The 57,671-nt window shown below is 43.2% G+C and carries 52 protein-coding genes and 1 tRNA gene (2 of these 53 running past the window's edge); 39 read left to right on the plus strand and 14 right to left on the minus strand.

The annotated features are described in order from the left end of the window. From celB to IGI88_RS11660, 3 genes are all read left to right on the plus strand, one after another. Positions 1–1,322 carry the 3' portion of a PTS cellobiose transporter subunit IIC gene (gene celB, locus IGI88_RS11650; RefSeq protein ID WP_005228585.1) on the plus strand. It extends 31 nt beyond the left edge of the window, so the window shows 1,322 of its 1,353 coding nt (coding positions 32–1,353); its start codon lies off the left edge, out of view; the stop codon is at positions 1,320–1,322. Between the two features lie 148 nt (positions 1,323–1,470). Continuing rightward, positions 1,471–2,109, plus strand: a complete 639-nt coding sequence (locus tag IGI88_RS11655; protein WP_086297843.1) for a GyrI-like domain-containing protein — start codon at positions 1,471–1,473, stop codon at positions 2,107–2,109. After that, a complete protein-coding gene (locus IGI88_RS11660; RefSeq protein WP_086297840.1) occupies positions 2,106–3,050 on the plus strand; it encodes an ROK family protein in 945 nt (314 codons plus the stop codon). Before IGI88_RS11655 ends, IGI88_RS11660 begins: the two co-directional genes overlap by 4 nt. Before the next feature lie 42 nt (positions 3,051–3,092). Here IGI88_RS11660 and IGI88_RS11665 read toward each other — a convergent pair whose 3' ends face one another. Both IGI88_RS11665 and IGI88_RS11670 read right to left on the minus strand, forming a co-directional pair. Beyond that, positions 3,093–4,292, minus strand: a complete 1,200-nt coding sequence (locus tag IGI88_RS11665; RefSeq protein WP_086297837.1) for an AI-2E family transporter — start codon at positions 4,290–4,292, stop codon at positions 3,093–3,095. Positions 4,293–4,493: 201 nt separating this feature from the next. Further along, entirely contained in the window at positions 4,494–4,862 is a 369-nt protein-coding gene (locus IGI88_RS11670; RefSeq protein WP_005234285.1) for a PaaI family thioesterase, read from the minus strand. A 188-nt stretch (positions 4,863–5,050) separates the two neighbouring features. On the opposite strand from IGI88_RS11670, the gene menB reads away from it, so the two are divergent. From menB to menC, 6 genes are read left to right on the plus strand one after another with little or no spacing between them, the layout of a single operon-like run. Next, the gene (gene menB / locus IGI88_RS11675) at positions 5,051–5,866 is read left to right on the plus strand and encodes a 1,4-dihydroxy-2-naphthoyl-CoA synthase (protein WP_005228595.1); all 816 of its coding nucleotides are present in this window, start codon (positions 5,051–5,053) and stop codon (positions 5,864–5,866) included. Then, positions 5,866–7,365 carry an o-succinylbenzoate--CoA ligase gene (gene menE, locus IGI88_RS11680; protein WP_086297834.1) on the plus strand — a complete coding sequence of 500 codons (1,500 nt, stop codon included), beginning with the start codon at positions 5,866–5,868 and terminating at the stop codon, positions 7,363–7,365. The genes menB and menE overlap by 1 nt, the downstream gene beginning before the upstream one ends. After that, on the plus strand, positions 7,343–8,707 hold the full coding sequence (locus tag IGI88_RS11685) for an isochorismate synthase (protein ID WP_086297831.1): 1,365 nt from the start codon (positions 7,343–7,345) through the stop codon (positions 8,705–8,707). Before menE ends, IGI88_RS11685 begins: the two co-directional genes overlap by 23 nt. Continuing rightward, a complete protein-coding gene (gene menD / locus IGI88_RS11690) occupies positions 8,700–10,412 on the plus strand; it encodes a 2-succinyl-5-enolpyruvyl-6-hydroxy-3-cyclohexene-1-carboxylic-acid synthase (RefSeq protein WP_086297828.1) in 1,713 nt (570 codons plus the stop codon). Before IGI88_RS11685 ends, menD begins: the two co-directional genes overlap by 8 nt. Next, positions 10,409–11,248, plus strand: a complete 840-nt coding sequence (gene menH, locus IGI88_RS11695) for a 2-succinyl-6-hydroxy-2,4-cyclohexadiene-1-carboxylate synthase (protein ID WP_086297825.1) — start codon at positions 10,409–10,411, stop codon at positions 11,246–11,248. Before menD ends, menH begins: the two co-directional genes overlap by 4 nt. A gap of 15 nt (positions 11,249–11,263) precedes the next feature. Continuing rightward, positions 11,264–12,391: an o-succinylbenzoate synthase gene (gene menC, locus IGI88_RS11700; RefSeq protein WP_429960548.1), complete on the plus strand. Its 1,128-nt coding sequence runs from the start codon at positions 11,264–11,266 to the stop codon at positions 12,389–12,391. Positions 12,392–12,463: 72 nt separating this feature from the next. Here menC and IGI88_RS11705 read toward each other — a convergent pair whose 3' ends face one another. Beyond that, entirely contained in the window at positions 12,464–14,002 is a 1,539-nt protein-coding gene (locus tag IGI88_RS11705) for an AMP-binding protein (RefSeq protein WP_086297819.1), read from the minus strand. A 194-nt stretch (positions 14,003–14,196) separates the two neighbouring features. Further along, complete coding sequence (locus IGI88_RS11710) at positions 14,197–14,820, minus strand: DapH/DapD/GlmU-related protein (protein WP_010749823.1); 624 nt, start codon at positions 14,818–14,820, stop codon at positions 14,197–14,199. Positions 14,821–14,914: 94 nt separating this feature from the next. Between IGI88_RS11710 and IGI88_RS11715 the strand changes: the two genes are divergently transcribed. The 4 genes from IGI88_RS11715 (at position 14,915) to IGI88_RS11730 (ending at position 19,883) form a co-directional block, all read left to right on the plus strand. Beyond that, positions 14,915–16,108 carry an NAD(P)-dependent oxidoreductase gene (locus tag IGI88_RS11715; RefSeq protein ID WP_086297816.1) on the plus strand — a complete coding sequence of 398 codons (1,194 nt, stop codon included), beginning with the start codon at positions 14,915–14,917 and terminating at the stop codon, positions 16,106–16,108. A gap of 54 nt (positions 16,109–16,162) precedes the next feature. Next, a complete protein-coding gene (locus IGI88_RS11720) occupies positions 16,163–16,816 on the plus strand; it encodes a GntR family transcriptional regulator (protein WP_005234303.1) in 654 nt (217 codons plus the stop codon). A gap of 135 nt (positions 16,817–16,951) precedes the next feature. Next, complete coding sequence (locus tag IGI88_RS11725; RefSeq protein ID WP_005228609.1) at positions 16,952–18,166, plus strand: quaternary amine ABC transporter ATP-binding protein; 1,215 nt, start codon at positions 16,952–16,954, stop codon at positions 18,164–18,166. Further along, entirely contained in the window at positions 18,159–19,883 is a 1,725-nt protein-coding gene (locus IGI88_RS11730; protein ID WP_005228611.1) for an ABC transporter permease/substrate binding protein, read from the plus strand. The genes IGI88_RS11725 and IGI88_RS11730 overlap by 8 nt, the downstream gene beginning before the upstream one ends. Positions 19,884–20,002: 119 nt before the next feature. On the opposite strand, the gene IGI88_RS11735 is transcribed toward IGI88_RS11730, so the two are convergent. From IGI88_RS11735 to IGI88_RS11745, 3 genes are read right to left on the minus strand one after another with little or no spacing between them, the layout of a single operon-like run. Next, positions 20,003–20,839, minus strand: a complete 837-nt coding sequence (locus IGI88_RS11735) for a histidinol-phosphatase HisJ family protein (RefSeq protein ID WP_086297813.1) — start codon at positions 20,837–20,839, stop codon at positions 20,003–20,005. A gap of 19 nt (positions 20,840–20,858) precedes the next feature. After that, positions 20,859–21,500 carry a sugar O-acetyltransferase gene (locus tag IGI88_RS11740; protein ID WP_086297810.1) on the minus strand — a complete coding sequence of 214 codons (642 nt, stop codon included), beginning with the start codon at positions 21,498–21,500 and terminating at the stop codon, positions 20,859–20,861. Between the two features lie 13 nt (positions 21,501–21,513). Continuing rightward, complete coding sequence (locus IGI88_RS11745; protein WP_008380837.1) at positions 21,514–21,906, minus strand: VOC family protein; 393 nt, start codon at positions 21,904–21,906, stop codon at positions 21,514–21,516. A gap of 159 nt (positions 21,907–22,065) precedes the next feature. On the opposite strand from IGI88_RS11745, the gene IGI88_RS11750 reads away from it, so the two are divergent. Further along, on the plus strand, positions 22,066–23,046 hold the full coding sequence (locus IGI88_RS11750) for an ROK family protein (protein WP_086297807.1): 981 nt from the start codon (positions 22,066–22,068) through the stop codon (positions 23,044–23,046). Positions 23,047–23,134: 88 nt separating this feature from the next. Here the strand turns inward: IGI88_RS11750 and rnhC are convergent, their stop codons facing one another. Further along, complete coding sequence (gene rnhC, locus IGI88_RS11755) at positions 23,135–24,061, minus strand: ribonuclease HIII (RefSeq protein ID WP_005234312.1); 927 nt, start codon at positions 24,059–24,061, stop codon at positions 23,135–23,137. Between the two features lie 216 nt (positions 24,062–24,277). Between rnhC and zapA the strand changes: the two genes are divergently transcribed. The 9 genes from zapA to IGI88_RS11800 all read left to right on the plus strand — a co-directional run bounded on the left by zapA (position 24,278) and on the right by IGI88_RS11800 (position 33,842). Beyond that, positions 24,278–24,718: a cell division protein ZapA gene (gene zapA / locus IGI88_RS11760; RefSeq protein ID WP_005228634.1), complete on the plus strand. Its 441-nt coding sequence runs from the start codon at positions 24,278–24,280 to the stop codon at positions 24,716–24,718. Positions 24,719–24,741: 23 nt separating this feature from the next. Beyond that, positions 24,742–25,296, plus strand: coding sequence for a CvpA family protein (locus IGI88_RS11765; RefSeq protein ID WP_005234314.1), 555 nt, complete (start codon positions 24,742–24,744; stop codon positions 25,294–25,296). A 78-nt stretch (positions 25,297–25,374) separates the two neighbouring features. Then, positions 25,375–27,738, plus strand: a complete 2,364-nt coding sequence (locus IGI88_RS11770) for an endonuclease MutS2 (protein WP_016612651.1) — start codon at positions 25,375–25,377, stop codon at positions 27,736–27,738. Positions 27,739–27,834: 96 nt separating this feature from the next. Next, entirely contained in the window at positions 27,835–28,149 is a 315-nt protein-coding gene (trxA, locus tag IGI88_RS11775) for a thioredoxin (RefSeq protein ID WP_005228645.1), read from the plus strand. 178 nt (positions 28,150–28,327) lie between these two features. Continuing rightward, positions 28,328–30,562, plus strand: coding sequence for a L,D-transpeptidase (locus IGI88_RS11780; protein WP_429960549.1), 2,235 nt, complete (start codon positions 28,328–28,330; stop codon positions 30,560–30,562). Positions 30,563–30,685: 123 nt separating this feature from the next. After that, a complete protein-coding gene (locus IGI88_RS11785) occupies positions 30,686–31,012 on the plus strand; it encodes a PadR family transcriptional regulator (RefSeq protein WP_005234324.1) in 327 nt (108 codons plus the stop codon). Beyond that, entirely contained in the window at positions 30,999–31,679 is a 681-nt protein-coding gene (locus IGI88_RS11790) for a DUF2812 domain-containing protein (RefSeq protein ID WP_005234326.1), read from the plus strand. Before IGI88_RS11785 ends, IGI88_RS11790 begins: the two co-directional genes overlap by 14 nt. Before the next feature lie 17 nt (positions 31,680–31,696). Further along, positions 31,697–32,596: an ABC transporter ATP-binding protein gene (locus IGI88_RS11795; protein WP_429960550.1), complete on the plus strand. Its 900-nt coding sequence runs from the start codon at positions 31,697–31,699 to the stop codon at positions 32,594–32,596. Then, complete coding sequence (locus IGI88_RS11800; protein ID WP_008380850.1) at positions 32,589–33,842, plus strand: ABC transporter permease; 1,254 nt, start codon at positions 32,589–32,591, stop codon at positions 33,840–33,842. Before IGI88_RS11795 ends, IGI88_RS11800 begins: the two co-directional genes overlap by 8 nt. A gap of 72 nt (positions 33,843–33,914) precedes the next feature. On the opposite strand, the gene IGI88_RS11805 is transcribed toward IGI88_RS11800, so the two are convergent. Both IGI88_RS11805 and gloA read right to left on the minus strand, forming a co-directional pair. Next, entirely contained in the window at positions 33,915–34,628 is a 714-nt protein-coding gene (locus IGI88_RS11805; RefSeq protein WP_429960551.1) for a gamma-glutamyl-gamma-aminobutyrate hydrolase family protein, read from the minus strand. A 76-nt stretch (positions 34,629–34,704) separates the two neighbouring features. Then, positions 34,705–35,079, minus strand: coding sequence for a lactoylglutathione lyase (gene gloA / locus IGI88_RS11810; RefSeq protein WP_005234340.1), 375 nt, complete (start codon positions 35,077–35,079; stop codon positions 34,705–34,707). Between the two features lie 147 nt (positions 35,080–35,226). On the opposite strand from gloA, the gene IGI88_RS11815 reads away from it, so the two are divergent. Next, on the plus strand, positions 35,227–35,670 hold the full coding sequence (locus IGI88_RS11815; protein ID WP_008380853.1) for an NUDIX hydrolase: 444 nt from the start codon (positions 35,227–35,229) through the stop codon (positions 35,668–35,670). Positions 35,671–35,712: 42 nt separating this feature from the next. On the opposite strand, the gene yidA is transcribed toward IGI88_RS11815, so the two are convergent. The 3 genes from yidA to IGI88_RS11830 are packed head-to-tail and all read right to left on the minus strand — an operon-like array spanning position 35,713 to position 38,716. Then, positions 35,713–36,531 carry a sugar-phosphatase gene (yidA, locus tag IGI88_RS11820; RefSeq protein ID WP_061053147.1) on the minus strand — a complete coding sequence of 273 codons (819 nt, stop codon included), beginning with the start codon at positions 36,529–36,531 and terminating at the stop codon, positions 35,713–35,715. A gap of 9 nt (positions 36,532–36,540) precedes the next feature. Further along, positions 36,541–37,911 (minus strand): HD domain-containing protein, encoded by a 1,371-nt coding sequence (locus IGI88_RS11825; RefSeq protein WP_008380856.1) that lies wholly within the window; start codon positions 37,909–37,911, stop codon positions 36,541–36,543. After that, positions 37,895–38,716, minus strand: coding sequence for a lipoate--protein ligase family protein (locus IGI88_RS11830; RefSeq protein WP_016619756.1), 822 nt, complete (start codon positions 38,714–38,716; stop codon positions 37,895–37,897). Before IGI88_RS11830 ends, IGI88_RS11825 begins: the two co-directional genes overlap by 17 nt. A gap of 221 nt (positions 38,717–38,937) precedes the next feature. Between IGI88_RS11830 and IGI88_RS11835 the strand changes: the two genes are divergently transcribed. Together IGI88_RS11835 and rpoE are read left to right on the plus strand one after the other, a co-directional pair. Beyond that, positions 38,938–39,375 (plus strand): DUF1934 domain-containing protein, encoded by a 438-nt coding sequence (locus IGI88_RS11835; protein WP_005234346.1) that lies wholly within the window; start codon positions 38,938–38,940, stop codon positions 39,373–39,375. 84 nt (positions 39,376–39,459) lie between these two features. Further along, positions 39,460–40,068: a DNA-directed RNA polymerase subunit delta gene (gene rpoE, locus IGI88_RS11840; protein ID WP_005234347.1), complete on the plus strand. Its 609-nt coding sequence runs from the start codon at positions 39,460–39,462 to the stop codon at positions 40,066–40,068. A gap of 164 nt (positions 40,069–40,232) precedes the next feature. On the opposite strand, the gene IGI88_RS11845 is transcribed toward rpoE, so the two are convergent. Next, positions 40,233–40,304, minus strand: a tRNA-Arg gene (locus IGI88_RS11845). Between the two features lie 51 nt (positions 40,305–40,355). Between IGI88_RS11845 and rpoN the strand changes: the two genes are divergently transcribed. From rpoN to rnr, 13 genes are all read left to right on the plus strand, one after another. Beyond that, on the plus strand, positions 40,356–41,675 hold the full coding sequence (gene rpoN / locus IGI88_RS11850; RefSeq protein WP_429960552.1) for an RNA polymerase factor sigma-54: 1,320 nt from the start codon (positions 40,356–40,358) through the stop codon (positions 41,673–41,675). Positions 41,676–41,921: 246 nt separating this feature from the next. Continuing rightward, positions 41,922–42,959 (plus strand): sugar-binding transcriptional regulator, encoded by a 1,038-nt coding sequence (locus IGI88_RS11855; RefSeq protein ID WP_005228675.1) that lies wholly within the window; start codon positions 41,922–41,924, stop codon positions 42,957–42,959. Positions 42,960–42,999: 40 nt separating this feature from the next. Further along, positions 43,000–44,001 (plus strand): type I glyceraldehyde-3-phosphate dehydrogenase, encoded by a 1,002-nt coding sequence (gap, locus tag IGI88_RS11860; RefSeq protein WP_008380858.1) that lies wholly within the window; start codon positions 43,000–43,002, stop codon positions 43,999–44,001. A gap of 99 nt (positions 44,002–44,100) precedes the next feature. Then, complete coding sequence (locus IGI88_RS11865) at positions 44,101–45,291, plus strand: phosphoglycerate kinase (RefSeq protein WP_005234355.1); 1,191 nt, start codon at positions 44,101–44,103, stop codon at positions 45,289–45,291. A gap of 63 nt (positions 45,292–45,354) precedes the next feature. Next, positions 45,355–46,110, plus strand: a complete 756-nt coding sequence (gene tpiA, locus IGI88_RS11870) for a triose-phosphate isomerase (protein WP_008380860.1) — start codon at positions 45,355–45,357, stop codon at positions 46,108–46,110. Positions 46,111–46,222: 112 nt separating this feature from the next. Then, positions 46,223–47,524, plus strand: coding sequence for a surface-displayed alpha-enolase (eno, locus tag IGI88_RS11875; protein WP_005234360.1), 1,302 nt, complete (start codon positions 46,223–46,225; stop codon positions 47,522–47,524). A gap of 328 nt (positions 47,525–47,852) precedes the next feature. After that, the gene (locus IGI88_RS11880; protein WP_429960861.1) at positions 47,853–48,908 is read left to right on the plus strand and encodes a hypothetical protein; all 1,056 of its coding nucleotides are present in this window, start codon (positions 47,853–47,855) and stop codon (positions 48,906–48,908) included. Between the two features lie 525 nt (positions 48,909–49,433). Continuing rightward, positions 49,434–53,321 carry a Cna B-type domain-containing protein gene (locus tag IGI88_RS11885; protein ID WP_429960553.1) on the plus strand — a complete coding sequence of 1,296 codons (3,888 nt, stop codon included), beginning with the start codon at positions 49,434–49,436 and terminating at the stop codon, positions 53,319–53,321. Between the two features lie 144 nt (positions 53,322–53,465). After that, positions 53,466–54,422 (plus strand): alpha/beta hydrolase, encoded by a 957-nt coding sequence (locus tag IGI88_RS11890; protein ID WP_429960554.1) that lies wholly within the window; start codon positions 53,466–53,468, stop codon positions 54,420–54,422. 17 nt (positions 54,423–54,439) lie between these two features. Beyond that, entirely contained in the window at positions 54,440–54,712 is a 273-nt protein-coding gene (locus IGI88_RS11895) for a GNAT family N-acetyltransferase (RefSeq protein ID WP_005234370.1), read from the plus strand. A 156-nt stretch (positions 54,713–54,868) separates the two neighbouring features. Further along, positions 54,869–55,105, plus strand: a complete 237-nt coding sequence (secG, locus tag IGI88_RS11900) for a preprotein translocase subunit SecG (RefSeq protein ID WP_005228700.1) — start codon at positions 54,869–54,871, stop codon at positions 55,103–55,105. A 123-nt stretch (positions 55,106–55,228) separates the two neighbouring features. Continuing rightward, positions 55,229–55,981: an alpha/beta hydrolase gene (locus tag IGI88_RS11905; RefSeq protein ID WP_005234371.1), complete on the plus strand. Its 753-nt coding sequence runs from the start codon at positions 55,229–55,231 to the stop codon at positions 55,979–55,981. A gap of 3 nt (positions 55,982–55,984) precedes the next feature. Beyond that, positions 55,985–57,671, plus strand: partial view of a ribonuclease R gene (gene rnr / locus IGI88_RS11910; RefSeq protein ID WP_429960555.1) — the 5' portion only. It continues 674 nt past the right edge of the window; only the first 1,687 of its 2,361 coding nucleotides appear in the window; it begins with the start codon at positions 55,985–55,987; its stop codon lies off the right edge, out of view.

The following is a 57,671-nucleotide window of genomic DNA, read 5'->3' on the forward strand; positions in this document are numbered from 1 at the left end:
TATTTCAACTTTTAGAAAAAGCAGTAATGGGTCCGATGGGAAAGATTTCCCAATACAAAATCGTTCGTAGCATCATGGCGGCTGGGATGGCGTCGATTCCTTTTACGATCGTAGGCTCAATGTTTTTAGTATTCAACATTTTACCGATCACGTTTCCGTTTTTAGCTGACTTTTTTGAAGCGACTTTTTTGAATTTCAGTGATTTGTATATGTTAGCAAATAGTACGACCATGGGGTTATTGGCATTATACTTTTGTATCGTTTTGGGCTATGAGTATTCCAAGATCATTCAAGTCGAGGAAAATCTCGACCTGACGCCGATCAATGGGGCGTTGTTAGGTGTTTTTGCTACATTGATGTCGATTCCTCAGCTTGTTTTTGACGGCGGAAAAATGACACGGATGAATGATGTGGAAGAAGGGCTGATCAATGGTTGGTTGATTGGTGCCGATGGGGTCGCACGTTTAGGAACTGTTGGTATTTTTACTGGGATCGTGATGGCGGTCGTTGCCGTTCAGCTGTATCGTCTCTGTGTAAAAAACAACTGGGTCATCAAAATGCCTGAAGAAGTGCCTGAAGGTGTGGCTCGTAGTTTTACGGCACTGATACCAGCCTTTGTGGTGGCAGTCGTGGTTCTGACCATCAATGGTGTTTTAGTTGTTTTAGGGACGGATATTTTTCAACTAGTAGCAATTCCGTTCGGGTTTGTTACCCACCTTACGGATAGCTGGTTGGGAATCATGGTGATTTATTTCCTCGCGCATGCCTTGTGGTTGGTAGGGATTCATGGATTCAATATCATTAGTCCACTGATCACCCCGATCATGTTAGCTAATTTAGCTGCCAATGTTGAAGGGGCGAGTTTCCCATTAGCAGGCCAATTTACCAACGGGTACGTGACATTAGGTGGTTCGGGAGCAACCCTTGGTTTTACCTTATTTATGATCTACATTGCTAAATCGAAACAGATGAAAGTATTAGGGAGAGCTGCCATCGTCCCGTCGATTTTCAATATCAATGAACCGATCATTTTCGGCGTGCCGATCATCTATAATCCTTATTTAGCAATTCCTTTCTTGTTAGCACCGATGGCATCCGCCACGATCGCGTATTTTGCCACAAGGATGGAATTGATTCGTCCCATGATCGCCAATATTCCTTTCCCAACACCCGTTGGACTTGGTGGCTTTATTGGCACCGGTGGAGACTGGCGTGCAGGCGTCGTTGCCATTGTTTGTGCAGTTGTTTCTTTCTTGATCTATTTTCCATTTGCGAAGTTTTATGACACAAAATTGCTGAAAGAAGAACAAGAAGCCGCATAAGACGAGCAGTTGGGAAAACAGCAAGTAGCTACATTATCCCTATGAGAAAAAAACAGTTGTCCCTTTGCAGTTGAAGGGATAACTGTTTTTGCAATGGTCCTTCTTTTTCATGGTAAAATAAAGAAAAGCAAATCGAGGAGGGTCTTTTATGAAGTATGAATGGCGCAAACTAGAAAAAGAGCTTTATCTTCCCAAAAAACCAACAGTGATCGAGGTGCCAACGTATCAATTTATTAGTTTGAGCAGCAGCGGCAATCCGAATCGTCCTGAATTTAGCGAAGAGATCGCCGCTTTATATACGATTTCTTATTCACTCAGGATGGGATTGAAAAAAGGGGCTTTTGGAAATGAACCCTTTGAATACACGGTCTTTCCTTTGGAAGGCGTGTGGACCTCTCTGACAAAGCCAGAGGGTGCCATCAACAAAGAAGAATTGATCTACAAAATCATGATTCGCCAACCAGAACCAGTCACGGAAACACTGTTTCAAGAACAGCTCTTGGCCGTCAAAGAGAAGAAAGACAATCCAAATCTAGAAAAGCTCATCTTTGAGCGCTATGAAGAAGGATTGTGTCTGCAAGCGATGCATACAGGTTCTTTTGACACTGAAGCGGAAACATTTGCGAAAATGAAAGAGCTGTTAAAACAAGAGCAGTTAGTGATCCGTCCAACGATGGACACGTTCCAGCATCGAGAAATCTATTTGTCTGATCCGCGAAAAGTTTCACCAGATAAAGCCAAAACCGTCCTGCGATGGGCAGTAGAAGCAGAGGGTGGGATTCAGTGAATAAAAACTATTTAAGCATCGACATCGGCGGCACGAAAATCAAATCGGCTGTCATTGATCGCTCGGGGAATATTCTGACACGAGGCCGGATGGATACGCCGAAAAATCTTACGGAATTTCTGACAGGGATTGAAACGATCATTGAAGACGTTCATGGGAGCATTCGGGGCATTGCTGTTAGTACTCCAGGAAAAGTCAACCCAGAGACAGGGACAATCTCGTTTGGCGGGGCATTGCCTTTTTTAGATGGGGTCTCCTTAAAACAGCTGCTGGCAAAGTATCAAATGCCGCTTGCTGTGACCAACGATGGCAAAGCAGCCGCATTAGCTGAATGGTGGCTAGGAAACCTTAAAGGGATTCAAAACGGAGCTGCCATAACATTAGGTACTGGTTTGGGCGGTGGCGTAATCGTTGAGGGAAAACTGATCCAAGGTGCACATTTTCAAGCCGGGGAATTAAGTTTTCTACTAAATGCCACTAAGAGAAGTGACACTCAAGAAAACGCTGAGCAACCAGTCAATCAGGGATTGACCCTGCAGCAATTGGCAGGTTTTAGCGGTTCAGCGGTCGCCATGATTCGTCGCAGCGCCCAACTGCTAGGCTTAGCTGATCTTGCGGATGGTGAAGCAGTTTTTGACGCCATCAATCAGAAACAACCACAGGTCTGGGCGCTATTTACAGCGTATTGCCGAGAAATCGCGTGTGTCATGCTCAATGTTCAAGCCGTGATCGACTTAGAGCGCTTCGTGATTGGCGGGGGCATCAGTGCCCAAGCGATCGTGGTGGAAGAAATCGACCGTCAGTATCAGCAACTGCTAGCTAGTTTACCGATTTTGCAGCAGACTTTGACGAAGCCGGAAATCCAAGCCTGCAAATTTCAAAATGACGCCAATTTATTAGGGGCGCTCTATCATTTCTTTTTGGAACATGAGATGAAATAAAATAGAAAAAAACTGCCGCGAACCAACGATCGCGGCAGTTTTTTAGGCTTTTTTCTTGGTGTCTTTGTCTTCGTCACCTAGGTAATCTTTGCTAGTGAAGGCACTGTGGAAGTATTTGCCCTCTTGACCGTAATAGCGGTTATAGCGCTGCTTGAATTTGCGGAACACGTAAACGACAAGAACTTTTAGCAGACAATAAATTGGGATCCCGAAAATCACCCCAACGATCCCCATCAAATCACCCATCACTAATAAAACAACCAGAATCGTAATAGGATGAATTTTCAATCGGTCACCCATCACACGGGGCACGACTAAATCCCCATGAAGCAACTGTACAGCAAACCAAGCAATCAAAAATTTAATCAACATCCCGGTGGAGTCTTGTGCGGCAATGAAAAGTCCCGGAAAAAAGACGATAAAAGGACCAATATAGGGGATGATGCAAAGCAGACCAGCGGCGATCGCCAGAATACTGGCATACTCTAAGCCAATCAATAGGAAAACGACCCAATAGATCGCCCCTAAAATCAAGGAAGAAATGATTTGTCCTTTCAAAAAGGCACCGACTTGTATGTCAGAGATCTTGACGATTTCATTAAAGTCTTTGCGAAAACGTGGTGGCACTAACGAGAGAACTGAAAAATAAAACTTGTTGGGGTTGCGCAATAAGAAAAAGGCAATGATCGGTCCCGTAAACAAAGCGATGAACAAGGTCGAAATCGTTGAAAACAAGCTGCTGAGCCCAGCAGCACCAGTTTCCCAATAGTCCCCAATAAAACTCATGATGTTGTTGGTGATATTTTGCAATGTGTCTGTAATTTGTGCCATCTCATCTTGAAACGGGGTATTTTCTAAAAAGGCGGTCGCGTTTTTCTCAAAGTCACTGACCAAACTTGGTAAGCTGTTGATCAGATCGGTGGTTTGCTGCTCCAAAATCGGGTAAAGCTGGAAACCAGCAAAGACGATCAACAAAAGAATCAAAAGATAGATCCCAGCAATCGAAACACTGCGGGGAATTTTTTTCGATTCCAATTTATCGACCACCGGGTTAAACAGATAGTAAAGGATCAGCCCAAATAAAAAGGGTGGGATAATAGCTGTAAGTATGGCTGAAAAGGGTGTAAATAAAAAAGAAATCTGATTTAGCAAAAAGACAGCAACTGCCGACAAGATAATCAGTCCTAAGACATAATAGCTTGTTTTGCCGCCTAAAAAGTGGATCAATCGGTTATTTTTCATAATAAGCCTCGCTTTCTTAGCTACATTATAACGAAAGACCCCTATTCTGTAAAAAAACAACGTACCTTTTGAAAAAACTACGCTCATATTCTCAATATCTTTATAATGAAAGAATATCTTTGATAAGGGGTTAACTGATGGCATCTTTCTTCAAAGCAGGCCAAAAATGCTCCCGTGTTTACAACACAGGAGCGAAAAGAATTATTTGCGCACTGTCGTCAAGGTACAGCGACCAACGGCTGTTTTTAACCCGCTAGCTAACCAAATAGTGGCTTGCCAAGTTTGGATACGAGCGCCGATACGATCAGGACTAGCTTCTACGATCAGGGTTCCTTCTTGAGCGGCGGCTAGATGGTTGACTTGTAGGTCAACGCCGGCGGCGAAGGCTTCTTCTTGAGCCAAAGCTTGATTGGCGCCGATGCTGCAGGCAGTCTCGATCAAAACGCCGTTAATGCCACCGTGAACGAGACCAAAAGGCTGTTTGTGCTGTTCTTTGATTGGCATCCGTAAACGAACAAAATCGGCTGTTGCTGCTTCTACTTCGATTTCTAAAGCTTCTAGTAAGTTCATTTTTAGCTCCTTTTTCTAAGAAAGTTACCATGATTATAGCACGAGTTTTGTTAGAAATAGCCGAAGTTCTCAGAAAGTCGGCAACAGGGGGAGAAGTCTTAAGAAATTCCCTTAACCAAAGCAATTTCTAACGAAAAGCGACTAGATATGTGTATAATAGAGCTATGTGAATTGAGGAGGAACAAGTAATGAGAGAATGGAAAACCTTAAAAGAATATGATGAAATTTTATTTGAACAACATGGAAAAGTGGCGAAGATCACGATCAACCGCCCAGAAGTCCACAATGCGTTTACACCAAAAACGGTGTTTGAAATGATTGATGCGTTTTCAATCAGTCGCGATGAACCAGGCATCGGCGTGATTATTTTGACAGGCGCCGGCGACAAAGCCTTTTGTTCAGGCGGAGACCAAAAAGTCCGTGGTCACGGTGGCTATGTTGGGGAAGATCAGGTTCCTCGCTTAAACGTATTGGATCTGCAACGCTTGATCCGCACGTTGCCAAAACCGGTGATCGCCATGGTCAAAGGCTGGTCGATCGGCGGCGGAAATGTTTTACAATTGGTTTGTGATTTAACGATTGCCGCTGACAACGCTAAATTTGGTCAAACAGGACCAAATGTCGGTAGTTTTGATGGTGGCTATGGTTCGGGGTATCTTGCACGGACGATTGGACATAAAAAAGCCAAGGAAGTTTGGTTCATGACAAAACAATATACTGCCGAAGAAGCATTGGCAATGAACTGGATCAATACGGTCGTTCCTCTTGATCGAGTAGAAGATGAAACGATGGAATGGGCCGAAACGATGCTGCAAAAGAGCCCGTTGGCGTTACGCATGATCAAAGCATCAATGAATGCCGATACGGACGGATTAGCTGGCATTCAGCAATTGGCCGGCGATGCGACCTTATTGTATTACACGATGGATGAAGCCAAAGAAGGTCGTGACGCGTTTAAAGAAAAACGTCAACCAGACTTCGACCAATTCCCTAAATTCCCATAATGACTGGGAGTTGGCTGCAAAGGCAAGCACAACTTCATCCAGAACGACCAGCTTTTTATTGGCATGAAAAAAGCTGGTCGTTTGCTGCCTTGCAAAAAGAGGTTTATGCTTATGCTGCTTATTATCAAGCCCAATTCGTTGTTCTGCCAAACCGGGTAGCCCTTTTTAGCAATAACTCCCCTGAAATGGTCTTTACGATCCTTGCTTTGTGGGAGTTGGGGATCGAAGTCCAGCTGTTGAATACGCGATTGACAGCCGCTGAAATCACCTTCCAATTGCAAGATGCCCACTGCGACTGGGTGATCACGGCGGATCAGGCAGCGGTCCCGGGTGTTCGCAGCCTGACCTTTGGACAAGCGATGGAACAGGCGAAGGCTCTTGCCAGTTCTTTTGATCCTTCGTTTGTTCCTAATAAAGCAATCTATCAAGCAGAACAAGTAGCTTCGATTATGTATACATCCGGTACGACGGGCAATCCCAAGGGTGTGCCGCAAACCTTTAGGAATCATCTAGCAAGTGCCGAAGCGACTCAAAAGAACTTAACGATCACTAGTGAGGATTGTTGGCTTTGTGCAGTTCCGCTGTATCATATCAGTGGATTATCAATTCTCTTGCGTTCCTTGCGACTTGGAATGAGTGTTCGTTTGTATGAGCGCTTTGATGCTGGAGAAATGGCGAAAGATCTTGAGGCAGGAAAAGGGACGATCGTTTCTTTGGTGGCGAAAATGTTGACAGATTTGCTGCCATTGGTGCCCCAACAAGGCTTTGATTCGTTGCGTTATGTACTGCTAGGCGGCGGGCCCATTGCCAAAAGTATATTGGAAAAATGCCAGCAAAAACAGCTTTCTGTGATCCAATCCTATGGGATGACAGAAACCTGTTCACAAGTGGTGGCATTGCCGCCAGAAAAAGCTTCAGAAAAAATCGGCTCCTCAGGGGTTCCCCTGCAAGGTGTCCATCTACGAATTGCGGTTGATGCGAAAATGGCAGATCATCGGACTGCTGAAAGTACCCAGTCGATCGGAGAGATCCAACTGCAAGGACCGGCGATCACGACCCGTTACTTAAACGATCGCAGTCCACAGCAGTGGGACCAAGAGGGCTGGTTTGCCACAGGAGATCTAGGGTATCTTGATCAAGAGGGCTTTTTGTATGTAGTCAGTCGTGCAAGCGAACTGATCATATCTGGTGGAGAAAACATCTATCCTGCAGAAGTGGAGCAAGCCTTGTTGCAGCATCCAGCGGTCAAAGAGGCAGCTGTGGTGGGGGAACCAGACGAGGAGTGGGGACAATCTGTCGCGGCTTATTTAACGTTAAATGAGTCCGTCCGACTCCAAGCCTTGTTGGATACATTAGAAGGGCAGATCGCCCATTATAAATTTCCGCGCCGTTTTTATCACGTGCGAGAAATGCCGCGCACAGCAAGCGGCAAACTTTTAAAACGGCTATTGCTGAGTGAAGAAAGAGTGAACTACATTGAACAGCAAATCATCAAGTAATTATGAAGCAGCGATCGCTGCCGGGAAAACCTATTTGAGTGAGTATCAGCCTTTAAAAAGGTGTGACTTACTGGCTCTTTATGCAGCGGCACAAGAATATCAAGGGGAACGCTATTTCTGGCGTACCCCTGATGAAACGACTAGTCTGGTAGGGTTGGGTTGGTTAGCCACTTTTTCGCAACCCAAACTTGCAGACTTTTCAGAAGTCCGCTCTCTCTTAAAGCAAGCCCATTATCAACCAGAGGCACCTTTGCAGGCGCAGTTGGTTGGTGGTTTTGCTTTTGATGAACAGGCAGAAGTCAGTCAGGATTGGGCTGAGCTAGGTGCCGGTCTCTTTGCGTTGCCAGAAATACTGGTCCGCAAAACTGATGATCAGTGTGGCGTCGTTTATACAGTAGCCGCTTCTTCCGAGGAACAACGACAACAAAAAGTCGCTGCCTTACAGGAAAAAGTCGCAAGCTGGTTGAATGCCAACCCGGACAAGAGTCTTGTAGCAGAAACGCCTGCTTTTCAGGCACAAGAGGAACTAGAGGTGCCCCAATGGCTGCAAGCGGTCGAAGAGACAGTGGCAGCCATTCGCTCGACTGAAACACCGTTGAAAAAAGTGGTTCTGGCCAGGAGAATGAAGATAGAAACGAAGCAGTCGATCATTAGTGCTGGGGTGTTGCAACGGTTGGCGCAACAGCAGCCGAATACCTATCTTTTTGCCATCGAACATGGGGGCCATGTTTTTGCTGGTGCGACGCCAGAACGCTTGCTAAAAGCAACTGTCGATCAGTTTGAAACGGTAAGTATCGCAGGTTCCGCGCCAAGAGGCAAAACCAAAGAAGAAGATGAGGCACTGGCACAAGCCCTCTTAGCGGACGCAAAAAATACCCATGAACATCAAGTAGTTGTCGATCGCTTGGAAACGGCATTGGCTACTTTGTTAGCTGACGGTTTTCAATCAGAAGCCCGCTCCGTCATCAAAAATCGTGACATTCAGCATTTGTTTGTTCCTTTAGCAGGGCAAAGAAAAGCAGGAGTCAACTTTCTGAGCGCCGTGCAAAAACTACACCCGACCCCAGCATTGGGGGGAGAACCGAAAGAAGCAGCCGTCTCTTGGATTCGTACCCATGAACCAGCCAGCAGAGGGATGTACGGTGGACCGATCGGTTGGTTGGGTATTCAAGAAGATATTGGCGAGTTTGCAGTGGCGATCCGCTCAGGATTCTTTAGCGGCAATCAAGCAACGCTGTATGCAGGCTGTGGGATCGTTGCCGATTCAGATGCGGAATCCGAACGTCAAGAAACACGGTTAAAATTTCAACCGATGAGGAGAGGGATCTTAGGAGATGAATAACCAGACAGTCATGACAGACTATTTATTAGCGGCAATCCAAGGACTAAAAGCAGCGGGTGCGAAGCGAGCGGTTATTAGTCCCGGTTCACGCTCAACGCCATTGGCGCTACTATTGCATCGTGATCCTGAGATCACCTGTATGGTGGCTGTCGATGAACGTTCGGCTGCTTTTTTTGCTTTAGGGATGTCCAAAGTTGATCTCCAACCGACGATCTTACTGTGTACCTCTGGAACTGCAGCAGCCAATTATTATCCAGCAATTTGTGAAGCAGAGGCCACCAACTTGCCATTGATCGTCTTAACGGCTGATCGCCCGCCAGAACTGCGGGGCGTTGGGGCGCCACAAGCAATGGACCAACAGAATTTGTATGCCTCTCACGTCAAAAAGATGGTAGAGATGACGGTGCCAGAAAACGATCCTGCTTTGTTGCGTTATAGTTTTTGGCAAGCTACAACTTGCACGATCGAAGCGCAAAAACAGCCGAAAGGCCCGGTCCAAATCAACTTTCCATTACGGGAGCCGCTGTTGCCTGACTTTAGTCGCCAATGCAGTATTCAGCAAGACGTGAGCTATCTGGCACCACAACAAGAGCTGTCAGCAGAGATGATCACCCAGCTAGCCCCTTACTTTGATAAAAAAGGTATTCTGATTGCTGGAGAAAGCCTTACGATCGAAGAAGCGCAGCAGTTGCTGGCTTTTTCAGAGAAATTAGGCTGGCCGATTGTCGGCGATCCATTGACCAATCTGGCGACAGCCGGTACCAAAGTAGGAACATTTATCAGTCAAGCCGATCTTGTTTTCCCGCAATTGACTTCTGCCTTCCAACCAGAAGTGGTCGTGCGTTTTGGTCGCTTACCAGTCACTAAAAATGTCCTATTATGGTTGAACAAAGCAGCGGATACGACGACGTGGCTCTTTGTTGATCCATCGGGGCAGTGGCAAGATCAGCTGCATCGGGCAAACTATTTGATCGAAGCAGCGATCAGCACTTTCGTGGTGGCCATCACCCAGTTGCCGATCGTCAAACATACGGCGTGGCAACAACAATGGCAAGCACTTCAAGCGCGGGCAGATCAGGTGATTGCTGCAAGTCCGCAGTTGAAACAATGGGATGAGAGCAGCGCTGTGCGCATGCTCCAACAATGTCTACCTGAAGAAGCGCAAATTCTTTTGGCAAACAGCAATGCGATCCGTTTCTTTGATCGCTACGGCAGCAAAACTTCCTCCACTTATCGAGTGTATGGAAATCGGGGCGTCAATGGGATCGACGGCCTTGTCTCGACCGTAGCTGGGATTGCTTCAGCCAGTCAAAGGCCTACCTACTTGTTGATTGGTGATTTAGCGTTATACCATGATATGAACGGCCTACAACTACTGCGTCAGTATCAATTGCCAGTAACGATCATTTTACTGAATAATAACGGTGGTGGGATCTTTTCCTTTTTGTCACAAAACACCTTAGAACCAAACGACTTTGTCCCGCTCTTTGGCACGCCGTTAGACCTTGATTTTCAAAAAGTGGCGGCCTTATATGAGGCAGATTGGCACACACCGACCTCTTTGCTAGAGTTTCAAACGATTTTAACGGAAACAAGCCAACGGCCGTGCTTTCAAATAATCGAAGTGAAAGGTGAGCAAAAAGATCCGGTCAATACTTGGCAAGCACTGCAACAGCAGTTTAGCGAGGCGGGAGCGCAGCCATGAAGGACACGATAAATGGCGTCAGTTATTTTTATCAGTGGCTGCAGCCGTATCGACCAGCCTTACCAACCCTTGTGGCATTGCATGGCTTCACGGGTTCTTCGGAAAGTTTTCGACCGGTTTTTGCAGAGGAAGGTTCTTATAATGTATTGGCAGTCGACTTGATTGGACATGGACGGTCATCGATTTATGTCCATCCCATGCGTTATGAACTTCCTTTACTGGTAGAGGATCTTGCACAGCTTTTAGCGAAGCTAGGGATTGAACGTTATGGCCTTTATGGCTACTCGATGGGGGGACGAATCGCACTTGTCTGGGCAGTCAAGGAACCAGCTGCAGTGACCCATCTTTTGCTTGAGAGTGGTTCCCCCGGGTTGGCTGATCCAGCAGAACGACTCGCTCGTCAGCGGCACGATCGCCGCTTAGGATTGCGCTTACTAAGGGAGCCTTTGGTCGATTTTGTCGATTACTGGCAAGAACTGCCGTTGTTTGCTAGTCAAAAGGAGCTGCCCTTAGAGCAGCAGGCTGCTGTACGGCAAGGACGCTTGCAGCAAAATAAATTTGGCTTGGCAGTAAGCTTGGTTTACGGTGGTACTGGCAAACAGCCAAGCTGTTGGTCGGCACTTCCGCAACTAGCTTGTGAAATTCTTTATTTAGCGGGGGAAAAAGATTTAAAGTTTCGGAAAATCGCCCACCAAATGAAGCAGCTGCAACCAGAGATGACCATCAAAGTCGTTGCTAATGCTGGACATTGTATCCATTTAGAACAGCCGACACAGGTTCGTCATGAAATCGATCAATGGTTTGTAAAAGGATCGAGGCCACAGTCAGCTGATTGACAAGGAGAGAACGCAATGAAGATTGAGAAAATTGAACGCATCGCCTGTCGCTTGCCCCTCAAACAATCCTTTGTGACAAGTTACGGACAATTAACAGAAAAAGCCTTTGATCTTTATTTGGTGACGGCAGAGGATGGAATGGTTGGCATCGGTGAATTGGTCGCTTTTGAGCAGCCAGATTACATTGAAGAAACCCTCTTTTCTGCTCGAAAAGTGATTGAAACAGCACTGATCCCATTATTGATTGACCAGGAGATCGAGCATCCGCAAGAAGTTTGGCAGCTGTTTCAAACGGTCCAAGGAAATTACATGGCAAAATCGGCTTTGGAAACAGCAATTTGGGATCTATATGGCAAGCAAACGCATCAAAGTGTGAAAGAGCTGTATACCGCAACCCGACCGAGTGTCGCTGTTGGCGTTAGTATCGGCATACAAGACTCTGTCGAAAAACTAATGGCTCTTGTTGCCGCTTATGTCGCCCAAGGGTATCAACGAATCAAATTAAAAATCAAGCCGGGGCAAGATGTGGCACCTTTGCGAGCGATTCGACAAGCCTTTCCAGAATTGCTTTTGATGGCAGATGCAAACGGAGCCTATCAGAGTGAGCCAGAACGCATTTTGGCACTGGATGACTTAGGCTTGGTGATGATCGAGCAACCCCTTAAGGTACGAGATCTGTTGGGGCACAGTCAGCTGCAGCGGCAGATGAAGACGCCTCTATGTTTAGATGAAGATATTCGAACGGCAGAAGACGTCGATACAGTCGCAGCACTGGACAGCTGCCGTGCGATCAACCTGAAAATCCCCCGTGTCGGTGGGATCACCGAAGCTTTGCGAATCCTTGATCGATGTCAAACCCATGGACTGCTTGTTTGGTTAGGCGGCATGTTTGAGTCTGGTGTAGGACGAGCCATGAATTTGCAATTTGCGAGTCAAGATATTTTCCATTTTCCCGGGGACCTTTCCGCTTCTGACCGTTACTTTTATGATGATGTCATTACACAGCCTGCAACTTTGCATAAAGGAAAGCTGCTGGTACCTGATGGAGAGGGCTTTGGTATCACGTTAGCTGAAACAAAGCTAAGTCAATATGGGCAACCTAAAGAACGTATCTACTCAAGAAAAGGGTCAGCGAAAGAATAACATCAGCCAAAGAAAAACAGCGAAAGCAAAAGAAACGGCCAGCAGGGAAATCTGCTGGCCGTTTCTTTTGTTTTATTCTGCGTTTTTGAATTCTTTTTCAATTTGTAGTCGTTGGACTTTCATGGTTGCTGTTCGTGGGATATCTTCGTAGTCGCGTAAAATTGGCTGATTGAGGTGAGGGAGATCTTCCACCATTTTCCACCAAGCATCCCAATCCATTTCACGATTTGGCGCTAAAGCAATGATAGGTTGTGGTGAGTTCTCTTTGTCGCGAACGATCACAACTTCGGCAAGGAAGTCTAAATGATCCAGCAAAAGGTCTTCCAAAGCAAGATTGCTTTCAATATTTTTGATCAAGTCCACTTGACGGTCTTTTAAGTAAAGATGTCCCTGATCATCCATCATGCCGTAGTCTCCACTGTCCCACCAAGCGCCATAGACATTGTCAGCAAAACGCTGATCTTCTTTATAATAGGTCAACGCGCGTCCTTTTGAAAGGAAATGGATGTGCCCATCGGTATTGGCTGGCAGCTCGTTGCCCTCTGCATCGGCGATCCGTGCTCTCGTTAAGTCCTCGAGACCCACACCCATATCACGGGCATCGTTGGTAGCGATGCTTTCTAAGGTATGTGCTTTTAGGATCATTGGCCCGCATTCACTTTGACCATAGACTTGCAAAAAGATTGCTTCTTTTGTTGCTGAAGTATTTAAAAAAGTGGCCATTGTTTGGTTGTTGATGGCATCAAAGGTTGAATGGTAATAGCGAATATTGGCGAAAGCATCTGGTTGTTCTTTTGCCACAAAGCTCCATTGGACAAAATTGTTTGGATGAGTTTCCAAAGCGATTGGTGGATATTCTTTTAGCATGCTTACGACATGAGCGCCGTTGGCATTGGCTAATGGCATCATCGGAAAGCCCATCGCCATCAAGGATGAGATGCCAATATTGAAGCGGGAGTGCACCGGTGAAATATGGAACGCCACTAAATCAGAGTCTGCCTTGGTGCGATCAATCTTGGTGAAGATCGTTTTTTGCCATTTTGTCCGCCAGCCCATGGAGTTTGCCGAATGACAAATCAATTTTGGAATACCCGTTGTTCCAGAAGTGTGGGTCATATAGGAAATTTGATCCGCCGGTAACTCAGTTTGTGCCACGGGTTCCGCTGGTTGTTGCAGCAGATGACGAACAGCAATCTGTTTGTCAGTACTGCTATTTTTCACTTGTGCGACGCGGCCTTCGGTTTCTTCATCAAATAAGATGAATGGATCTTCTAAGCGATCCACAAACACTTCGATGGTTTCAGCAGGGAAATGATAAGAGATCATAGCAGGCACTGCGCCAAGGTAAGAAGCAGCCGTTGCTAATAAATAGGTATCGAATTTTGAAGATTTATAAAGAATGATTTTATCGCCGGCTTGCACGCCTAGTGCAGCAAGTTGGTAAGCACGTTTTAAAATCATTTCATGACTCGAACGGTAGGTACTACGATAGCCAAGTTCAGGAAATGCTGGTAGCACTTCATCGTGGATGATGGTTGTGTCAGGAAATGCCTCGGCAGCTTCTCGGTAATTGGTGTAAAGATTTAATGGACGATAGTCTAAAATGGTCAAATAGAACACTCCTTTAAAAGTTCGTGAAAAACTTCATTTGATTTCTCCATTTTAGCACAGGAATTTCTCGATACAATAGATTTTCAGTGTTTTTTATTTATTTCTAAAAAATCCTTCCCTCAAAGACTTTCGAAGAATGAATGACTGTGATGTGTTATCATTCATTCGTCGTACTAAGCGGAAAAAGTGCATAATCAACGGGTGTATTTTGCTACAAAATCTTTGATTGGGAGGCGAAAGTCTAAATAGCGTGCTTTTAATTCTGCACGATTCCAATTCCACCAAGCGATTTCTTGCAAAGCAGTGATCGTTTCTGGATCAAAGCGGTATTTGATCACTTTTGCTGGAACCCCGCCGACGATCGCATAAGGCGGCACATCTTTGGTTACGACTGCGTTTGAGGCGATCACGGCACCATCACCGACGGTCAAACCAGATTGGATCACGGCACCGTGGCCGATCCAGACATCATTGCCAATGACGGTCGTTTTTGCTTTGCGTTTTTCTAAGAAGGACTCGTCCTTTGGCGCAAATCCATAGCCTTCGCCATTATAGGCAAAAAGATGCTGACTAGGGCGTTCATAGGGATGATTGGTGGGGCCGATGCGGACCATCGCTGCGATACTGATAAAACGTCCTAATTGACTGTTCTGAATAAAGCAATATTGCCCCGTATAGGTATAATTGCCGATGGAAGAATGATCAATGTGATTGGCTTCGCCAATTTCGACATAGTCTCCTAAAGTTGTGTCTTGAAGCTGCGAGTCTTTGCCAACGATCGGCTGTTCATCTGGAAAATTTGTGATCGATAGGTGCATAGTAATCATCCTCTCTTGCGTATTGCTATCATTTTACCGCACTTTTTTGTACTATTTGACTAATACGCACTAAAGACAAAAGGAGGTCTGCTTTATGGAGACGATTTATCAGTTAGATAAGATGACCGAAACGATAGGTAAGCGAGCAATCAAAAAAGGATACTCGTTAAAAAATCAAGCGGCCCCAGAGGCGCTGTTTGTACGCAGTTCAACGGTTCCTAACGAATTGATCACACCAGAATTAGCTGTGATCGCTCGCTCAGGAACAGGCACCAATACGATCGATTTGGCACGGTGTACTCAAAATGGCACAGTAGTCTTCAATAGTCCCGGTGTCAATGCCAATGCAGTCAAAGAATTGGTGCTCTCCAATTTGTTTCTCAGCGTTCGCCCCTTATTCAAAGCCATCCAGACGGTAGCCGATTTGCAAGAAGAGCTAACGTCAGGTCAAATTGAAGCAGAAGATGTGTTGAAGGTAGCTGAAGAACGGCGAAAAGAAGTGATCGGCGAAGAATTAGCTGGAAAAACCATCGGTATTTTAGGCTTAGGAGAGATCGGTGAACGGGTGGCAAAAGCCTGTCATCAGCTAGGGATGGAAGTCCTCGGCTATGCCCGTACGAAAAAAGCGGCCCACGATTACGAACAAGTCAGTGACTTGCACGTACTGTTGGCCGAATCAGATTTTGTAGTGGTTTTGCTCCCTTTAAGTCAGGAAACCAAAGGCATGCTGAATCGACAAACGATTCAGCAGATGAAAAAAAATGCAGTGTTGATGAATTTTGGGCGCGGGGAGATCGTGGAAGAAGCAGCCGTCTTAGAAGCACTAGCCAAAAATCAGCTCAAACAATACATCACCGACTTTCCTAGTGCCGGCTTGATCGGACAACAGAAAGTGTTGTGTTATCCGCATATCGGCGGCAGTACTACCAATGCCTTGGAAAAGGGGGATCACGTAGTTTTTGATCGCATGCATGCCTATTTGCGCGCTGGGACGATTCAAGAATCGGTCAATTTTCCTCATGCAGAGTTGCCTTTTTTGGCACCGTATCGCTTGGCGCTGTTTTATCACGACAAGCCTGGTGCTTTTGCCCCGCTATTGCGGATCATTTCTGAAGCAGGCGTAGATATCGATAATTTGGCGAGTGAGAGAAAAGCCGGAGTCGCCTATACCTTGATTGATCTTGATGAGACAAATGAAATACTGCTGCAAGATCTACAGAAGCAGATACAGCAAGAAACAGCGGTCATCCGTGCCCGCTTGATCAAAAATTCGCGAACCAGTGAATAGTTGCCACCAACAATGTTTCTTGTTATGATGAAAAAAAAGTAAAGGAAGTTCATCATGACGAATAAGTTTCAAGATAAAAAGAAGGTCGCTTTGCCTCGTTATCAGCAGATTGCCGTGGCGATCGCGGAACGAATCGTTGAAAATCGCTACCAAGTTGGGCAAAAGATCCATGCGCGCTCAACGTTAGCCAGCAATTTCAATGTCTCTCCTGAAACAGCCCGCAAAGCGATCAATGTATTAGTTGATTTAGAAATCATGGATGTCCGTCATGGCAGCGGCGCCTATATTGCTTCAAAGGAAAAAGCACAGGCCTTTGTTGAACAATACCAAGATGTGCAGTCGATCCAAGAAATCAGACAAGACATTTTAGACAGTGTGGAGCGGCAGCAGCAAGAGCTGGATAATTTTTCTGACTTGTTGAACACGTTAGTGCAGCAGACCAAAAAGGTACACCATATGAGTCCGTTTGTGCCCTTTGAACTTCAGTTGACGGAACAAGCGCAGCATTTGGAAAAAAGTATCAATGAATTGAATATTTGGCAAGCCACAGGGGCGACGATCATCGCAATCCAAACAACCGAAGAATTGTTGTTGTCACCAGGACCTTATGCGAAATTTAGTGCAGGCAATACGATTTATTTTGTCGGAAATGAACTGGCGTTGCAGCGCATGACCAATTTCTTCTATCCAACGGACCATTCAGCGTAATTCTTTTTCCTGATTCCCATGCTTTTTTTGCAAAAGAAAAAGCATTGGGAAATTTTTTTTGACAAAGTGACCACATCTTGTTAAGATAGTATGGTCACTTTCGTGAAATTTTTCAGAAAAAGGAGTATTAATCATTTGAGTAAAGTTAAAGTGGAACACTTAACCAAAATCTTCGGTAAGAAAAAGCAGCAAGCTCTTGCCATGGTCAAAGAACAACGCAGCAAAAACGAGATTTTAGAAAAAACGGGTGCCACCGTCGGGGTCTATGATGTGAACTTTGAAGTCAACGAAGGCGAGATTTTCGTCATCATGGGCCTTTCTGGAAGCGGGAAGTCAACATTGATTCGACTATTGAATCGATTGATCGAGCCGTCTGGCGGAGATATTTACATAGATGGCGTGGATGTTGCCAAAATGAGTAAAGAGGAACTACGAGAAGTTCGCCGTCACAAAATCAACATGGTTTTCCAAAGCTTTGGCCTTTTCCCTCATCGGACAATTTTAGAGAACACAGAATACGGACTAGAAGTCCGTGGGGTCTCGAAAGAAGAACGAACAGCGAAAGCGGAAAAAGCGTTAGAAAACTCAGGATTGCTTTCTTTTAAAGACCAATACCCTGACCAGCTGTCTGGAGGGATGCAACAGCGTGTGGGACTTGCCCGTGCGTTAGCCAATGATCCAGAGATCCTCTTGATGGATGAGGCCTTTTCAGCATTAGATCCGCTGATTCGCCGTGAAATGCAAGATGAACTTTTAGAATTGCAAGCCAATGTTCAAAAAACGATTATCTTTATCACCCATGATTTGAACGAGGCCTTGCGGATCGGTGACCGGATCGCTTTAATGAAAGATGGTCAGATCATGCAGATCGGTACAGGAGAAGATATTTTGACGAATCCTGCCAACCAATACGTGCGTGATTTCGTGGAAGATGTCGATCGTTCCAAAGTCTTGACTGCGCAAAATATCATGGTTCCAGCATTGACGACGAACATCGAGATCGATGGACCAAGCGTAGCATTGAACCGGATGCGGAAAGAAGAAGTCAGCATGCTGTTAGCCGTCGACAAACGTCGTCACCTAAAAGGAAGCCTGACAGCCGAGTCTGCTCGTGAGGCACGGAAAAACAATCTGACCTTGAAGGAAGTTATTGATAAAAATGTTAAAAAGATCGATAAAGATATGCTGGTAACGGATATCTTCAATTTGATCTATGATTCGCCTACACCTTTAGCCGTGGTAGAAAACGATCGTTTGATCGGAGTCGTGATCCGCGGAAGTGTGATTGAAGCATTGGCTGAGACTGATTCAGCCGCTCAAGCAGAGGAAGGGGTAGTGACAAATGGATAATTTCTTACAACATACGATTCCGGTGGCTGATTGGGTCGAAAACTTTACTGATTGGCTAACAGGAACTTTCAGTGGATTGTTTTCAGCCTTACAGTCTTTCGGACAATTTATCATGGACGCTATTACAAATGTATTACTGTTTGTACCACCGTTATTAATGATCGTCTTATTGACGGCTGCTGCCTTTTTCGTTTCACGCAAAAAATTCGGCTTGCCAGCTTTTACTTTTGTCGGGTTGCTGTTCATCTATAACCAAGGGTTATGGACAGACTTGATGAACACCGTGACGTTGGTCTTATTGTCGAGTTTGGTTTCGATCATCATTGGGATTCCACTAGGAATCTTAATGGCGAAAAGCGAAAAAGCGCAAAGTATCGTGACGCCGATCTTAGACTTTATGCAAACGATGCCTGGTTTCGTTTATTTGATTCCTGCGGTTGCTTTCTTTGGGATCGGGATGGTTCCTGGGGTCTTCGCCTCAGTGATCTTTGCTCTACCACCAACCGTTCGGATGACGAACTTAGGGATTCGCCAAATTTCTCGTGAATTGGTGGAAGCCTCTGATTCCTTCGGTGGGACTGGCTGGCAAAAACTGATCAAATTAGAATTGCCACTAGCCAAAAGCACTATTTTGGCTGGGGTCAACCAAACCACGATGCTGGCATTATCAATGGTCGTGATCGCGTCAATGATCGGTGCTCCTGGGTTAGGGCGCGGCGTCTTGTCTGCCTTGCAACGAGCACAAGTCGGTAACGGATTTGTCAGTGGGGTATCCTTAGTTATTTTGGCGATCATCATGGATCGCTTTACCCAGAATTTGAACCGTTCGGCACATCAAAAAGCAGCGAGCAAGACGAGTCGCAAACAAAAACGTCTTTTTGGCGGGATTGCTGCAGCGGCAGTCGTTGCTTTGATTGGCGCATCGTTTGCCTTTGGAAATGTTTCTGACAGCAAAGGCACGGTGAACTTGGCGTATGTCGAATGGGATACGGAAGTCGCATCTACCCATGTGGTGGCAGAAGTCTTGTCGCAAATGGGCTACGAAGTCAACACGACGCCTTTGGATAATGCCATCATGTGGGAATCGGTGGCAAAAGGGGAAGTTGACGGGATGGTTGCTGCTTGGCTGCCATCTACGCATCAATCCCAGTATGAACAGTACCAAGACCAAGTCGAGAACTTAGGTCCTAACTTAGAAGGGGCAAAACTGGGGATCGTTGTCCCAAGCTATATGGATGTAGATTCCATCGCAGACCTTTCTGACGAAGCTGGAAAAACCATCACTGGTATCGAACCAGGCGCTGGTGTCGTGAATGCAGCGGAGAATACGGTTGCGACGTATGACAACCTTTCCGATTGGAATGTCGCTACCTCTTCTTCTGGAGCGATGACAGTGGCATTGGGCCAAGCCATCAAGAACCAAGATGAGATCGTTATTACTGGTTGGTCTCCACACTGGATGTTTGCGAAATATGATCTGAAATATCTGGATGATCCAGAAGGAACAATGGGTGAAGCAGAAAGCATCAACACTGTTGTACGCCAAGGATTAGCAGATGACATGCCAGAAGTTTACGAAGTACTTGATCGTTTCAACTGGACACAAGAAGATATGGAAGAAGTCATGTTAGCAATCAATGACGGAACATCAGCCGAAGATGCAGCCAAAGATTGGGTAGCCAATCACCCAGAAGAAGTTGCTGCATGGACGAACTAATGTCTAAAAAAAGAACGACCGCAGATTGAAGCGGTCGTTCTTTTTGTTGTTTAAAATACTTAGGTTCATAACGAAAGACGAGGGGATGATTTTTGCAAAAGACGGAGCTTTTGTGCAGGTTAAGCAAAACGATGAAAAATCGGCTGCATCTGTTCAAACGCACAGAGTTCAGTAAATCCTAATGATCGTAAAAGATCTTGTCCCTCTTTGATTTGAAACCCGAGCTGCTCTGGTTTATGACTGTCGCTGCCGATGGTTAGCACGCTTCCCCCCAAGTCACGATAAAGCTTGAGGATCTCGATCGATGGCGTATACCCATTGATTCCGTAACGGTGGGAAGAGGTATTCAGTTCGATGCCTTTGCCATCTTTGATCACGACTTTCAAGATCTCTGCGATTTGTTCTTTCGTTTGTTCAAAAGCGTCCTTCTCTTTATCTAAATAACGACGAATCAAATCCATATGGGCTAAGACGGAATACTCTTTATATGTCGTGACCAGCTGATACATTTCATCATAATAGCGCTCGTAGCATTCCTGTTGGCTGCGTCCTTTTTGAAATTCTCCGGTCCAAAATTCTTGATCGTCTACCTGATGAACGGAAAGTAAAATGAAGTCAAAGGGATGCGAATGATAAAGACGGGTAAATTGTGGGATCGTGTGCATTTGCATCCCAAATTCCAGCCCAGTTTTTAGCTTGATTTGGTCACTGTATGTTTCCTTTAAGCGTGCCAGTTCGTTAAAATACAAGTCGTAGTAGACATTTTTTACGACTTTATTGGCTCCAACGAGGTACGTATCCGTGGCTTGCCAGTCTTCTTTGACCCCATAATCCACATGATCGGTAAAGCAGATTTCGGCTAAGCCTAGTCTAATAGCGTCTTTGACTACATCTTCCATCAAATACCAAGAATCATCGCTGTAATCACTATGAACGTGATAGTCTGTAAAAATCATGGCGTCTCCTTTTGTTTCGTTATTTTTGCTGCTTCTGCCAGTCTGCTCGTTTTTGATGATAAAGCTGGGCGGCCGTTTCCCAATGCTCTTTGTCAGTCGGCTGAATCTCACGGATAAGACGGGCTGGATTGCCACCGACGATCGTATTCGGCGGCACATCTTTTGTGACGACGGAACCAGCAGCGACGATGGCATGTTTGCCGATCGTGACACCTGGTAAAATCGTACTGTTGCCCCCGATCCAAACGTAATCTTCGACGGTGATCGGTAGGCCAAATTCCAAATCTTGACTGCGGATCACAGAATCGATCGGATGGCCGGCTGTATAGAAGCTGACCCGTGGTCCCACCATCACATGATCACCAATCAGAATCTTATTGACATCTAAAAAAATGCAATCCATATTGGCATAAAAGTGATCACCAATCTCAACATGGCGACCATAGTCGACAAAAAGGGGTGGTTGGATAAAGCAATGCTGCCCAAATTTGCCAAAGAGTGCTTTTTCTTTGGCGATGATTCCTTCTCGGTCATCGACTGGTAAAAGGTTGATTTCCTGGGCACGTTTTTTCCCCTCCACTGAGCCATTCTCAGGGAGAATACCGGCAGCTTGATACAGTTGACCAGCCAACATCGCTTGATAATCAAAATCTTCTTTCATTGCAAAATCCTTTCTAAGACGGTAAATCGTCGGTGGTTAATTCAATCAAATTGCCTTCGGGGTCTTGGACAACTGCTTCATAATAGCCATCGCCTGTCGTACGAGGACCATTTAAAAGAGGGTAGCCATCTTCAACAAACCGTTGAGCGTATCGATCAACGTCAGCTTGATCACCTACTGCAATCGCAAGGTGAGTGTAGCCTAAGCTCTCACTGACACGAGGGCTTAAAAATTTCTTGGTCGTTAATTCTAACCGACTTCCAGAATCAAAGGTCAAAAAATAGGACTGAAAGCCTGTTTTCGGATTATGATATTTTTGGTTGCTGACCGCCTGAAAGTAGGTTTCATAAAATGTTCTCATTTTTTCTAAATCATTGACATATAGTGCGATGTGTTCAATTTTCATTATCGACAACTCCTTTAATAAGCAACATAGATCGTTTTTTTTTGAACTTAGTAAACTTTGTTTAATAAGTTGCTTCTATTATACCTTTGTTAACAAAATTTATAAAGGTATATTCCCAGCTTTTTATCTGTTAAAATAGGAGCGTTGAGGGGGAGAAAAATGAAAGCTTATCAGCCAACGACCATTAAATTACATAATCAGGCAGTATTGCTGGATTTGCTAAAACAGCAGCAAGCGCCTATGACCAAGCGCCAACTGGCAGATGCCTCTCAATTAAGCGTGGTAACGATCAACAAGCTGCTTCCTGAATTGATAGAAAAGCAGTTGCTTTTGACGACGGATCAACCGCAACGAACGGGAGGACGTCAAGCTGCGGCTTACCAGTACAATGCGCAACGGACACTGTTGTTGATCATTCAGTTTATCGAAGAAGACCAGCAGATCGTGATTCGTTTTTCAGTCGTCGATCTCGTCGGGAACATTTTGCATCATGAGCAGTCAGCAGAGGGCCGATTGCCGCAGTTCTTGCAAGTGATTCGTCAGATAAAACAGGAATACCCGAAAATCAGCTTGGCAGTCGTGGGAATTCCTGGTGTGGAAATTGCTGGAAGACTGAAGATCATGGATGCTCCAGCATTTAAGGACATGGCGCTAGGGGAATTGATTGAAAAGGAGATCGCGGTAAAAACGCTTATTGAGAATGACGTGAATGCAGCGGTATTCCATTTCAAAGAAGAGAAAAAAATCGTGGCTGGCATTTATTTTCCAAAAAATTATCCACCAGGTGCGGGACTGGTCATCGACCAACAGCTCTTTAAAGGAGCCAACCATTTAAGTGGCGAAATCAAGCATTTGCCGCATCTTTACAAAGTTTCTTACCCTTTGGCAACAGAGGCGATCCAAGAGCAAGTGACTGCCACTCTTCAAGCGATCGTGGCAGTCACGGACCCGCATCAAGTCATTTTGTTTTTGCCCTCTGAGTGGCAGGCGCTTGTGCCGCGCTCTTTTTTGGAAAAGCAGCTGGCAGCAGTGTTTCATTATGGCGTCTTACCAAAGTTACACTTTTCAGATCGGTTTTCAGAAAACTATTTGGCTGGGTTGATCACGATGGGAATCGAAGCAGCGGGCTTAGGGCTTTGATTCGCAGCATTTAACTGGTACTGAGGACAAAAACTGCCGCTGCTTCCTTTATCAGAAGCAGTGGCAGTTTTTTTGAAAATACGAGAACTCACAGTTTAGCGAGTTTCTGTGCTTTTTCGGTATTCGCAAAATGCAGTTTGGCATATTTGCCCAATAGTGCTATGCCACCTTGCTGCAGTAATTTTGCGGCAACTTGGTCAGCAGCTGCGTGGGCGCCAGAAGGCAAGCGCATACCGACTTCTTTGGAGGCTGCCTCTAATTCATCCAAAAAGACTGTACGACATAAAATAGAGGCTGCCGCTACTGCTAGATGATATTGTTCACCTTTCGTCGCAAAATAGAGCTTTTCGGTAACCGCTGCTTGTTCCGATTTTAAATAAGTGCGATAATTTTTTTCGCTTGTGAACTGATCGATCAAAATGGCATCTGGTGTCTCAGGAGCAATCTTTTGCAAAAGCAAACGAATGGCTTGATTATGCAAAGCAACTTTCATTCGGACCGTGTTGTATTTTGGTTGGATCTCGTTGTATTTGCTGGGTGTAACAGTGAGCAATTGGTAAGGAACCAATTCTTTGATTTTCGGCGCCATCTTACGGATCTCTGGATCTGTCAGCATTTTTGAGTCCTTGACACCTAAGGCTTTCAGCTGTGGCAATTGCTCTTTTTTGGCATAGACGGCACAGACCACCAAAGGACCGAAATAACTGCCGTTGCCGACCTCGTCACTGCCGACGACGCTTTTTTCGCTAAATCCTGCTGGCAACGCAGTGGTTGAAACAGTCGCTTTTTTCTTATCCGGTACAGCACTTGCCGTATCGCCCCATAAGGAAGCTTCTTTTTCAGCAGTCGCTCCTTGAAACATGACTTTTCCAGACGTATAAGCAGTGATCGTCGTTGGGCCTTTTTTGGCGACAAACGCTGTATAAGGAACTTTCTTAGCCAGCAGTTCTCGTTGGTAAAATTGCTGCATCTTTTTGATAGTTGAAGTTGGTACTTTGATAACGATCGTACTCATTTGATTCCTCCTGTTTTTTTGTCTTTTCTTAGGTAGACAAAAGGATACTTTAAGATTTTACCATACTTCTTATTCTTTTTTACTAAGACGATCAGCAAACAAACGATTGGCATGGAAATTCATAAGAAAATCACGTATAATAGTTAAGAGTTTGCGACACATGTTCAATAAGTGATAGAATAGAGCAGAATGTAAGCAATGGGAGGAAATATTCCTATGACGGAGCAAAAGAAACGCTATAAAGCAGTTATCGCGAATCAAAGTTACACGATTATTGGACGCGAAAGCAAAGAACACATGGATATGGTGACAAGATTGGTCAATGACCAACTGCTTGAGATCATGCAATTATCGCCACAAACCGATCAAGAACAAGCGTCGATCTTATTAGCGATCAACGCTGTTTCCGACCAGCTGAAAAAACAAGAACAGCTTTTGGTCTTACAAAAAAAAGTGGACGAGTTGCGGGGACAAGCCATTAAAGCAACGGAGCTTGAGAATCGCATCAAGCGGATCGAAGCAATCGAATCCGAAGCACGGAAAGTTCTCGATGAGACAGGTCGCAGTGATGTGGAGATCCATAATCATGTGGAAGCACAACAGATCTTAAATGAACAAAGGAAACGAAAAATTCAAGAAAAGACAGCCCATGGGTAGTGCGGCGTAGAAAGGATTCCTAAATGATTGGATTATTTGTCTTGGTTTTGTTGTTGGCAGCCTTTTACGGCGGCGCGCGGCGCGGAACCAGTTTACAATTGGTCTCAGTTTTGGGCTATTTGATCTCTTTTTTCTTTGCAGTTGCGAATTACCAAGAAATTGCGAAAAAAATTGAGCTCTATGTTCCTTATATGTCAGTAACGGCGGATTCAAAGTTAAAATACTACGATATGGAACTGGCTTTAGATTTAGACAAAGCCTATTATGCGGCTATCGCTTTTGTGATGGTACTCTTTGCTGGTTGGCTGATCACAAAACTATTAGTGATTTTTGCAGACAGTTTGCGTTACAAACGCCTACGTTTTTTAGGTGGCTATGACTGGGCAGTTGCGGGTGTTTTGAATGTCATCTTGATGTATATCAATTTATATATGTTTTTTATGATTCTCTCAATGATCCCGTTTGCCACGATTCAAAATCTGTTTGAAACGAGCGGAACTGCGAATTTCATCGTTGATCGGTCACCGATTCTCTCAGATTATTTCTATCGATTGTGGATCACAGATGTGATTGGGTAAAAAGCAGGCAGATGGTTGCAGAGCCATTCTGCCTTTTTCTTAGGAACAAAAAGTTAAAACAAAGCAGGTGAGAAAAGAATGAATACTAAGATCCTTGATGTTTTAGGATTTGAACAAGTAAAGAGTCAAATCGGTCAGTATATCGTAACAGCCCAAGGAAAAGAAGCCTTAGCAAAGCTTGTGCCATCAAGTGATGCGCAAGTCATTTCCTCTTGGCTAGCAGAAACAGAAGACGCGATCAAGATCCAGCGTTTAAGAGGCGGAATCCCTGTACCAAAAATTGAGAATATTCGTCCCCAAATGAAACGGATCGAAATCGGCGCAGATTTAAACGGCGTTGAATTGGCACAAGTTGCCCGCGTCTTATCAACTACGCAGGAATTGAAACGCTTTTTTGCTGATTTGTCTGAAAGTGAGATTGAATTTTCCCGCTTGTATCACTGGGAAGAACAGTTGGTTTCTTTACCAACCTTGAATCGTCGCTTGAAAGAAGCTATCGATGAGGATGGCCGAGTCACAGACGATGCCTCTCCAGCACTTCGGGGAATTCGTCAATCGATCCGACGAGCAGAACGGACGATCCGTGAGACATTGGATGGCATCGTCCGAGGTGGCAATGCAAAGTATCTAAGTGATACGATCGTAACCATGCGAAATGAGCGTTATGTGATTCCAGTCAAACAAGAATACCGAGGTGTTTTCGGCGGCGTGGTTCACGACCAAAGTTCATCTGGTCAAACCTTGTTTATCGAACCGAAACAAGTAGTGGAACAAAATAACCGCTTGCGTCAGCATCAAATTGCGGAACGGGACGAAATCACTCGTATTTTGGCGGAATTATCAGCAGAGTTAGCTCCGTACCAAAGAGAGATCCTCCATAATGCATATGTGATCGGAATCATGGATTTCATGAATGCCAAGGCTCGTTTTGGGAAAGAGATGAAGGCAATCGTACCAGCGATCAATCAAGATAACCATGTCTTTTTTAAACAAGCACGTCATCCATTGATCGATCAAGAAAAAGTCGTTCCTAACGATATTACGATTGGAAAAGACTATCAAGCTGTTGTCATTACTGGGCCGAATACCGGCGGGAAAACCATCACCTTAAAAACATTAGGGCTATTGCAGATCATGGGCCAAGCCGGCTTACCAATCTTGGCAGAAGAAGAAAGCCAAATGGGGATCTTCAATGAAATTTTTGCGGACATTGGTGATGAACAATCCATTGAGCAAAGTCTATCGACCTTTTCTTCACATATGACAACGATCGTTGATGTGTTGAAAAAAGTCGACGAAACAAGTCTGGTGCTTTTTGATGAACTAGGTGCTGGGACCGATCCCCAAGAAGGGGCAGCACTAGCAATTGCGATTTTGGACGAACTTGGGGCTAAGTCGGCTTATGTCATGGCGACGACCCATTATCCAGAATTGAAAGTTTATGGCTATAACCGATCCAATACGATCAACGCCTCTATGGAGTTTGATGTCGATACCTTAAGTCCGACCTATCGCTTGTTGATCGGGGTTCCGGGACGAAGCAATGCGTTTGAGATTTCGAAAAGACTTGGCTTGCCAGAGACGATCATTGATCAAGCCAAAGAGATCATGGACGGAGAAAGCCAAGACCTGAATGAAATGATCGCTGATTTAGAAAATCGAAGAAAAATGACGGAAACCGAGTATCTGGAAGTTCGTCATCATGTAAAAGAAGCAGCCCGCTTGCACCAAGAATTGGAAGCAGCTTACAGTTATTTCTTTGAAGAACGCGAAAAAGAATTGGCAAAAGCCCGTCAAAAAGCCAATCAAATCGTAGAAGAAGCCAAAGAGGAATCTGAAAAAATCATTGCCGATATTCGTAAAATGCAGTTAGCTGGCGGTCAAACGAAGGTCAAAGAACACGAACTGATCGATGCGCGCACCAAGCTATCAGGACTGCAGCAAGAAGAACATCTGCAAAAAAACAAAGTTCTGCAAAAAGCCAAAGCAGCCAAGACGCTGAAAGAAGGAGACGAGGTACTCGTAACTTCTTATGGGCAGCGCGGGGTACTGTTGAAAAAAGCCGGCAAAAATCAGTGGCAAGTCCAAATTGGCATTCTGAAAATGAATTTGCCAGAAACAGATTTACAACCGGCAGCACCGGTGAAGGAACCAACACAACGCATCGTCAATACGATTCGTTCTGCTGACAGCAGTCCAGTGGTCAACCAGTTGGATTTACGCGGCAAGCGGTACGAAGAAGCCCTCAATGAAGTGGATCAGTATTTGGATGCAGCAATTTTGGCAGGCTATCCGCAGGTGACGATCGTTCACGGTAAAGGAACTGGCGCATTGCGTCAAGGGATCACTGACTACCTAAAAAATCATCGCTCGGTGAAAAGTTTTGAATTTGCGCCAGCAAACCAAGGGGGCAATGGAGCGACCATTGTGAAGTTTAACTAAACGTTAAGAACCCTTACCTTTTGTAAGCAGACGATTTTAAAAAACTTACGATACGTGGTATACTTTTTTTAGTTTTAAAAATGGAGGGGAAGTACGATGGCAAAAGAAATAACCGATAAAACTTTTTCAGAAGAAACCGATAAAGGCTTAGTCCTTATTGATTTTTGGGCAACTTGGTGTGGCCCTTGTCGTATGCAAGCGCCGATCTTGGAACAATTAGCGAATGAATATGAGGAAGACGAATTGAAGATCGTGAAAATGGATGTGGATGAAAATCCTGAAACACCTGCTTCATTCGGGATCATGTCTATTCCTACTTTGTTGTTGAAAAAAGACGGTCAAGTCGTTGATAAAGCAATTGGGGTGCATACAAAAGATCAATTGAAAGCTTTAGTTGCGGAACATATGTAATAGAATAAGTGTTTTTGAAGCAATAGCCGAAAGAGGCTATTGCTTTTTTGTTTTTGGGAGGTTTTTTTTAGATATTTCTTTCGGCAGTGGTATACTTAAAGTGGGGAGTGGCACTAAAAAATATCTCGTTTATATAGTAAGAAAGTGATACCAAAATAGGATTGAAGGGGGAATAAAAATGAAAAAGTTGAAACGCGGGTTGTTTCAAGGCGTTGCGATTGTTGGGGTACTGGTTGCACCCACCGTAGGAACGATCACACAAGTCTATGCAGCAAATGAAGGGGATTCGACAACAGCTTCTTTCGCTGCGCAAGAGACGACGTCAGAAAGTTTCTCAGAAGAAAGCACAGCATCATCTCAAGAGGCCAGCACTGAGAGTATAGAGTCAAGTACGGCAACAGAGTCCTCATCAACGTCTACCTCTTCATCAGAAACAACGTCAAGTACTGGCACGGCTACGACTGAGACCAGTCAGACCGAGATCACCCAAGATTCATCTACTCAATCGACGGAAGAAACTTCGGAAGAACCAGAACTTGGGAACATTGATATTAAGAAAGTAGAAGATAATAACCAATATGTAAAAGTTAATCCGGTCGTAGCAACGGATCTAGAAACACAAAAAATCCTTTACCGTTTTGAGAAGGATCAATTGATCGAACAAGGAACGATCGATGAATTAGCAGGCAAGGTATACCGTAGTGTCAAACGGTATCAAGATACCGATAAGCAGACCTATCTTGAAATTCGCGACGATCAAAAGGTTATCGGTGTCGTAGCAGAAGCAGCAGTGAAAGTTGCCGGCGGAACCTTCAAAACCGAGAAGAAATATGCAACCATCACAAGTGCGAAAGAACCGCTTTGGCAAGATGTGTTTTTAGATAAAAAAACGAGCACCTCTTCAAGCATTAATGGTCAAACCTTTGAAATCAAAGAAGTATTCACGACGAATAATAACGTAGTCTATTACGCATTGTATTCAAATAAAAATGTTCTCATCGGTTGGATAAAAGCCGCCGGTGTTAAGTTAGCGACAACTCCTGGTGGTGCATGGCAGTCTGAATCAAAATATGCCACGATCATCAGCGGGAATTATACGCTATGGCAAAATTTTAATTGGACAGCGAAGAAAGGAACGACAGCCGCTTTAAATGGCAAAACAGTCAAAGTTACTGGTAAATATCGTCACTTGAATGGGTCGACGTACTATTCCCTTTATACAAATAACAATAAATGGCTAGGCTATATCAATGCCTCGGGTGTTAAGTTAACGACGGATGCACAAGGTGCCTATCAATCCTACGGAAAATATGTGACATTGACCAAGAAAAATTACACGATTTGGGGCAATTTTCGCTGGTCGAGTAAGAAAAATACTACAACGAAATTAGCGGGAAAAACCTATCTTGCAAAAGGAAGATATAACCATGTCAATGGCGGTGTCTACTTGTCCCTTTATGATGCTAACGGAAAATGGATCGGCTACTTAAATGCCGATGCAGCAACGGTTGCCAACAATCAAGGCGGTACTTGGCAAAGTGAAAAACGCACAGTCCGCCTAAAAAGTAAGAATTATACCTTATGGCAAGATTTAGCTTTTGCGAAGAAAAAAGGCAGCAGCGCTGATTATATGAACAAGAATATTCAAGTTACTGGGAAATATCAACATTTCAACGGCTCCACCTACTATTCACTTTATCTCAATAACAAGTGGCTGGGTTACATCAATGCAAGTGGGGTGACTAATGCCCATACGATCACCTCTCAAAGCAACATTAGCCGCTACGTGGTCGTCAAGAATGGGGATGGCAATTTCTTTGAAAAAGCTGATCCAAATAGTACGAAACTTGGGAAAAAGAGTGCCTACAAAGGGTATATGGCACAAGCGACCAAACTAGCAAAAACGAGTGATGGCAACTACCTGTATCTCGTTTCGCCAGCCGGTCGAATCGGTTGGGTCAAGGAAAATCAAACCACAAATGTAAATAGTAACTTTTGGATGTATACTACTGGAGGAAAATATCCTTCATTAAACGTTCAAAACTTAAATATTGAAGTATCCATCAGCAAACAGCGGGTTTATATCAAATCAGGGAATAAAGTAATTTATACGATGCTTTGCTCGACCGGTGCCTTCAATACACCAACACCTTTAGGGAATTTTCGCATCCAAGCAGAAAAAGGCTTAGCTTTTTCAGGAGCCGCCTACTACCGTTCCTTTAAAGACCATGGGGTCTATTTATTCCATACGATCCCAACGAGTATCGCTTGGTCCACCAATGCTTTTAGTTCCGTTGAAGGACGAAAATTAGGCACTCGGGCTTCTCATGGCTGTATTCGATTAGCAGTGCCGGATGCCAAATGGTTTTACTATAACATGCCTTATAATACGCCTGTCAAAATTGCTAATTAATGATCAAAAGTCGTTTCCGTCAACGGAGACGGCTTTTATTTTCCCAAAAAAAAAGATTGACGCTGGCTATATCATTCGATAATATATCATTAAGTGATATAGTTAGTGGGATGGAGGAATCAAATGGATGAGGCATTGACAGATTCAACCTATTTGATTTTATTAGCGCTTTTAAAGCCAAAACATGGGTATGTCATTATGAAACAAATCCATGAGCTAAGCCAAGGAACATTTGAGATTGGCCCCGCGACGATGTATACGATTTTGAAAAAGCTGACGAAAAAGGGGTGGATCGATTTAGAAGAAAGCGTCGATCGAAAAAAAATCTATCAGATTACACCAGAAGGAAGACAGGTTCTGGAGAAAGATATTCAGCGACGCAAACTATTTTATCAAATCGGAGAACAGGTCTTCGAAGCGTTAGGAGGGGAACAAGATGGGCATCAATAAGAAATATCTTCTTTCTCTTGGAGTCGCCTATTATCCGGAAAAGGAAATGGTTCGTTTACAAAAACAAGCGTCAATGGGCTGGCATTTTGTGAAGATGAATCGGTTAGGGTTTTTGAAGTTTATCAAAGGAAAATCGGAAACGACCAAATATGCAGTGGACTTTTTCGAAGGAGATCCTTCTGAGATCGTTGATTACCTAGCGATGTATCAAGCTGGGGGCTGGACCTATATCAGCAATTATAAAGATCGGTATTTTTATTTTAAAGCATCTCCGGATACACCAGCGATTTTCAGCGATCAAGAAAGCTATCAAGAACGAATCGATAATGAGACGCGCTATTTGATGAAAAAATCGATTCTATTTTCAGTGGTCAGTTTAGCAATTTTAGCAGTGATTTATTTTTCCATTCGTTATTTCAATATTCGTACAAATCCCTTTTGGTCCTTTGGGCTAGGATTGATTACTGGGCTAGTATTTATTCCGATAGGGGTAGGATTGACCACGATTTTGATGAAATTTTTATACAAAAATCGAGCAAGTTATTACAATGAACCAGAGAAACTGGCGAAACGCCAACGGGTGATCCGCGACTCTATCATCTTGATGGTTGCAGGAGCAATCGTTGGTGCCATTATCGGTTTTTTCTTTAGTGACATATTTTATTAGACAGGGAAGGTGAGCATGTGTTAGAAGCAAAACAGCTAGTAAAAACATTTGGGGATTATACAGCAGTCGATCAATTGTCTTTTACCATCAATGATGGTCAGATTATGGGATTAATTGGTCAAAACGGAGCAGGAAAAACGACGACATTCCGATTGATCTTGGATTTTTTGAAAGCCGATCAAGGAGAAGTATTATGGGATGGTCACAAAATTAGTGAAAAAGAATACAATCTTATTGGCTATCTGCCAGAAGAACGCGGCTTGTATCCAAAAGTCACGATTGAAGATCAATTGATCTACTTCGCGCGTTTACGTGGCAAAAAGAAAGAAGACATCGTACCCAAAATCGACTATTGGATGGACAAGTTTAAAGTCAAAGGCAAGAAAACTGATAAAGTCAAATCTTTATCAAAAGGAAATCAGCAAAAAGTTCAGCTAATTTCAACGTTGATCCATGAACCAAAATTAGTGATTCTAGATGAACCGTTTAGTGGCTTAGACCCAGTCAACGCGGAACTGTTGAAAAACGGGATCATTGAACTGAAAAAAAATGGATCTTGTGTCATCTTCTCCAGTCATAATATGGATAACGTAGAAAAAATCTGTGACCACTTGATTATGCTAAGGGATGGTCAAACTGTCTTAAACGGAAAGGTCCATGAAATTCGTGAATCCTTTGGACGAACGAAAGTTTATTTGGAGTCTAATTTGACGAAAGAACAGCTTTTGGCAGTGGCAGGTGTTGAGGAAGTCATTGCCAGAGAAGACGGCAGCTATGATATTACGCTCGCTGATCCTGCAGTAGGAAAAACCTTATTTGATTTAGCGACGGCGGATGGTTATATCCCTATGTTCAATCAACAACCGCCAACGTTAGAAGAAATCTTTAAGCGAAAGGCAGGAAAAACAAATGAATAAGTTTTGGGTAATCGCATTAGATGTTTATAAGAAAAATATCAAATCAATTTCGTTTTTGATTATGATATTGGTTCCATTCATTGCAATGGGCGGATTTTATCTGATTAGTTACTTTGCCGATGGTATGAGCAGTGTGGATAAAATTGTCGTTTATGCGAATGAACCAGCCATTGCGCAGACCTTTGTGGAGCAAAGTAGCGATGATTATGAATTTGAAGTTGTGGAAAGCGAAGAACAAGGACAACAACAGTTGGCTGACAAAGATGCTGATGCCTTGTTAGTTATTACTGCTTCAGGGGATACGCTGCAAGGGGAATTATTAAGCGAGTCCTCGATGGGGCAAGCTTTAGAGCTGACGATCCAACAATTATTGACGGGCTTGCAGTCATCCTTTCGAGCTAGCGAGCTTGGTTTGACTGCTGAGCAAGTGGCAGTTCTTAGTGAAGTTGCACCGCTTGACCGGCAAAAAGTTTCTTTCAGTGAAGGTGGCGAAATGACCTATGGAGAAGATAATACCGCGATGCAAGCAGCAGTTAGTACCATCGCAACAATCGTTCTCTTTTTCTTTATCATCACTTACGCACAAATCATTGCGCAAGAAATTGCTTCTGAAAAAGGAACGCGCATTATGGAAGTCATTTTGTCTAGTACGCGTGCACAAACCCATTACTACGCCAAATTAACTGGGGTGATCATGGTTGCAGCGACCCAGCTAGTTGCGTATGTTGCGATTTTTGGCGGGAGTTATTTCTGGATCAAGGACAACTCCATGGTAAAAGACTTATTGGCAAGTTTTTCATCAGATGGCATTTTTGGTCCTTTCCTCGTGTTTGCGATCGTTTTCGTCTTCTTAGGAATCTTGATCTATTCTGTCTTGTCAGCCCTTTGCGGGTCGTTAGTGAACAAAGCAGAAGATACGGCGAAAGCCATTATTCCAGTGACGTATCTTTCGTTGGGCGGGTATATGCTAGGAATCGTACTAGGCGGTATGGATCCGCATAACGTTGTTTTACGAGTAACTTCTTATATCCCATTCTTGTCCTCGTATATTATGCCAGTACGGCTTGCTAATGATACAGTGGGGATTGGCGGAGCGTTGATTTCAGTAGGGATCCTTGCTGTTACCACGATCGTCCTGATGCTGGTTTCTGCAAAAATGTACAAATCAAATGTCTTGATCTATAACGACAATGGCATCTTGGCAACGTTGAAACAATCACTGGTGTTAATGAAAAATGAGAAATAAACAAAACGCCCGATCCTTTTTGTGATCGGGCGTTTTTTACTGGCTAGCATCTAGAAAACAAGGTGCAGGCCTTTAGAATTCCTGCACAAAAAAGTCGAAGATCGATTGCTCAGAAGGCAGCTTGTGAGCGGCTAGCTCAGGATGCCACTGAATGCCTAAGATCGGTGCGCCATAGGCGGTGGATTCAATGGCTTCAACAACACCATCAGGAGCGGTGGCGGTCACATTGAAATCATCTGCAACTGTTTTGACTGCTTGGTGATGAAAAGAATTGACTTGATAGGTTGTGCCTAAAAGAGCAGCCAAACGACTGTCTGCCTTGATTTCCACCCGATGTGTAGGGAATTGAAAGAACGTTGGCAATTGCACGTGTTTGATCGTTGGGTGATCGAGCAAAGAGAGATCTTGGTACAAACTCCCACCAAATGCGACATTTAGTAACTGCATGCCGCGGCAGATTCCAAAGATGGGTTTGTTTTGAGCCACTGCTTCTTTGATCAATGCCAATTCAAAGACATCACGATCAGGATGAATGCCTTGAATCAAAGGATGAGGATCTTCGCCATAATGATCAGGGGAGACATCATGACCACCGGCTAACAAGAGTTTATCGATTTTGCTGATGTAAGTCGCAGCATCTTCCACGACACCCATTGGTAATATTAGGGGAATGCCTTGGGCTTGTTGGATATGGGTGACAAAATTTTTGGGTGTATAGGACAACCAATGTTCTGCTTCTTCAATCATTGGCCGTTCATTAGCAGCGATGCCGATAATGGGTTTCATTTGATCAAACCTTTCTATAAGTAAATGGAACGAAAAGAAAAAAGGACACGAGGTCCTTTTTTCGAGCATCTTCGCTTTATTTTTCGCGAATAACTTCGATTTTATAACCATCAGGATCTTTCACAAAATAGTAAGATGGAGAAGTCCCTGGTAGTCCTTTCAAGTCAGTGACGTCAAATCCGGCAGCTTGGTGCTTCTCATGAAGCGCTTCTAGATCATCGGTACTGATGGCGATGTGGCCATAGCCGTCGCCTAACTCATAGCCAGGATGGTCATAGTTATATGTCAACTCTAGCTCGTAATCATCTCCAGGCAATGTTAAGTAAACCAAAGTAAATTGATGTTCAGGAAAATCACGACGGCGAGATTCTTCAAAACCAAAGGCAGTTTGATAAAAATCTAGAGAAGCCGTTAAGTCTTTGACGCGGACACAAGTGTGAGCCATTTTCATGGGTAAATCATCCTTTCGATCTTGATAGTTGTATGATAACATATTTTCTCATTTTATAACGAATAAAAGACAACAGAGCGTTATTTCCAGCTTGTCCAGACTATTGGCATAGGGTAAAATGGAAAGAAAGTGTTGGTGGAGGGAATCATGCCAGAAAAGGAAATTGTGTTCGGGGAAAAAGAAGCGGGGAAACCATACAAATCAAGATATGGCGCGTATGTCGTTCTTCCAAATGAAAAAAATGAAGTGATCTTGGTACAAGCACCCAATGGCGCCTATTTTTTACCAGGCGGTGAAATTGAACCAAATGAGACCAAAGAAGAAGCGATCCAGCGAGAATTAATAGAAGAACTTGGATTTGAAGGGGAGATCGCTGCCTATTTAGGGGAGGCAGTTGAATACTTCTATTCACGCCATCGCGATACATTTTACCATCATCCCGGCTATTTCTATTTAATGACCAAATGGAAAAAAGTCTGTGAACCGACAGAAGAAAACAATCAGTTGTCATGGCATACGCCAGAAGAAGCGATTCAGCGATTGAAACGCGGCAGCCATAAATGGGCAGTTGAACAATGGTTGGCAAAATAAAAAAGGCAGGCTTCCGATAAAAAGGAAACCTGCCTTTTACACTTAGTTATTTGCTAAAACATACTTGTTGATTACTTCTGCCACACCATCTTCTTCGTTTGATGCAGTTAGGACATCTGCGGCATTTTTCACGTTTTCAGTGGCATTGGCCATCGCCACACCGATACCAGCGTATTCCACCATGGTTAAATCATTTTCGTTATCGCCGATCGCCATGACTTCTTCTTGTTTGATGCCTAAGTGCTCCGCCAATTTTTTGACAGCAGCCCCTTTATGGGCTTGTTTATTTAGAACTTCCAAGAAGTAAGGAGCACTTTTGACCACATTGTAATTGTCCGTCAAACTGCTCGGCAATTGTGGGATGATCTGATTAAGTATTTCGGGATCATCGATCATCATCATTTTGATGATATTCAAGTCAGCAGTCATTTCTTCTGGTGTCCGATATTTCAATGGCATGTTGACTAAGAAGGCTTCATAAATCGTATAAGGACTGATATCGCGGTTAGCGGTATACATGGTATCTTCGGTTTCTACATGAAGATGAACCCCTAATTTTCTCGCAGTCATCTCAACAAAGAGATAGTCATCTTGGGACAAGCCGAATTCAGAGATGATCTCTTGGTTTTTGGTTTTTTGAACCAAAGAGCCATTATAAGTAATAACGAAATCATTGTCCGTAAATAAGTCTAGTTCCTTTAATAAATCTTGGACACCAGTTAAAGGGCGTCCCGTACACAAAACGATGCGTACACCTTGCTTTTCAGCGTCTTTCAATGCCTTGTAAACGGCTGGGGTGATCTTGCGGTCGTTGTTCAACAGGGTACCATCGATATCGATGGCGATCAATTTGATACTCATAAGTTCCTCCTAGTGGCTTGGTTTGATCAAAGCACCATTGCGAATGTGCTTGGCAAACTCTTGATACGTCTCTCCAAATAAATCATAGTGATTTTGGATGTTGGGGTCAATCATTTCTTTTGGAAAATAAAAGCGTTGGTCACCTTGGGTTTGTCCCGCTAAAGCTGCAACTAGCTGACTGGCTTGGGATAATTCCACAAGGGAACCATCTTTTTCCTGTAATTCGATTTGTGTCCGATGTTTGCCTGAAGTCGGCCGATAAAAATCATAAGGCAGATCGAAGCTTGAATTGATGGCAGTATAATAGCGGGGATTGAAGCCGACTTTTTCCACCAGTCCCTGCATTTCTTCAATCATCGGCAACTGCGTCTCATCGTCAAAGCGGGCGGATTTCAACGGTTTACGATTTAAGAACCGCTTGGCCAAATCGCTGAGGATCGGATCATTTTCTTCCGTCCATTGGGTAAAGTAGGTATTCAGAACGCCATCGTCGAGTTTCAAGTATTCATCTAAGGTGAATTCTTGTTTTAAAAATGGGAGAAGCAGCTGCGAATGGCCTTGAAACAATTCTGAATCCACTTGATACAGTTCTGCAGCTCGATCCAGCAAATGGGCTAAGATCACTTCCATCCCTCGAGAACTCGCATGGAAATAAACTTGCACATACATCTGGTAACGACTGACGATGTAGTCCTCCACAGCGTGCATGCCATTCATAGAAAAAGCAATACCGCCTTCGTACGGACGAATCACTCGTAAAATTCGGGTCAGATCAAACGTGCCGTATTCAGTGCCGGTAAAATAAGCATCGCGCAGCAAGTAGTCCATCCGATCAGCATCGATTTGACTAGAAATCATTTGAACGACTTGAGGATTTGGATAAGTTTTAGTGATAACACTTGCGACTTTCTCAGGAAATCCAGCTTCCACTCGGTTCAATATCTGATGAACTTCCGTTTCAGGAGAAGTAATGATCGCCACTGTGATGGCTTCATGGTCTGTATGGAAAATGTGCTCAAAGGTGTGGGAGTATGGTCCGTGGCCCACATCATGAAGCAATGCTGCACACAAGGTCACTAAACGCTCTTTATCATCCCAGCCGTTTGGCCCGACTTTTTCAAGGGAATAATTGCGTTGGAAAATATCGCAAATGCGACGGCTGATTTCATAAACGCCCAAGGAGTGAGAAAAGCGGCTATGTTCTGCTCCGTGAAAGGTAAAGGAAGCAGTTCCCAGCTGTTTGATGCGCCGCAAACGCTGCACTTCTTTGGAATTGATCAAATCTAAAATCACTTGGTGCTGTACATGGACATAGTTATGAACAGGATCACGAAATACTTTTTCTATCGCTAAGGTTTGATATTTATATGGTAGGCTCATCGCTAAACTCCTTTATTGGTTGGTTTCGCTTTTCCATGCCAGCTAAGCGTTGCTGCATTTGTTCGCTAAGGTTATTTTCTGTCAGCCATTGATCCAGTGATTCAAGCGGATATAGGGATTGGTCTGTGATCAAGGAAAGCAGGGCTTTTTGCAAGCGGTCAGTCACCTCGTGTGTGGTAAACTTACGGCCGAGGGCCGCTTCTAAAGTGGTCATGCTCGCAGGATTGACGGCTGGATAGCCATCTGTACCAAAGCGCTCTTTCAAACCTGCTTGGTAAAAACGACGAACGAGAGAGCCGCGGGCTGGTTGGTCGCCGTTGACACTCAGATACATCATGACAGCCACGCCGTCTTTGATTCGTCGTTGTGCTGTACCAGCAATTTTTTTCCCATCAATACTCAGGTCATAGGTGCCTGGGCAATACGAGTCAGCAATTTCATAAGCCAAAATTGTCCGCTCAGGAAAGGCGGTTTGCAGCAATGTCGCCATCATTTCATAGGCTGCATCTGTGGTGGCAGCCAAATGTTTAGGGAAGATGAGGGAGACATTCAAAATACCGGCATCATTAATTACGCCAAGCCCCCCTGAGTTGCGGATGATCGAGGCATAGCCAGCTTCTTTCAAAACCTGCAGACCATCTGTCAAAAAAGGCAGCCGGGTATCTTTCATGCCTAAAATCATCGTATCGGACAACTGCCAAAAATGACAATAAACTTGTTCCTGTTTGCCAGCAACTTCGGTGGCAACATCGGTGAAGGCAAACGGCTCATAAGGATTGTGGATACGTGGTAAGGTTTGATCCATTACATAGATAGTCAAATCGGTTAAACTCCTTTAAAATACCTGTTATCCTTATTATATACGATTCTTGGAAAATTACTTGGAGAAAAGAATGAAAACTTGCTATTGTTTTCGTTTTTTATTTTCAATGAAGAAATAGACCAAGGAGAATCAACTGAAATGATTGACAAACGAATGAAAAAAAGCAAGAATGAAACTGAAATCTTCAAAGGAGGCACACGTACATGCAAGAATTATCAAAAGGAATCCCAATCTCGATTCATTTAACAACCAATGTACGTCAAGCAGGGGAAACAGAGAACTTTCTGTTTGATCTGCAAGGACAAGCAGTCAAGATCGGTGATACCTTATATCTCCGTTACAAAGAGATCCAGCCAGACGGCACCGACATTCCCGTTACGATGAAAATTATGCCAGACGGATTGATTCAATTGATTCGCTCAGGGGAAATGCGCATGCGCTTGAAATTTTCTTATAAGGAACGTTTAGAGACGAGTTATCAAACCCCGTATGGCTTGATGATGTTCCACACCTTCACCAATCACTTGCACGTTAGCTTGAAAGACCGTCCATACTCGGGAAAGATCGATATCGATTATGACTTGTTCATGGCTGCTGACAAAGTCGGCGAATACAAACTGTCTTTAGAATTTACCGCTTAATCAAAGGGAAATTGAAAGAAAAAATTGCAATTTGAGACGTAATTTTGTATGATTAGGAGTAGACTGTGAAAGGACGTGTCCCGTTTGGAAATTAATGTATTTGAAGGTGTAAATAAAAACGAATTGTCGATGATTGAAGTTGCCCATGCGATTTTAGAGCAGCGCGGTGACGTGATGGATTTTTCTGATTTGGTCAACCAAATTCAAAACTATCTTGAAACTTCAGACAGCGAGATTCGTGATTCATTGGCGCAGTTTTATACAGACTTGAATATCGACGGTAGTTTTATTTCTTTAGGCGACAATCGTTGGGGCTTACGTTCATGGTACGCCATTGATTCGATCGATGAAGAAGTCAACCATGGCATCGAAGACGAGGATGAAGATACACCACGTCGTCGCAAACGTAAAAAAGTCAATGCCTTTATCAACGATGATGAAGATGCAATCGATTATAACGATGATGATCCTGAGGATACTGATTTGTCAGATGACGAAGAAGATGATCTCTTTGATGATGATGATGACGAGGATGAAGAAATCTCGGCATACAATTCAGACTTGCAAGAAATCGGCGCCGACAATAGCACCGATGATGAAGAAGAATTACCTGACAGCATTGAGGAAGATCTCACCATTATCGATGACGATGATGAAGATGATTTTGCGGATGAAGAGGAAGAAGAGGAGTAATCCTCTTCTTTTTTTCGCCTTTTGGCTGCAAGCAGCTTTTAATCGTTGAAGGACGAGTTCGCCTTCTTACATAGATACAAATAAAAAAGGAACCGCATCAGCGGTCCCTAAGTGCTTTTGAATTATTGATTTGAATCGAGTATACTTGTAACGAAAAGAAAAAACGCGCCTTGAGGGAATCGAACCCCCGTCTCAAGAACCGGAATCTTACGTGATATCCACTACACTAAAGGCGCGAAGCACAAATATTAGTTTAACCAATTTCAGTGAAAAAAACAAGAGGTAGAATGATGAAATTTCAACAGCAATTTTCACAACAACAAAAACAGACGCAAAAGCTTGCTATGACGCAGAAATTGCAGCAATCGATCCAAGTGCTGCAATTTTCTGCAGATGAATTATTGTCCTTCATAGATAACCAGGCATTAGAAAATCCGTTGATTGATCTGGGGGAATATGATTCGCCCATCACACCAAGCAAGAGCAGCGGCTCGTCAGAACAAATAATGGATTACTTAAGCCAGATCCCTGATCAGCACACGTCTTTATTCGAACACCTCATTGATCAAGTCCATTTAAATTACCGCGACACCTTTTTGCGGACGATCGTTTTATTTTTAGTCGAGTACATTGATTTAAACGGCTTTTTGACGATTGATTTGGAAGAAGCTGGGAAGCTTGTCGGGGGGACGCCGATCCAAATGCTTGATGCTTTAACCTTGATCCAGCAACTGGATCCGTCAGGAGTCGGTGCTCGTGATCTAAGAGAGTGTTTGATGCTGCAAACGGAAAGAGATGACTATGCGCCGCCAATGGCTTATCTCATTTTAGAAGAATTCTTCACGGAAATGGCAGAGCGCAAGTGGGACAAAATCAGCAAAGCGCTGCAGATTCCATTAACTGAGATTCAAAAGGTCTTTGATTATGTTCAAACATTGACCCCCACACCAGGGGCGGCGTTTGGGTCGACCGATGGGCTTTACATCGTTCCTGACCTGCGAGTGACGGTTGAAAAAGGACAACCGATCGTGAAATCAAACAAACGCGCCTTACCAGAGGTTCGCTTTCAGCAGCAGTACTTTGACCAATTGAAGCAAAGCGGTGATCCAGAAGTCTTAAGTTATTTAGACAATAAAGCCCAAGAGTTCGAGTGGTTAAAGAAGACCTTGCTGCAACGAGGGGATACCATCTATCGTGTCGGGGTGCAGATCGTTGCGCGGCAAAAGGAGTTTTTCACTCAACCAGATCGACCATTAAAGCCATTGGTTTTAAGAGAAGTTGCCGAAGAATTAGGAATTCATGAATCAACGGTCAGCCGGGCAGTCAATGGGAAATACTTGGAGACCTCCTTTGGGGTGTTTGAATTAAAACTATTCTTTGGACAGAAAGTTTCGACGCAAGAAAGCGGTGATGACCTGACGACGGCATCGATCAAACAGCAGCTAAAAGCACTGATCGATGAAGAAAATAAAAACAAACCATTGTCAGACCAAAAGTTGACAGATGCCCTCAAAGCCCAAGGCATCGATATTTCTAGACGAACGGTGGCAAAGTATCGTGAAGCCATGAATATCCCTGGTTCTTCCAAGCGGAAACGATTCGAGTAAAGCAAAACTTACTATTAACGATGAGTAGGGAAGGCAGCAAAGCCTTTCCTTTTTTTATCGATCCTTTCCTCTTTTTCAAATTATGACGATTTTATGAAAAGCAAGATTTTGTGACTGAAATAGTTGCGTATCAAGGCGATAAGTGCTACTATTATTGGTGTAGGAAACAGATTTAAATTTTTTTTGCAATCGATGGGTCATTTTAAGTCATTGTAGGACGAAAATTGTCCAACGGGAGGATATAAAATGCTCGATGAATTAAAATTGATTGAGGCAATCACCCCGGATATTCTCGCTGTACTCCAGGAACGTTACCGTATCTTAAGAAATATTTATTGGATGCAGCCCGTTGGCCGCCGGACACTTTCGGAAAGTTTATCAATGACGGAACGCGTGTTGAGGACGGAAACAGATATCCTTAAAAAGCTGAAACTGATCGACTCTTCAAAAAGCGGCATGCAATTGACCGCCTACGGAGAAGAAGTGTACACGAAGATTGGTGCACTGATGGATCAGCTGTTCGGAATGCACCAAATCGAGAAACGATTATCAGAGACCTTTGGCATCGAACGTTGTTTGATTGCGAGCGGCGATGGTGATCGACAACCGAAAGTTATTGCTGAATTTGGCCAGTTGCTGAATGAATCGTTGGATCTCTTATTGCCAGAAGGCAAAAACACCATCGCAGTAATGGGAGGGACGACAATGGCGAAAGTTGCCGAGGAATTGGGTAATTTGGAAACCGCCAAACGTCATAACTTGTTTGTTCCAGCCCGTGGTGGTATCGGAGAATCAGTCAACGTGCAAGCAAACTCTGTCAGCTCGGTGATGGCAATGCAGACAAATGGCGATTATCGCTCCTTGTTTGTACCAGAACAATTAAGCATGAACACCTACGAGTTTCTCTTGAAAGAACCCGCCATCGTTGATGTCTTAAACTTGATAAGTCAAGCAAATTGTGTTATTCATAGTATTGGACGGGCGTTGCATATGGCGGCTCGAAGAAAAATGTCAGAACAAGAAATTCTGATGTTGAAACAAAAAAATGCAGTTGCAGAATCCTTTGGGTATTTCTTTAACGAAGCAGGCGAGGTCGTTTACAAAGTTCCTCGAATCGGACTTCAATTAAAAGATTTACAAAAAGTCCCAATCATTTTTGCGGTCGCTGGCGGACAATCAAAAGCCAAAGCGGTCAATGCATACATGAAAAATGCACCAAAACAAACCTGGCTCATCACCGATGAAGCTTGCGCAAATGAGATTTTAAAAGGGGCAACCCTTTAAAATAAATATTTTTATGATTTTCATAAGGAGGAAATCTTAAATGACAGTTAAAGTAGGTATTAATGGATTTGGACGTATCGGACGCTTAGCATTTCGTCGTATCCAAGAAGTAGAAGGAATCGAAGTTGTGGCTATCAATGACTTAACAGACGCTAAAATGTTAGCTCACTTGTTAAAATATGATACAACACAAGGACGTTTCAACGGTACAGTTGAAGTTCACGAAGGTTCATTCAATGTGAACGGAAACGAAATCAAAGTTTTAGCTAACCGCAACCCTGAAGAATTGCCTTGGGGCGAACTAGGTGTTGAAATCGTGTTAGAATGTACTGGATTCTTCACTTCTAAAGCAGCTGCTGAAAAACATTTAACAGCTGGTGCAAAACGTGTAGTTATCTCAGCTCCTGGTGGAAACGATGTTCCAACAATCGTTTACAACACAAACCATGAAACTTTAACAGGTGAAGAAACAGTTATCTCTGGTGCTTCATGTACAACAAACTGTTTAGCTCCTATGGCGAAAACATTGAACGACAAATTTGGTGTGATTGAAGGATTAATGACTACAATCCATGCTTACACAGGTGACCAAATGACTCTAGACGGACCACACCCTAAAGGTGACTTTCGCCGTGCCCGTGCTGCTGCTGCAAACATCGTGCCTAACTCAACTGGTGCTGCTAAAGCGATCGGCTTAGTAATCCCAGAATTGAACGGCAAATTAGATGGTGCTGCTCAACGTGTTCCTGTTGCAACTGGTTCATTAACTGAATTAGTTACTGTTCTTGACAAAGAAGTAACTGTTGATGAAATCAATGCAGCAATGAAAGAAGCTTCAAACGAATCTTACGGTTACAACACAGACGAAATCGTTTCTTCTGATATCGTTGGTATGACTTACGGTTCATTATTTGATGCAACTCAAACAAAAGTTATGACTGTTGGCGACAAACAATTAGTTAAAACTGTTGCTTGGTACGACAATGAAATGTCATACACTGCACAATTAGTACGTACTTTAGAATACTTCGCTAACCTATAAGAGTTGCGAACGACTTTAATTTAAACCATCGCAAGAGAAAGCGGGGAAGCATCGCGCTTCTCCGCTTTTTTTAACAATTATGCTAGGAGGAATCTGTTCATGGCTAAAATGACAGTTCAAGATATCGATTTAAAAGATAAAAAAGTTCTTGTACGTGTGGACTTCAACGTTCCATTGAAAGATGGAGTGATCGGAGATGATACACGGATCAAAGCAGCATTACCAACAATCAATTATGTGATCGAAAACGGCGGAAAAGCAATTCTTTTCTCACACTTAGGTCGTGTGAAAGAAGAAGCAGATAAAGCTGGAAAATCTTTAGCGCCAGTTGCGAAACGTCTTGGCGAATTGTTAGGCAAAGAAGTAACATTCGTTGATGAAACCCGCGGCGAAAAATTAGAAGCAGCGATCAACAACATGCAAGATGGCGATGTCGTTGTTTTTGAAAACACTCGTTTCGAAGACATCGATGGCAAAAAAGAAAGCAAAAACGATCCTGAACTAGGCAAATACTGGGCTTCTTTAGGCGATGTTTTTGTAAATGATGCCTTTGGTACCGCACACCGCGCACACGCTTCAAACGTAGGGATCGCTTCAACAGGTATCCCAACAGTTGCTGGTTTCTTAATGGAAAAAGAAATCAAATTCATCGGGGAAGCAGTCGAAGAACCAAAACGTCCAATGATCGCGATTCTTGGTGGAGCAAAAGTATCTGATAAAATCGGCGTAATCGAAAACTTGATTCCTAAAGCAGACAAAATCTTGATCGGCGGCGGAATGACGTATACGTTCTACAAAGCAAAAGGCATGGAAATCGGTAATTCTCTTGTGGAAGCAGATAAAGTAGAATTAGCAAAAGAATTGATCGAAAAAGCTGGCGATAAATTAGTATTACCAGTTGATTCAATCACTGCTGCTGAATTTTCAAATGATGTCCCAACAGAAGAACATACTGGTGATGTTCCTGAAGGACAAATGGGCTTAGATATCGGACCTGAAACCATCGCTTTGTTTGCTGAAACATTAAAAGGCGCAAAAACAGTCGTTTGGAACGGACCTATGGGTGTGTTTGAAATGTCTAACTTCGCAAACGGTACGATTGGTGTTTGTGAAGCAATTGCCAACCTTGAAGATGCAACAACGATCATCGGTGGCGGTGACTCTGCAGCTGCAGCAGAACAATTAGGGTTTGCTGACAAATTTACCCACATCTCAACAGGTGGCGGTGCCAGCCTTGAATTGCTAGAAGGAAAAACACTTCCTGGCCTAGCTGCGATCAACGATAAATAATCAATGACAAGCCGTGCAAAGAACTTTCTTTGCACGCTTGATAACGAAAAGGAGTGCCAGAACATGCGCAAACCAATTATTGCCGGAAACTGGAAAATGAACAAAACTGCGAAAGAAGCAAAAGAATTTGCTGAAGCAGTCAAAACAAAAATTCCTAGCAACGAGACAGTTGACTCTGTGATCGGTTCGCCAGCTTTATTCTTAGAAACATTAGTGAATGCTGCTGAAGGAACAGAATTAAAAATTGCTGCTCAAAACAGCTACTGGGAAAATGAAGGTGCCTTTACTGGCGAAACTTCACCAGCAGCTTTAGCAGATCTAGGTGTTGACTATGTCATCATTGGTCATTCAGAACGTCGTGAATACTTCCATGAGACAGATGAAGACATCAACAAAAAAGCCAAAGCAATCTTTGCAAACGGCATGATTCCAATCCTATGCTGTGGTGAATCTTTAGAAACCTATGAAGCTGGCAAAACAGCGGAGTGGATCGAAGGACAAATCACTGCTGGCTTAGACGGTTTAACAGACGGTCAAGTAAGTAATCTTGTGATTGCTTACGAACCAATCTGGGCGATCGGTACTGGTAAATCTGCGGATGCAAACATCGCAGACGAAATTTGTGGCGTTGTCCGCAAAACCGTTGAAAAATTATACGGCAAAGAAGTTTCAGACAGCGTACGTATTCAATACGGCGGCTCTGTAAAGCCTGAAAACATTGCTGAATACATGGCAAAAGAAAATGTTGACGGAGCATTAGTTGGCGGCGCAAGCTTGCAAGCTGATTCATTCCTAGCATTATTAGATGCTGTAAAATAATTTCATTTTCATGAAAATAACATTTGCAGAATCGTCATTTTTTCAATACAATTAAGTTGTTCGCAAGGGGCATTCCCCTTAAGATAAAACAAACTCAAAGGAGAGACAAAACATGTCAATTATTACTGATGTTTACGCACGCGAAGTCTTAGACTCACGTGGTAACCCAACTATCGAAGTAGAAGTCTACACAGAATCAGGTGCTTTCGGCCGCGGAATGGTTCCTTCAGGAGCTTCAACAGGTGAACACGAAGCAGTTGAATTACGTGATGGCGACAAAGCTCGTTATGGCGGTAAAGGTGTAACGAAAGCAGTTGACAATGTAAATAACATCATTGCAGAAGCTATCATCGGCTACGATGTCCGTGACCAAATGGCTATCGATAAAGCAATGATCGCTTTAGACGGAACTCCTAACAAAGGCAAATTAGGCGCAAACGCGATTCTTGGTGTTTCTATCGCTGTTGCTCGTGCAGCTGCTGATTACCTAGAAGTACCTTTATACCACTACTTAGGCGGATTCAATACAAAAGTATTGCCAACTCCTATGATGAACATCATCAACGGTGGTTCTCACTCTGACGCACCAATCGCTTTCCAAGAATTCATGATCTTGCCTGTAGGCGCACCTACATTCAAAGAAGGCTTACGTTGGGGTACTGAAGTATTCCACGCTTTGAAATCAATCTTGTCTAAACGTGGTTTAGAAACTTCAGTAGGTGACGAAGGTGGTTTCGCTCCTCGTTTTGAAGGAACTGAAGACGGTGTTGAAACAATCTTAGAAGCAATCAAAGCTGCTGGTTTAGAACCAGGTAAAGATGTATACCTAGGATTTGACTGTGCATCATCAGAATTCTACGAAAACGGTGTTTACGACTACTCTAAATTTGAAGGCGAAAACGGCGTAAAACGTACTGCTGCTGAACAAGTTGACTACTTAGAAGAATTAGTTAACAAATACCCAATCATCACTATCGAAGACGGTATGGATGAAAATGACTGGGATGGTTGGAAACTATTAACTGAACGCTTAGGCGACAAAGTTCAATTAGTAGGGGATGACTTGTTTGTTACAAATACTGAAATCCTTGAAAAAGGAATCAAAAATGGTATCGGTAACTCAATCCTTATCAAAGTTAACCAAATCGGTACATTGACGGAAACATTCAATGCAATCGAAATGGCGAAAGAAGCTGGTTACACTGCAGTAGTTTCTCACCGTTCAGGTGAAACAGAAGATTCAACAATCTCTGATATCGCTGTTGCAACAAACGCTGGCCAAATCAAAACTGGTTCTCTTTCACGTACTGACCGTATTGCAAAATACAACCAATTGCTACGTATCGAAGACCAACTTGGTGAAGTTGCTGAATACAAAGGCTTGCAAGCTTTCTACAACTTAAAAAATAAATAATCTTAGCTTAATCAAACGTTGTCGTTTGGCTGAACTGAAATGATGGTAAAGTCCCCTCATGTGTAAATGACATGAGGGGACTTTTTTACTTACAATTCACGGATCAGGGAGTTTAGCTGAAACAGGTCAACAAAACTGGTTGGTAGATTTATTTAAGTAAAAACCGTGGATTGGTTTTGCTTCATTCAAATTTCGTGAACACTTATTTTTTGATTAACTTTTAATCTGATAAAATTTTCACAGGAATCAAAGTGGAAAAAGAGTTTTTTCGGTATGCTAATTGTATGATAGACTATAGGAAAACTTAGTATTTTAGGAGAGAATGCTGATGAAAAAATTGTACATAAATAATGTAGTATCAAAGGAAGTAGAACATATTGTTTCGGCTGCAGGAATTATTGACCTATTTCCAAAAGAAGTGATCCTCCAGTATAATTGGCTGATTACCGATTATTCAGGTGACATAAGTATTTTGCATTCGATTGAAAAGAAGAAAAATGGAAAGTCGCTTATTTGGCTGAGCGGCCATAATTTATTGGATGCAATCAAAGATACTTATCTTTATGAAGGGGTGCTAACTGGTTTTTTACCCAGCATTTCTTTGGATGATCTTTTGATCTTTGATTCTTATCCTGAGTGGGAAGGCTGGAATCGTGATGTAGATCTTCCGTACGTTCAGCATCCATTAGGCAGCTTAGAATTAATCATTGATGATGGTAGCTCATATTCTGTCGTTACAGACGATACAGATCTATTGGTATATATAGAAAAGCATTGTAAGGATATAGCTGTGTCTGATTCATGTGATGAAAGACCAGACAGATCGTTTGGCGATCTTTATAGTCAACAGTTGCTACCCACAACTGTTGGCAACTGGTGGTTAACCTTTAACGGGGAGCCGATTTCTTTTAAAGTAATCGATGGTCATAGCAATTTTTCGAGTGACTACGGTGAAAGTCATCCAGATTGGGTCAGCGAAATAATCGGTCGCTTTATCTTATTGCCTAATTTAAAAATGATCAAAGGGAAGGGAAAACTTGAGATAAAAACGAATCTTCCTCGACACTCTTTCCGTGATTTTGAAATCGTTAGTGGGGAGCGATACTATGGAGCGCAATATTTGTTAAAAAAATCTGCCAATAACCTTAATTTTGCTGTAACTCAATATTATGACGATGAGTGTTTCCTGAAAAAATCCGGGGGTGTATATCAACTTGACAGATCTGACTCGGGATTCCCAGCTTATTATATTGAGGGGAATCAAAGTCCAGCTGATTTAAGATTTTGTTTGTCATGGGGTGCATTGGCTACTGCGGATTCTTTGTCCTTGGATGTGGCTTGTGACTTTGATCAAGAGGAGATTGTTCAAACTTTTAGTAATTAAAAGTGAATGAAAGCTATATAGAAAAAATCTGTTTCTAGTAGATGAACAAGGAACAGTTTTTTTCTATAGAATGTAAGTTGAAAAGTTAAGAGAACTTATAAATAGAGGGAAAATAACAATAAGATTTTAAAGAATCTGCTAAAATTTTCGTAACCGAAAATGAAAATAATATGATTGTTTATGAAAATTTTCATTTTCAGTTTACAATTATTTTTTTTTGACAAGTGAAATTTTAGCGAGTAGCCAATCACTCCTGGTGTTTAAGAGTTTTCAATTAAAGAACTTTTATCACAAACAAAAGATTCTTTCTGGATTTTGAGTATTTATCATGAAAAAAATATTCTATTGTTTTTCAAACAAAAGAAATCCTATTTCATTTTCACAAATTTCCTTGAGAGCAGGACCCATTTTTCGGTTTTTGCTCTCATTTTTCTCACAGAATCAAAATTTGGGTCATTTTGCATTTTCTCTTTTTTCCGATTAGGATAATCACCTGAGTAAAATTTGTTGTTTGGAGGAAGAGAAATGTGTACTTATGTGAAAAAAATAGCTTACCCAATGTTCATGCTGTCCTTACTTATGTTATCCTATTTGGCGCCTTTATTATCAGTCATCACAGCCAATGCGGACACCGAGGAGAATCCCAAAACAATCCTATTTCAAAACGAAAAGGGCACAGCGCAAGTGACCTCATTACCAGATCCTACGACAGGAGAAATCACTTGGACGATCGAGGTAGAAAAAAATCAACAAGCAGCAGCTAATCAACTAGCATTCAGCTTGAGTGAAGGGGAACAAACGGTTCTGCCGAACTCGATTCAAAGCAGCGGCACGCCATTTACATATGATCCGCAAAGACAGCAGCTGATGGAAGAAACCGCTAGCAGTTCTTTTAGCCAAATGACGCTAACGTTTCAAACAAAAAGTCTTCAAACATTGACAATCAAATCCGCCTTTCTTCAAACAGATGAAAAAAATGGACAAGTGAAAGAAGACATCATCAACACAACAGATGTAGCAGTTGTTCTACCTGAAAATGAATCCACAGAAGCAACGAGTACAGAAGCCGTACTTTCTGATACTCAGGATCAAACAGAGGCTTCTGAAAAAAAGGTTGTAACAACAAGCAACGAGTCACAACAACAAACGGCGTCAAATACTGCATCAAAAACCATAGAATCAACGCCTGATACCCAAGCAAGTGCGCCAGCAGCTTCACAACTTTCAAGTGGGGGCATTTTTAAAAATGATGTTCCTGAAGTTGATGACGCACTTCTAGGAGAAGCGCAATATTTTCATATTTTTGCTAACCATGCGACGCTAAATACACACACGAACGGAAATTTGGCCGTTGGTGAATTAAACGGAAATGTCAATTTTGGGACCAGTATTCAGGATGGTTCTTTGCCAACAGAAATCAATTATATTCAAAAAGTCAATACGATCGCAAATTCTTCCTTTGTGTCAGGAACTGATAGCAGAAAAAACAAAGTTGTCTTTGGCCCATCAGTCACAGTAGATTTAGCAGATCAAAATCAACAACCTGCCGTTTTTGTAAATGGACAGAGAATGGATCACTTGAAAACTTCCGAAGTTTTCCAAGATCAATCCGCAAGTGAACCGTATATAGATTTTAAAAAGGTATTTTCAACGTTACAGGCGACGTCAGAAAGGCTAGGAGCCTATCCGCAAACACCCGGTGTAACCAAAGACTTTACTGATAATAATCAGCGGGTCATCAATACCGCCCGTGCTGAAAATGATACACAAGAGGTTGTGTTGACCTTAACGGATGAACAAGGAAACCCGCTTGATGACGGTGTTTACGAACTTCAAAATAAAAAGACACATAAAGAGGTTGATGAAGAGGTCACAAATGATGATGGCCAAGTAATCGAAACGGATCTTCCAGAAGGGGATTATTCCTTTGTTGAAACAGAAGCGCCAGATGGCTATCTAATCGACAAGAAACCAATTTCCTTTTCGGCAGATACTATTGATGAAGAAGATCAAAAGGTAGTCGTTACTCTTTCAAAAACAGAGTTAGAAAAAGATACACCCATTACCATCAAAGGGCTAACAAAAGGCACGTCTCCTGTACTCATCAATGTGGATACCGAAGGAGCAAGTACCGTTAATATCAAGTCGCAAATCAAACTAGAATATACAGATGGCACGACGCGCAATAGTCATGAAACAGAAGCGTTTGATGATGCCGTTATCCTGTGGAATTTTATTAATCAGCCAGAAAATCAAATGCTTTCGATTAATAGTCCCTTCCAAGGAACGATTTTGGCTGTTGGTGATACAGTTGATGTCCACCAAAATGTTGACGGCAGTATCATTGCTGATACGGTATTGGTCAATGCGGAAACCCATCGCTGGGATCTTCAAGCCAATGAAACGGTTGTACCGATAATCAAACTAGCTGCAATGAATCACCTGCTATCTCTTGATACAACGACAGTCAGCGGAACCAAAACGTGGGACGATTATGACAACAAATTTAATACCCGTCCGACAAGCATTACGGTTCAATTATTACAAAACGGTGAAGTGTTCCAAACAAAAACGGTTACCCCGAATAAAGAGGGGGAATGGCATTATGAATTTACCGATCTACCAACAACCGACGAATCTGGTCAGACCTATGACTACGCAATTCAAGAAACACCCGTTGAAGGATACACCACCAAAGTAAATGTCTATGACCTAGTCAACACCTACCGTAATACCGAAACGACAGAAGTATCAGGAACAAAGACATGGAATGACTACGACAACAAGTTCAACACCCGCCCTGAAAGCATCACTGTCAAACTGATTCAAAATGATAAGGAAATCAACAAGCAAGTCGTAAAATCAGATAACCACGGCAACTGGACTTATCGCTTTGATAAGCTGCCAAAATACGACGCCGAAGGAAAAGTGTACACTTACACGATTCAAGAAGAAAATGTTCCAGAATACACCACCAAAGTAAATGGCTATGACCTAGTCAACACCTACCGTAACACCGAAACGACAGAAATATCAGGAACAAAGACATGGAATGACTATGAAAATAAGTTCAATACCCGTCCTGAAAGCATCACTGTCAAACTGATACAAAATGATAAGGAAATCGACAAGCAAGTCGTAAAATCAGATAACCACGGCAACTGGACTTATCGCTTTGATAAGCTGCCAAAATACGACGCCGAAGGAAAAGTGTACACTTACACGATTCAAGAAGAAAATGTTCCAGAATACACCACCAAAGTAAATGGCTATGACCTAGTCAACACCTACCGTAATACCGAAACGACAGAAGTATCAGGAACAAAGACATGGAATGACAACGACAACAAGTTCAATACCCGCCCTGAAAGCATCACTGTCAAGCTGATGCGAAACGGCGAAAAATACGCAGAAAAAAATGTAAAGTCAGATAACCACGGCAACTGGACCTATCGCTTTGATAAGCTGCCAAAATACGATGCCAAAGGAAAAGCCTACACTTACACGATCCAAGAAGAAAAAGTTTCAGGATACACCACCAAAGTAAACGGCTATGACTTAGTCAACACCTACCGTAATAACGAAACGACAGAAGTATCAGGAACAAAGACATGGAATGACTACGACAACAAGTTCAATACCCGTCCAGAGAGTATCACTGTGAAGCTGATGCAAAATGATAAAAAAATTGACAAACAAACCGTAAAAGCAGATAACCAAGGGAACTGGACCTATCGCTTTGAAAATTTGCCTAAGTATGATGAAAAAGGTCAAGCATACACGTACGCGATCCAAGAAGAAAAAGTGCCAGGTTACACTATTAAAGTCAACGGCTATGACCTGGTCAACACCTATCACAATACCGAAACAACGGTAGTATCGGGAACGAAGACGTGGAATGACTATGGCAACAAGTTCAATACGCGGCCGAAGAGTATCACTGTCAAATTGATGCGAAATGATAAAGAAATCGACAAACAAGTCGTAAAAGCAGATAACCAAGGCAACTGGACCTATCGTTTTGAAGATCTGCCAAAATATGATGAGAAAGCTCAAGCGTACACCTATAGCATTCAAGAAGTGGCTGTCAAAGGATACAGGTCAGAAGTCCATGATTATGACTTGATCAATACTTATGTCGAACCTAAAACGCCGAGAACGCCTGAGACACCGGTTGCTCCTAGCGGTCCCAAAGCACCAACACCTTCTGACAAGTCTGATAAACCGAAAAAAATAGCCGGAAACGCCGAGCAAAAGCTGGATGACAAAAAGAACCAGACAGAGCCATCACAGACAGATAATGAAAAAAGATTGCCAAAGACAAACGAGGAATCCTCTTATGAACTAAGTGTTCTTGGAAGTATTTTACTCACCATGATCGCCTTCCTATTCTATAAACAGAAACATATTTAACCAAACAAATCTTTGTACTGCTCCTTCGCTAGAAGTCAGTACAAAGATTTTTTCTTAAAAAAGTATAGGACTTATTTAAGACTTGCGACAAAACTTTGGCTGAAAACCGGTGTAAATGGTAAACTAAAATGAAGGGGGGATCCTATGGTTTGGCTATTGCTACTACTGCTAATTTTTATTTTTTTGGTGTACTATGTATATCGCACGTCTGTGATGAAAAAGGGCGTACGCTATTTTGTTTCGGCAATTATTATGCGTAACAATGAATGGTATGAAAAAGAAGGCAGAAAGAAACTGGGGATTCCATACAAAGAGCGGATCGCGAAAAGCAGTTCGGCTTTTTGGTCACAAGGTTCGGAATGTACGGTAACGACCACCGATGATCTGATCCTGAGAGCAGAAGTCTTTGATCAGTGTGCTAAAACGTGGGTGATCTGCTTGCATGGGTATCGCAGTGATGGGCAAGCAGACTGTCAAGATGCGGCCGAGAAATTCTGGGCTGCGGGTTACAATGTTTTAGTTCCTGATTTGCGTGGACATGGCCGTAGTGAAGGCAAAGAGATCGGCTTAGGGTGGCTAGATCGGATGGATCTGCTTTTGTGGATCGATAAGATTTTGGAAAAAGACCCACAAACCCAAATCTTCCTCTATGGTTTAGGGATGGGAGCGGCGACTTTGCTGCTGGCCAGTGGAGAAGTCATGCCGGTGCAAGTTGCGGGTTTGATCTCAGACAGCAGTTATACGTCCGTTTATAGTGCCATTCGGGCAAGTCTACCACAATTTTCTCGGTTACCCGTCAAGCGCTTTTTGCGATTAGCCAATCGTTACAGTAAACACTTAGTCGGCTACCCCTTCCTACAAATCTCAGTGACCCGACAAGTCGGCAGCAACCATTTACCTGTGCTGTTTTTACAAGGAGAAAAGGATACGTTTCTTTCTGAAAAAGAAATCAATACTTTAATGGAAGCAACGGCTGGTCCGAAACAAAAAGTCCTTTTTCCCAATATGGGACATTTACAGGCAGTTAAAGATGCCCCAGAATATTGGCCAACCGTTTTGCAATTTATTGAGAAGATCAAACAAAAAACAGACATTGTCTGATAGAAAGGGCGAAAACAATGGAAATAAAAGAAGAAAATAAGCGTTTTGCTTTATATGATGGAGAAACAGAAATTGGTGAGATTACATGGCAAGAAACACCAGATGATGTACTTGAAGTTGATCACACCTTCGTCAACCCTGATTATCGTGGACAGCAATTGGCGCAAAAATTGCTCAAAGCAGTTGTTGAAAAAGCACGACGGGAAGAGAAAAAAATTATGCCTGTCTGCTCCTTTGCGGTCAAAGAGTTCAAAGAAAAACCAGAATATGATGACGTACTCGTTCGCTGATTTGAACGAAAGCGATCTATGAGAAAAAGGCTGTCAGAAAGGACAGTCTTTTTTTTAAACCGTCACGCAACGAGCAATGACAAAAAGGGAGTAGTAATTTCTAGCGGAAAATGCTAAAATAGAAAGGACGACTTTAGCAAGCAAGGAGGAGCTAACGTGTATAATATCTTATTAACTGCTGTAATTGTTATTTCGATTTTAATGGTCATTACGATCATGATGCAGCCTAGCAAGCAAAATAGTGCAGCTAGTGCCTTTACTGGCGGTGCGGATCAATTGTTTGGTAAGCAAAAAGCCCGTGGATTTGAAGCAGTGATGCAGCGCTCAACGGCCATTTTAGGGTTTGTTTGGATGGTCTTGCTCTTTATTTTGGCTTTTCTTTCATCAAACTAATCATTTTGCTAGCGAACCTCTCGTAAAGAGAGGTTTTTTTCTTTTTAAGGGGAAGATTTTGATCGCATTTGTCGAAGTATTCTTCTTAACTATGGTAGAATTGGACGTGAGGTGAAAGGAAACATGAAAACATTTAATCAACCAAAACCGGTTTTTGCTGAACACGGCAAGCGAGCAGTCATTTTGTTCCATGCCTATTCAGGTAGTCCTAACGATGTGCGTATGCTTTGTCGTTCGTTAGAACAAAAAGACTACACGGTTTATACTCCGATGTTTACTGGACATGGTACGCCCAATCCAGATGATATCTTAAATCAAGGGATGGCTGTTTGGCAGCAGGATGCTGCAGATGCAGTTACTTATGTAAGAGAAAAAGGCTATGAAGAAGTTGCCGTTCTTGGACTTTCGATGGGCGGGATTTTAGCGATGGATCGTTTGACACAAGATCCAACATTGATGGGGGGCGGACTGTTTTGTTCGCCATTATTTGAAACCAAGAATGAAGTGCCAGTCAATTTTGAAAAGTATGCTGAAATGGTCATACCCTATGCTGATTTAGACGAGGCGACCCAAAAAGAAATATTGGCAGAAGTCCCTCGTAAGGTCAGAGAGCAACTGCAAGGAATCGAAACAGTCGGACAAACCACAGCTGGGCATTTAGGGAAAATCGAGCGCCCAGTCTTTCTAGCACAAGCAGGAAAGGATCAAATGATCGATCCACAGACGGTTTTCAAAACAGCAGGGGCACTGTCCCATGTTCCCTATACGCTTCAATGGTATCCCGAAAGCGGTCATGTGGTGACCGTTGGACCAGAACGGAAAAAATTAGAGCAGGATGTGTTTGCTTTCTTAGAAACACTTGCTTGGAAAGAGTGAGTTATGACAGAAACGATTAAAACAAAAATCATTCAGTTTCTCGAAGAAAGCCGCAAAAAAAGTTTTTCAATGGAAGAAATTGCTGAAGGTCTAGGACTTCAAAAAAGTTCAGACTTTAAGAATCTTGTTCAGACAGTAGCGGCGATGGAACGAGAAGGCAGCGTGATTTTTAACAAAAAAGGCAAAGTGAAATTACCCATGAAACGAGTGTTTGTGGAAGGAACCTTCCGTGCCAACGAGCGGGGCTTCGGCTTTGTCACTTTGGATGAAGAAGAAGACGATATTTATATCCCTAAAGAAGCAACAGGCTATGCCATGGACGGCGATACCGTTGCTGTGGACATCGTGCACGTTGCGGATCCTTTCTCAGATCGTGGTGCAGAGGGGAAAGTCGTTGAGATCAAACAACGGGCCATCAGTCAGTTGGTCGGCGAGTTTACATTATTTGATGAAAAAGAGATCGAAGAGTCGGATCTATATGGCGTTGTTCAGCCTAAAGATAAAAAACTAAGTGAATTAAAGGTGTTTATTGGTGCTCAAGGGATTCGACCTGTAGATGGGAGCATTGTGATCGTTGAAATCAGCCATTACCCAGAAAAAGGTTATTCGAAAAGCTTAGAGGGGTTGATCACGAAAGTTGTAGGACATAAAAACGATCCTGGAATGGATATATTATCGATCGTCGTGGCGAACGGGATTCCAACAAAATTCGAGGAAGAAACCTTAGCAGCGGCAGATGCAGTACCAGATACGATCGATCCTGCCGACTTTCCGGAACGGCGGGATTTACGAGATCAACAGATTGTAACAATCGATGGAGCGGATGCCAAAGATTTGGATGATGCGGTGACCGTAAAAGCATTGCCTGACGGTAGCTTCTATTTGGGCGTGCATATCGCCGATGTTTCTTATTATGTGACCGAAAACAGCGCATTGGATAAAGAAGCGTTTGATCGGGGAACGAGTGTCTATCTTACGGATCGTGTGATTCCGATGATCCCACAGCGTTTATCAAACGGGATCTGTTCGTTGAATCCGAATGTCCCAAGGTTGACTATGAGCTGTGAAATGTGGATCAACCAAGAGGGGATCGTCACAGATTACAATATTTTCCAAAGTATTATTCAAACAAGTGCCCGTATGACGTATCAAGCAGTCAATCAAATCATTGAAGACAATGATCCAGAAACCACCAAAGAATATGCGGAATTAGTACCGATGTTCCATGATATGGCCGCCTTGCATCACGTGTTAGAAGCGATGCGCATCAAACGTGGGGCAGTTTCTTTTGAAGACCGAGAAGCAAAAGTCTTGGTCGATGGAGAAGGACACCCGCAAGAAATCGTTCTACGAGCACGGGGCGTCGGCGAACGATTGATCGAATCATTCATGTTGGCAGCCAATGAAACCGTGGCGCGTCATTTCAATCAGAAGCATTTACCATTTATTTACCGGATCCATGAGGAACCAAAAGAAGAGAAAATGCGACGCTTCTTTGATTTTGCATCTGCTTTAGGGATCGTAGTCAAGCAGACCAATGGCTCGATCTCACCAAAACAATTGCAAAAAGTGGTTGAAGATGTCGCAGATAAGCCAGAGGCAATGGTTGTCAATACAATGCTGCTAAGAAGTATGCAGCAAGCGAAGTATTCAGAAGAAAACGTCGGCCACTATGGTTTGGCAGCGGAAG

The sequence above is a fragment of the Enterococcus sp. AZ179 genome, assembly GCF_050498885.1.
GTDB lineage: Bacteria > Bacillota > Bacilli > Lactobacillales > Enterococcaceae > Enterococcus_D > Enterococcus_D entomosocium.

What these genes read in the sequence shown, in the direction of transcription:
- IGI88_RS11750 (WP_086297807.1), top strand. Translation starts at nt 22,066, where the DNA reads ATGAAAGCTTATCAGCCAACGACCATTAAATTACATAATCAGGCAGTA.
- eno (WP_005234360.1), top strand. Translation starts at nt 46,223, where the DNA reads ATGTCAATTATTACTGATGTTTACGCACGCGAAGTCTTAGACTCACGT.
- IGI88_RS11735 (WP_086297813.1), bottom strand. Translation starts at nt 20,839, where the DNA reads ATGATTTTTACAGACTATCACGTTCATAGTGATTACAGCGATGATTCT.
- IGI88_RS11825 (WP_008380856.1), bottom strand. Translation starts at nt 37,911, where the DNA reads ATGAGCCTACCATATAAATATCAAACCTTAGCGATAGAAAAAGTATTT.
- IGI88_RS11740 (WP_086297810.1), bottom strand. Translation starts at nt 21,500, where the DNA reads ATGAAAGAAGATTTTGATTATCAAGCGATGTTGGCTGGTCAACTGTAT.
- menC (WP_429960548.1), top strand. Translation starts at nt 11,264, where the DNA reads ATGAAGATTGAGAAAATTGAACGCATCGCCTGTCGCTTGCCCCTCAAA.
- IGI88_RS11655 (WP_086297843.1), top strand. Translation starts at nt 1,471, where the DNA reads ATGAAGTATGAATGGCGCAAACTAGAAAAAGAGCTTTATCTTCCCAAA.
- IGI88_RS11855 (WP_005228675.1), top strand. Translation starts at nt 41,922, where the DNA reads ATGCTCGATGAATTAAAATTGATTGAGGCAATCACCCCGGATATTCTC.
- rnhC (WP_005234312.1), bottom strand. Translation starts at nt 24,061, where the DNA reads ATGAGTACGATCGTTATCAAAGTACCAACTTCAACTATCAAAAAGATG.
- menE (WP_086297834.1), top strand. Translation starts at nt 5,866, where the DNA reads ATGACTGGGAGTTGGCTGCAAAGGCAAGCACAACTTCATCCAGAACGA.
- IGI88_RS11865 (WP_005234355.1), top strand. Translation starts at nt 44,101, where the DNA reads ATGGCTAAAATGACAGTTCAAGATATCGATTTAAAAGATAAAAAAGTT.
- zapA (WP_005228634.1), top strand. Translation starts at nt 24,278, where the DNA reads ATGACGGAGCAAAAGAAACGCTATAAAGCAGTTATCGCGAATCAAAGT.
- gap (WP_008380858.1), top strand. Translation starts at nt 43,000, where the DNA reads ATGACAGTTAAAGTAGGTATTAATGGATTTGGACGTATCGGACGCTTA.
- IGI88_RS11665 (WP_086297837.1), bottom strand. Translation starts at nt 4,292, where the DNA reads ATGAAAAATAACCGATTGATCCACTTTTTAGGCGGCAAAACAAGCTAT.
- IGI88_RS11790 (WP_005234326.1), top strand. Translation starts at nt 30,999, where the DNA reads ATGGGCATCAATAAGAAATATCTTCTTTCTCTTGGAGTCGCCTATTAT.
- tpiA (WP_008380860.1), top strand. Translation starts at nt 45,355, where the DNA reads ATGCGCAAACCAATTATTGCCGGAAACTGGAAAATGAACAAAACTGCG.
- menB (WP_005228595.1), top strand. Translation starts at nt 5,051, where the DNA reads ATGAGAGAATGGAAAACCTTAAAAGAATATGATGAAATTTTATTTGAA.
- IGI88_RS11805 (WP_429960551.1), bottom strand. Translation starts at nt 34,628, where the DNA reads ATGAAACCCATTATCGGCATCGCTGCTAATGAACGGCCAATGATTGAA.
- IGI88_RS11770 (WP_016612651.1), top strand. Translation starts at nt 25,375, where the DNA reads ATGAATACTAAGATCCTTGATGTTTTAGGATTTGAACAAGTAAAGAGT.
- IGI88_RS11800 (WP_008380850.1), top strand. Translation starts at nt 32,589, where the DNA reads ATGAATAAGTTTTGGGTAATCGCATTAGATGTTTATAAGAAAAATATC.
- IGI88_RS11785 (WP_005234324.1), top strand. Translation starts at nt 30,686, where the DNA reads ATGGATGAGGCATTGACAGATTCAACCTATTTGATTTTATTAGCGCTT.
- IGI88_RS11830 (WP_016619756.1), bottom strand. Translation starts at nt 38,716, where the DNA reads ATGGATCAAACCTTACCACGTATCCACAATCCTTATGAGCCGTTTGCC.
- IGI88_RS11670 (WP_005234285.1), bottom strand. Translation starts at nt 4,862, where the DNA reads ATGAACTTACTAGAAGCTTTAGAAATCGAAGTAGAAGCAGCAACAGCC.
- IGI88_RS11905 (WP_005234371.1), top strand. Translation starts at nt 55,229, where the DNA reads ATGAAAACATTTAATCAACCAAAACCGGTTTTTGCTGAACACGGCAAG.
- IGI88_RS11715 (WP_086297816.1), top strand. Translation starts at nt 14,915, where the DNA reads ATGGAGACGATTTATCAGTTAGATAAGATGACCGAAACGATAGGTAAG.
- IGI88_RS11780 (WP_429960549.1), top strand. Translation starts at nt 28,328, where the DNA reads ATGAAAAAGTTGAAACGCGGGTTGTTTCAAGGCGTTGCGATTGTTGGG.
- IGI88_RS11890 (WP_429960554.1), top strand. Translation starts at nt 53,466, where the DNA reads ATGGTTTGGCTATTGCTACTACTGCTAATTTTTATTTTTTTGGTGTAC.
- gloA (WP_005234340.1), bottom strand. Translation starts at nt 35,079, where the DNA reads ATGAAAATGGCTCACACTTGTGTCCGCGTCAAAGACTTAACGGCTTCT.
- yidA (WP_061053147.1), bottom strand. Translation starts at nt 36,531, where the DNA reads ATGAGTATCAAATTGATCGCCATCGATATCGATGGTACCCTGTTGAAC.
- IGI88_RS11895 (WP_005234370.1), top strand. Translation starts at nt 54,440, where the DNA reads ATGGAAATAAAAGAAGAAAATAAGCGTTTTGCTTTATATGATGGAGAA.
- rpoN (WP_429960552.1), top strand. Translation starts at nt 40,356, where the DNA reads ATGATGAAATTTCAACAGCAATTTTCACAACAACAAAAACAGACGCAA.
- IGI88_RS11710 (WP_010749823.1), bottom strand. Translation starts at nt 14,820, where the DNA reads ATGCACCTATCGATCACAAATTTTCCAGATGAACAGCCGATCGTTGGC.
- trxA (WP_005228645.1), top strand. Translation starts at nt 27,835, where the DNA reads ATGGCAAAAGAAATAACCGATAAAACTTTTTCAGAAGAAACCGATAAA.
- IGI88_RS11745 (WP_008380837.1), bottom strand. Translation starts at nt 21,906, where the DNA reads ATGAAAATTGAACACATCGCACTATATGTCAATGATTTAGAAAAAATG.
- IGI88_RS11815 (WP_008380853.1), top strand. Translation starts at nt 35,227, where the DNA reads ATGCCAGAAAAGGAAATTGTGTTCGGGGAAAAAGAAGCGGGGAAACCA.
- IGI88_RS11880 (WP_429960861.1), top strand. Translation starts at nt 47,853, where the DNA reads ATGAAAAAATTGTACATAAATAATGTAGTATCAAAGGAAGTAGAACAT.
- IGI88_RS11885 (WP_429960553.1), top strand. Translation starts at nt 49,434, where the DNA reads ATGTGTACTTATGTGAAAAAAATAGCTTACCCAATGTTCATGCTGTCC.
- IGI88_RS11720 (WP_005234303.1), top strand. Translation starts at nt 16,163, where the DNA reads ATGACGAATAAGTTTCAAGATAAAAAGAAGGTCGCTTTGCCTCGTTAT.
- IGI88_RS11730 (WP_005228611.1), top strand. Translation starts at nt 18,159, where the DNA reads ATGGATAATTTCTTACAACATACGATTCCGGTGGCTGATTGGGTCGAA.
- IGI88_RS11835 (WP_005234346.1), top strand. Translation starts at nt 38,938, where the DNA reads ATGCAAGAATTATCAAAAGGAATCCCAATCTCGATTCATTTAACAACC.
- IGI88_RS11765 (WP_005234314.1), top strand. Translation starts at nt 24,742, where the DNA reads ATGATTGGATTATTTGTCTTGGTTTTGTTGTTGGCAGCCTTTTACGGC.
- menH (WP_086297825.1), top strand. Translation starts at nt 10,409, where the DNA reads ATGAAGGACACGATAAATGGCGTCAGTTATTTTTATCAGTGGCTGCAG.
- menD (WP_086297828.1), top strand. Translation starts at nt 8,700, where the DNA reads ATGAATAACCAGACAGTCATGACAGACTATTTATTAGCGGCAATCCAA.